Genomic DNA, 48767 nt, shown 5'->3' with positions numbered 1-48767 from the left:
CGATTATTGTCTGTACGCTTCGATAACATCCTAAATTTCCCCCGTTAACCAAGAATTCTATCCCTATTATACAAAAAAAACCTGTAGATTTGGCCACTAGTTAGGGACTTTGTCTACAAGCTGAAAGGAAGAATATCTTCCTTTCTTTCACGTAGTGGCGGAATCTCGATCGAAAGAACATTTAAACGGTAAAATAAATCTTTACGAAAGGTTCCTTCTTTTACACGTTCCTTTAAATTGGCATTGGTAGCAGCTAAGATTCGCACATCTGCTTGTTGAACTTTATTATCACCTATCATTCGATAGGTCTTGTTTTGTAAAAATTGTAGTAGTTTCGATTGTAAGTGAAAAGGCATATCTCCGATTTCGTCTAAAAACAATGTCCCTTGATCAGCGGCAGCAATTAATCCTAGTTTCCCTTTCGTACTTGCCCCTGTAAAAGCTCCCTTTTTATAACCAAATAATTCAGATTCAATCAAAGAATCAGGGATTGCACTACAGTCTAGATGAATAAATGGTTTATCGCTACGAATACTTAATTGATGGATATGATAGGCAAAGGCTGTTTTTCCTACCCCTGTTTCTCCAGTTAATAGAACTGTTGTATCAACATTTGCAATTTTTTCTGCCCAAGTCTTAAGCTGTTGTGAAGCCTTACTTTTTCCTAAGAAAAAATCATTTGCTTGCTGTTTTTGTTCGATTAGTAATTGACGAATTTGCTGTTTATATAATTCCAATATAGATTCAACTTTTTCTAGTTCATTAGATTTTTTTATGACTTGGGATAAGGGTCTGGCATGGGTAACAATATATCGTATATCGCCATTTTTATCCGGAATAAAATCACCGGATGCAAGCAAGCTTTCATTATTTTGTGTGATTTGTGCAGTACTAATAAATTGTTTTTTCTCTACAACAAGTCTTGTAATGGAAGGTGAAAAAACACCTTGTCTTTCCATTTCATAAACATTTTTACCAATCAAATCATCTCTTTTAAAAAAATTTTTCGCTGCTCGATTAACCCATAGTACATTCCCACTTTTCTCTGTAATCCAAATCGGATCTTTTAATGTATTTAAAATTTCAAAGAGTACTTGCCCGTCCAATTGTTTCAGACGGTTTTGGTTCATAGGCCAAGTTCCTCCTTTACTCCAATATAGAGATTTTTAATCTTAATTCTTCATTGATTCGATAACAACTCACGTCCCCTGTTTGCGTAACCCAATTATACCAAAACTCACTCATTTTTTTGAATTTTCTATTTAATATTGAATCTTTTTTATATCAATGATGCATATTCGACTCAATTTTAATAAATTATTTTTATGTAAACACGGAAAATTCACTCTATTAAAATTGGCACAAAACTTGCATTATTTTTTGTAGATTTATGAATTTTATATTTGGAGGATTGAAAAATGGAACATTTACTTAATCCTATCGTTAAAAAGATCTCAATATCGGCCATTCGCGATATTGGAAATAAGGTGGATCAAGATCCTTCCATTATTAACTTTACAATCGGTAAACCGGATTTTGTTACACCCGATTCGATTTTGGAAGCAGGAAAGCGAGCAATTGATGAACGTAAAATCAGTTATACTCATAATGCTGGGGTATTAGAGCTGAGACAAGCTGTTTCAGATTTTGTAAAAAGGCATTATCAACTCATGTATGATCCAGAAGATGAAATTTTGATTACAACTGGTGCTAGCGAAGGACTTGATGTAGCCTTTCGTACGATTTTAGAACCTGGAGATGAAGTTATTTTACCAGCACCGATTTATCCTGGTTATGAACCGCTAATTCGTATGTGCAATGCAGTGCCTGTATTTGTTGATACCCGAAAAAACGATTGTAAAATCACTCCTCAATTAATCAAAGAAAATTTGACAGAAAAAACAAAATGCGTCCTCCTACCTTATCCATCAAATCCAACAGGAACAATACTAAATATGGAGGAATTAGAAGAAATTGCAAACTTTTTAAGAGGGAAGGATATCTTTATTGTTTCAGATGAAATATACAGTGAACTAACATACGATGTTAAACATGTTTCGATTGCTTCGTTACCTGGAATGAAAGATCAGTGCATTGTTGTCAATGGTTTATCAAAATCACATGCCATGACAGGGTGGCGGGTTGGATATACATTAGCTCCTCGCTCGGTCACAAAAGAAATGTTTAAAGTTCATGCATATATTTGTGTATGTGCAAGTTCAATTAGTCAATATGCCGCTATTGAAGCATTAAAACAAGATTTACCAGAAGTTGAAATCATGCGTCAGGAGTATAAAAAAAGAAGAGACTTTATTTACGATTGCATTATGGATATGGGCTTAGATGCTATAAAACCAGATGGGGCCTTTTATATTTTTGTTTCTATTGAAAAGACAGGTTTAAAATCAAATGAATTTATTAACCAACTTGTTGAAAAAGAAAAAGTGGCTGTTATCCCAGGTTACGGTTTTTCTGAATATGGAGAAGGATATATTCGTCTTTCATACGCATGCTCAATGGAGGATTTAAAAGAAGGAATGAGACGAATAAAACGTTTCGTAGATTCTTTAAAGGAGGTAAAAGTGAATTGAAACCACTTTATTTTATCGCATTCATTCCTGTTCTAGCATTCCTTGTCGGTGTTCCTTTAGCCAATCGAATTGAACCGATGATAATGGGACTTCCCTTCTCAATCTTTTGGATCGTGTTGTGGGTGATTTTAAGCTCCCTAACCATTTTCATTATGTATACATTCGATGATCATAAAGAGGAGGAATCAAATTGAACATTTCTATTTTTATCATGCTCATTGTTGCCACCTTTTGTGTGTATATGGCATTAAGAGCGGGTAGAGGGAAAAATGAACAAATCGAACAATGGGCCTTAGCCGGTCGGAAAATGGGGGCTATTATTACTTTTTTCTTGCTAGCAGGAGAATTTTTTTCCGCATTCACGTTAACGGGACTAGTTGGACTAGCCTACAATAACGGTATAGCTACACTTTATATTATGTCATATATCTCAATAGCTTGTATTATTGGTTATTTTACATTACCAAAAATTAGAAGTTATAGTAGAAAACATAAATTGATATCACAAGGTGATTTTTTTGCAAAAAAATATAGCAGTCCATTTTTAGGAAAGCTAGTTACAATTGTAGGGGCTATAGCATTAATACCAACCATCGTTATGGCACTGAAAGGGATGGGACTGATCGTTTCCGTAGCATCTTATGAAGTGATCTCACCTAACACTGCCATTTGGGTCGGAACGACTATAGTATTAATTTACACATTAATCTCTGGACTTCAAGGTTCATCACGTGTAGCTTTAATTAAAGATATACTTATGTTTGTCGTATTAGTATTTTTAGGCATTTTCTTTGCATTCCATTATTTTGACGGAATCGGATCTGTAATGAAACAAATAGCGGAGATAAAGCCTGAAGTATTAATTTTCCCTGATACTGGATTAAGTCTCGTTTGGTATGTTTCGACTGTTATATTTATGTCACTAGGTTTATATCTTTGGCCATATACATTTCTATCAACCTATGCAGCGAAAAGTGATAAAGCACTACGTAAAAACACGGTCCTAATGCCTTTATATTCATTAATGCAATTGTTCGCACTGTTTATCGGATTAACTGCCATTCTCGTAATTCCGGGTTTGGTTGGTGCTGAAGGGGATATGGCATTAATTAATTTAGTATTTGAAAATTTGATCCATGGTTTGTCGGGATCATTGGAGCAACTGGTTTTTTAGCATCGATTGTACCATGTTCGGTATCTATTATTTCAATTGGTTCAATGATTACTTCAAATATTTATATGCCATTGAAACCAGATACATCCGAACGCAAGCAAATGAACATTGCCCGGCTATTTGCAATGATTGCAGGGGGAATTTGCTTATACTTAACATTGAATTCAAATGGTGCCATCGTGTTTTTACAATTACTAAGTTATAACTTTATTATGCAACTATTCCCTGCTTTCATTTTTAGCTTACAAAAGAACAACTTTATTACAAAACAAGGCGCCATTAGTGGTATCGCTGTTGGTGTTGCGCTAGCATTATATTCTGCTGCAACAGGTACGACCTTAGAAACCTTATTCCCAAGTCTGCCTTCATTTATTTTAGATATTAATAACGGTTTATATATGTTAATAATTAATTTAATGGTTACGACTGTTGTAAGTCTTTTTACCAATAAATCATTACAAAAAACAAAGGAATTAGAAAAAGAGATTGTTTCTTAAATAGAAAATATAATAGTCAACAAGCAAGTTATATATTCTGAATTATCTTAATAATGTAAGGAGGTTTATTTCAATGAAGACCCTTGATTATCAATGGCAAACAAAACAACAATTAACAGAGTTATTGTGCGATTTAGTAAAAATCCCTAGTATTACACATACAGTGGAAGAAATAAAATTTGCTGAATACATTGAAAGCAAGATTCGAAAGTTGCCATATTTTCAAGTAAATCCTGAATATGTTAAAGTGCATAAAACAAAAGATCAGCGGAAGTTTGTAACAGCTTTAGTTAAAAGTGAAAAAAATGTTCAGGATACTATCATTCTAGTTAGTCATTTTGATGTGGTCGGTGTTGACGATTACGGTAGTTTAAAAGAATTGGCTTTTCATCCAGTAAATCTAACTAAATTCATTTATGAAAATAAAACAAAAGTCCCAGAAGCTGTTCAAAAGGATATAAGAGAAGGAGACTGGCTGTTTGGCAGAGGAACAATGGATATGAAATGTGGTTTAGCCTTACACATGTCCATTATTGAAGAAGCCTGTAATGGAAACTATGACGGAAATATTTTGTTATTAACAGTTTGTGATGAAGAAGTTAATTCGGTTGGGATGCGAGAAGCCGTATCGGTATTGTTAGAAATGAGTAAACAATATAATTTAAAGTATAATGCATGCATAAACTCAGAACCTGTCTTTTCTAGATATCCAGGTGATGAAAATAATTATCTATATTTAGGTTCATTAGGAAAAATCTTAGCAGGTTTTCTATGCTATGGCAAGGAAACGCATGTTGGTGAACCTTTTTCCGGATTAAATGCGAATTATATGGCTTCTGAGTTAACACGTGAATTAGAATTTAACACAGATTATTGTGAAAAAGTCGGTGATGAGGTTACACCACCACCAACCGTTTTAATACAAAAAGATTTAAAAAATGAATATAATGTGCAAATCTCACATCGATCGGTAAATCTTTTTAATCTCTTTTTAATGGAAAAATCAATAGATGAAATCGTTGAACAACTAAGTCAAACAGCAAACAAAGTAGCAAAGAAGATTGAAAATCATTATAGTAAGAGCTCTATTCAGTTTTCAACCCTTGAAGGTTCCCATAATAATAAAGATATAAGTGTAACGACTTTACGTTTTGAAGAATTATTACGTTATGCACTCGAAACTTATGGGGAGAAAAAAGTAATGCAAATAAAAGAAGATGTGCTTAAAAATAAAGGGCAAAAAGATGATCGAGAACTTGCCATCGAATGGGTTGATCGATTAGCTACTTTATGTAAAGAACTTGCACCAATGATAATCATCTTTTTTGCTCCACCATATTATCCACCAGTAAATTCTCGAAAACACCCAGAAATCAATAGAGTGGTTGATTATATTCTAACTTTTGCTAAACAAAATTATGATATTGAGTTGAAAAAACAAAATTACTTTGCAGGTATTTCCGATTTAAGTTACACAGGTCTCTCACATCCAACATCTAGTATAAAATCTTTAACATCGAATATGCCTAATTGGAATCATGGATATACAATCCCATTTGACGCATTGGAAGAATTAAATCTACCAGTCTTAAACCTTGGTCCTATTGGAAGAGATGCGCATAAATGGACAGAACGACTAGATTTAAATTATGCATTTCATATATTAAGAAATTTACTTTCTGTTACCATCAAACAGTTTTTTCAAAAGTAAGCTAAGTTTTTTACAAACATGAGCCCCCTCTGAAGTTTCCCAGAGGGGGCTCATGTTTGCTTTGTATCTACCATCCATCGGAAGAAAGTCAAATGAACTAAGTTAGTCATCATCAAAGTTCATTGGGTATCGAAAGGATTACGCTTCCACTTCTACTTTTGTTTTTACCTTTTTAGCATTTGAATAACTCCAAATAAATATGCCTAATACGATCGTATAGCCCATGATATCTGTTATTATTTCAGGAATAATGAGCATAAGTGCACCGGCGCCAAGAACAATTCTTACAATCCAATGGAGTTCAGTTCTAATATAACCTTCAACAGCTGCAGCCAGTCCCACAACACCTAATATTGCGGAAAACGCAATGAATAAAACCTCTGTCAATTTCGGAAATGGAAACTCCACGGCATTAACTGGTAATCCAGTAGTATCTATTAAAAGTAATTCCGGGGCATAAACAAAAAGATATGGAACGATAAAACCCGCAAGAGCTAATCGAAGTGAAATAAACCCTGTCTTCATCGGGTCCCCTCCAGCAATTCCTGCTCCTGCAAATGAAGCAAGTGCAACCGGTGGTGTAATATTGGCAAAAATCCCAAAATAGAATACGAACATATGGGCAATCAATACCGGCACACCAAACTCAGCTAGTGCTGGTGCAGCCATTGTCGCTGTAATAATATATGCAGGAATACTTGGTAAACCCATCCCTAAAATGATGGATGCGATCATCGTTAAAAATAGTGTCAAAAATAATGAACCTGCACCAAGATTAGTGATTGCAGATGTTAAAGTTGTACCAAAGCTTGTTAAATTAACGACACCTATAACAATCCCAACGACACCACAAGCAATAATTGTAGATAAGGATTGCTTTGTCCCGGCTTCTAATGCTTCTAAAATGGCTTTTAAGCCCATTCTCGTATGTTTTCGAATCCATGATACAATCACTGTACATACAATGGTATAAAATGCAGACATGTTTACTGTAAGCCCGGAACCTAACATCCAAATTAAAGCAATGAGAGGAATTAATAAGTGCCCTCCATCTTTAAACACTTCTTTGACACGTGGCAAGTCCGGCCGTGGGATACCTTTTAATCCCCGTTTCCCTGCTCTATAATGAACTTGCATAAGGACACCTAAAAAGTATAGTAATGCTGGTAGAATAGCAGCAAGCGCAATCGTTCCGTATGAAATCCCTGTCGTTTCTGCCATTATAAAGGCACTTGCCCCCATTACTGGAGGTAAGATTTGCCCACCAACCGATGCACTTGCTTCAACCGCACCGGCAAAATTGTTCTTATAACCAATTCTTTTCATTAATGGTATTGTAAAGGCACCTGTTCCTACAACATTAGCAACAGCGGAACCATTTATACTTCCCATGAAGCCACTGGAAATCACGGCAACTTTCGCAGGTCCACCTTGCCTGTGTCCAGCAAGCGCAAGAGCTAAATCATTAAAAAATTTCCCCATTCCTGATTTGGCTAAAAAGGCACCGAATAATATAAATAAGAAAATAAATTGAACGGAAGCACCGATTGCCGTGGAGAATAGACCTTCTGTTTTAGTATAAAGTTGACCGAAAATATCTCCCAAATCAAATGGACGTGTCATCATAATGCGTGGTAACCAATCCATATGACTGAAAAAAGGGTAAGATAAGAAAATAAGAGCTAATATTGGTAGAACCCAACCTGTTATTCGTCTAGTAGCTTCTAAAACTAAAACAACCGTCAAAATCCCCATCACAATATCCATGTCATTTGGTACGCCACCACGTACAGTGACAATATCTTGATAAACAATGAATAAATACACACAGCTTAAAATAGCAAGACCAAACAAAATCCAATCATAAAACGGGATTTTTCTACGATTTTGTTTTTTAAAACTTGGATAAAGCAAAAATACGATTGCGAGACCAAATAATAAATGTACTGCCCGATGTTGCAGTGTTGGTAATGGATGAAATGTCGTATATAAATGATAAATTGAAAATAAGATGGCAAAAATTGAAATGAACCATGATATATATTTATTTTTTGGCTGTCGTGTTTTTGCATCACTATCATACTTTTCAAGAATTTTTTGTGCCGCCTCACGGGCTTCCTTTTGTTCTTCTACTAATGTTCCTTCATTTTTTCCGCTCAATTTAATCCCTCCCACATAATAGTGAAAACCGATAATCGATGAACTGAAACCGTAGCAGTTTCATAACTTTCTATAAATTTATATAGCGGAATTTCCTTTTCCATTAATACAATGGTAGTTTTTACATTTTCAGATATCGTAAGCAATAACTCATCGTAAGTGTGATCAATATCCATGACGACGTAGCCATCTTTTACAGTAGTGCCTTTCTCATCGTATGGTGTGCCGGCGCCGAATGTTTTAAAATAGGTTTTCTTTAAAACGAGCTCGTCACCCTCTCTTTCATAAAGTTCAATCCACTCTTCCTTCTCAACGGAATGGATCCATTTTAATTGAAAGGAATCAAATAATAATTCTTTCCCATCTTCCCACTGGATGACAATCACTGGAACTCTAATGCTTAAGATAAAACAAAGGAGTACGATGAAGATCGCACTCCTAAATCGTTGTTTACTTAGATTGCTCATCATAGAAACGTTTGGCCCCCGGATGTAAAGGCGCAATTAGATTTTCTTGCGCATTTTCTAATGATATATCACTTGCTGCTTGATGAGCATTTTCTAGTTTCTCAAGATTTTCAAAAAATGTTTTTGTTAATTCATATACATCATCATCACTCATATCACTGCGAACCACGAGTGCATTTGGTACAGCAGCTGTCGGAATAGCCTCTTCATTTCCGTACATGTCCTTTGGAATTTCAACAGAGATAAAATAAGGATGTTCTTCAGCGATTGTAGCCACTTTTTCTGGATCAACTGAAACAAGGACAATATCGTGAGTTTGTGACAATTCTAATACGGATGCATTCGGTAAACCGCTTGTTAAAAATGCTGCATCAATGGTTCCCGCAGTTAAGCCATCCGCTGCTTCAGCATACCCTAAATAATCGACTTTCATATCATCATATGTAATCCCGTGACCATTCAACAAAGCTCGTGCGTTTAATTCAACACCTGATCCTTGGTCACCAACAGCTACACGTTTACCACGAAGATCTTCAATCGTTTGAATACCTGATGATTTTGTAGCAACGATTTGTACAACGTTTGGATAAAGCGTTGCTATTTGTGACACATTTTCAATTGGCTCTGTAAAGGCTGCTTCGCCATTTAATGCTTGTGTTAATGCATCACTCATGACAAATGCCATTTCAACCTTGTTATCTGATAAAAGATTTAAATTTTCTACACTGGCACCGGTTGTTTGCGTTCTTGAGTTCACATCATATTGTTCTGTATAAATATCTGCAAGAGTGCTTGCAATAATGTTGTATGGTCCTGATGCTCCACCAGTCGCAATGGTGACAATATTTGTGTCTAACCCTTTGCTTGAACTGGTCTTATCTCCACCAGAACATGCGGCAAGAGCAAGAGACATCAATACTACCAATGTGAAGATAAAAAAACGTTTTTTCTTCAAAATAATCCCCCCTGTAAATTAAGCGCTAACATTTTTATGAAATTATTTCTAAAAAATTGTGCTATACTCTTTTACTTTGTATGTTTTCGTTTTATCAAGTCTTTATAATATAATGACAATCGCACCATATTTTGCTCTTTTTTATAATAACTTGTTTATTCTGAATATTCAATAGAAAAGTTACTTTCTAGAAATAATGAATTTGATTTATTTTGAGTGTTATAAAATGAATGAAATCTTTGATTAAAAAAACCTAATACTTAAAAATAATCATTTAGGTTTTTCAGAAAGTTAGTACCTAATGTTTATTCGTTCCATTGGCGGCCGTGCATCCAATAGCACGACATCAATCTCTTCAACATGGATATTTGTTTATAGGCAGTATTTAAGCTTTTGTGCCTTACGCTACCGCTTCCGGCACAAAAGCTTTGTTTCTTTGATTGTAATCATGCAGAAAAAAGGTGAAGCATGTACGTAGCGCCGCCATTTTCACTGCAAAATATTCTATTTTATTCTTTTTGGATTATCCCTAAAGTACTGATAAATAGCATAACTAGAAATATTATTCAAACTTTGTAATAACATTAAATCCTTTTGTTTTATATTGATTCATACTTTCAAAAACCTCACTTACATTGCTCAAACTGACCTTCCGTTCCACTAAACGGCTTGGATTGAGTCGACCAGAAGCGATTAAGTCTAATAATCCACGGTAATCAGGATGTGGATTGCCCAAGCTTCCGACAAATTCAATTTCAGATGACGTAATGAAGTCAACTGGTAAATCGACCATCCCTTGTTCATCCGATGTTGTTAAACCAATCTGAACATGGCGACCACCCTTACGTAGAGAGAAAACGGAGTTTTGGATCGTCTCTTTAATTCCAAGTGCATCTAGACTCACATGGGCACCACCTTTTGTAATTTCACGGATGGCCGAAGGAGCATCTACTTTTTTTGCATTGACAGTAGCAACCGCTCCCTCTCTTTCGGCAAGCTCTAATTTTCCATCATCGATATCTACAGCGATCACTTGTGCACCGATCGCATTTGCTACTTGAATGGCAGAAAGGCCAACGCCACCTGCACCATATACCGCAACCCAATCACCAGGCTGTACGTTCCCTCTTAAAACACCATGATACCCAGTCATATAACGGCAACCCGCTGCAGCAGCTGTAACACTATCTACATTTTCTGGTAATTGAATTAAATTAAATTCAGCATTTGGAATCAAAATATACTCAGCATAGGCTCCTTCCAATCCATTAACCATGCCATAAACTCGAATATTTACACAAAGATTAGAATTCCCCTTTTTACAATACTCACAATGACCGCAAGCCCAATGAAACGGAGCAGTTACACGATCCCCTACTTTAAATGATTGAACATTTGCACCAAGTTTCTCGATAACACCTCCGAATTCATGACCTGGGGTAATGGGTAACTCAGGCGACAATCCAATCCATGAAAAATCTCCGTGCCAAGAATGCCAGTCTGAACGACAAATGCCACAGGCTTCAACTTTAACAAGGGCATCATTTGGACCTGGTTCAGGCTTTGGTACATCTCGAATAACAACAGGTTCCCTATACTTTGTAATTTTCACTGCTTTCATAACGTTAATCCCACTCCTTTTTTGGGTTTTTTATGTAACACAAAATACTTCATGTAAAAAAGAAAACGCATGCAAAAAATGATACGTTTTTTTAATGTCTTACTAAAAATATACTACATTATTTTCTGAATATATATAATTTTTGTAAAATATTTCTTTTTTGTGTACAAAAAAAGTGCCCGGCCATAAAGCCAAGCACTTAAAAAGGTTACATTAATTTAGCTATGTTTGATAAGGAAATATTTTTTCTTTCCTCTACGTATGACTGTATATTTCCCTTCAATTTTATCTTCGCTACTTAAAATGTATTGAAGATCCGTTTTTCTGTCACCATTAATGTAGATTGCACCATTTTGAATATCTTCTCTCGCTTGTCGTTTTGATGGTGAAATTTTTGCATTTACAAGTAGATCAACTAAACCGATTGTCTCATCGTTATTAATATAAGACGGCACATCTTTAAACCCTTGTTCAATTTCTGTTGCCGATAGTTCTCGAATTTCGCCGTTAAATAAAGCATCCGAGATCCGAATAGCTTGTTGTAAAGCTTCTTCACCATGAACAAGTTTTGTAACATCTTCTGCTAATGCCTTTTGTGCAAGACGTTTTTCTGGAACTTCTTCAGTCGCTTTTTCTAATTCTAAAATTTCTTCATGCGATAAGAAAGTAAAGTATTTTAAATACTTCACTACATCGCGATCATCGGTATTAATCCAGAATTGGTAAAACTCATATGGAGTTGTTTTTTCTGGATCTAACCAAACAGCATTACCTTCAGATTTACCAAATTTCGTTCCGTCTGCTTTCGTCACAAGTGGGACAGTTAAACCAAAGGCTTTAGCATCATCGCCTTTTGTTTTTCTAATAAGTTCGAGACCAGCTGTGATATTTCCCCATTGGTCACTTCCACCAACTTGAAGGCGAACATTTTCTGTCTCATATAATTTTAAGAAATCTAGTGATTGTAAAATCTGGTAGCTGAACTCGGTAAAGGAAATTCCTGTTTCTAAACGAGACTGAACGGAATCTTTAGCAAGCATGTAGTTTAAACCAAAATGTTTACCAACATCCCGTAAGAAAGAAATCACATCCATTTTGCTTATCCAGTCGTAGTTATTCGCCATAATGGCTGGATTTTCATTCGTATCAAAATCAAGAAATTGGGATAATTGATTTTGAATACTTTTCACCCACCCTGCTACTACTTCAACTGAATTTAGAGTTCTTTCTGTTTTTCGACCACTCGGGTCCCCAATTAAACCTGTTGCACCACCGACAAGAGCGACCGGTTGATGACCAGCAAGTTGAAAACGACGTAGCATTAAAATTGGAAGTAAGTGGCCAATGTGTAAACTATCTGCCGTTGGATCAAAACCTACATATAATTTTACTTTTTCTTCATTTAATAACTTTCTCAACCCTTCTTCATCTGTCATTTGGTTAATTAACCCTCGAAACTGTAAATCTTCTAACAATTCCATTTGTATTCTCCTTTTCCATTTTTATTAAAAACGATAAATTAATTCCTAATGCAAAAAGTCCCTTCGAACACTGTTCGAAGGGACGAATAATCGCGGTACCACCCTACTTGAGGATTATTAAATCCTCCACTCAATTAGTTAACGGTTTTCCGTTCACTGCTACTTTTCCACTACAGATGGTGTTCACAGTGAAAGCTCAAGGATGTAATTCGTTTTTCTATTTGTACTAGCTTGCACCAACCGCCAGCTCTCTGAAAACAGGGATAGAAAAACTACTATATCCTCTCATAGCTATAGTTTATGTAATTAATACCATATTTTTACCATACTCATGAATGGATGTCAAATACCATACTAATATTATATTGAAATTATTTCTATTCTACAACAAAAGTCGACATAAACTATGATGAAATGAACATTTTTGCAAATATCATAAAAATTTAGTCGAAAAATTAAATATTCTTATTCTATACTATGCTATAATGTATGTGTTTTAAAGGAGGGCTGTGAATGCGACTGAAAGAATATTGGGATCGTTTAATAAAAAAACTCGCTCCACTAAAAGAGAAATTATATCCCATTTACGAGAAAACAAAACCTGTAAGAGAAGCTTTATTTAACGAAAAAACGGCAAAAGCTTTTCGAATAACATATGATGTTGTTTGGAATCTTATATTAATTTTTATTATTGTTCTTGTCTTAGGTGTGTCTCTTGTACTTGGAGTTGGAGCAGGATATTTTGCATCCCTAGTAAAAGATGAATATCCACGGTCTTATGAAGAAATGAAAAAGGATATTTATAATTACGAGGAACAGTCTGAATTGTATTTTGCCGGTAATATTCATCTCGGTGATCTCCGTTCAGACATTGTCCGTGAAGGGATTAAAATAGAGGATGTTTCACAGCATGTAATTAATGGTATTATTGCTGTTGAAGATGAAAATTTCTTTACACATAATGGCGTTGTACCAAAAGCGGTGTTTCGCGCCCTTTTCCAAGAACTTACAAATGCATCGACTCAAACAGGTGGTAGTACACTAACCCAACAATTAGTGAAAAACCAAATTTTAACGAACGAAGTATCCTTTGAAAGGAAAGCAAAAGAAATCTTACTTGCCTTACGTTTAGAAAAATTCTTTTCAAAAGAAGAAATATTAGAAGCCTATTTAAATTCAACAACGTTTGGCCGAAATTCGAATGGACGAAATATAGCAGGTATACAAGCTGCCAGTAAAGGGATCTTTGGAGTTGACGCAAAAGACTTAAATATTGCCCAAGCAGCTTATATTGCTGGTTTACCTCAAAGTCCATCCGCTTATACACCTTTTACGAATAAAGGAACGCTAAAAAGCAAAGAAGGTTTGGCTCCCGGATTAAATCGGCAAAAATATGTATTACAACGTATGCTAGAAGAAGGTTATATTTCTAAACAAGAATATGAGGATGCAAAGAGCTATGATATCGTAGCAGATTTTATTCCACCGCAAGAAGAAAAAATCGATAAGTATAAATATTTAACACAAGAAGCTGAAAATCGCGCCATTCAAATTTTAATGCAATTCCATTATGAAAAAGATGGTTACACAAAAGAAGCTGTTGAAACAAGTAAAGTGCTTAGAGAACGTTATTCAGCTCTTGCTTATCGAGACTTACGTCAAAACGGCTATAAAATTTATACAACCATTGATAAAGAAGTATACGATAAATTCCAAGAAGTGACGAAAGAATTCGGTAAAAACTTCCCCACCCAAACAATTGAAAGGGATGGAGAAAAAGTTGAAGTTCCACTTGGAGTTGCATCTATGTTAATGGAAAACAAAACAGGGCGAATTATCGCCTTTTCCGGTGGAATTGATTTTGAAAAACAAAACCAAAACCATGCTACACAGTCGGTTCGCTCAAACGGTTCTACAATGAAACCGCTACTTGTTTATGGTCCAGCCTTTGATATGGGATTAGCTGCACCTGGGACACCATTGGCTGATGTTGATTTAGGAATTAGAAACCAGAATGGTAAAGTTTGGCCAAATAACATTACAAATCGATATTATGGACTGGTATCCGCAAGAACGGCCCTTACACATTCCTATAACGTTTCAGCCGTTTATCTATATAAACGAATTTTGCATACGAATCCTGTAGAAAATTATTTAGAAAAATTAGGCATAACTTCTCTAGCAGATGTCGATTATACAAATGAATCAATGGCCTTAGGGGCTTTACACCACGGTATTACCGTAGAAGAAAATACAAACGCTTTTGCAGCTTTTGGGAATCATGGACAATTCACTGATTCATATATGATTGAAAAAATTGAAGATAAAGATGGTAATGTCATCTACGAACATAAAGTGAAACCTGTAGAAGTATTTTCACCACAAGCTGCCTATTTAACTGTTGATGTCATGCGAGATGTGGTCAAAAATGGAACGGCAAGATCAATCCCGGGACAACTAAATGTATCTATGGATTTAGCGGGTAAAACCGGTACATCGACAAACAATTACGATAAATGGTTTGTTGGCTTAAATCCAAATGTAACATTAGGTGTTTGGGTAGGATTTGAAAAACAACAGCCAGTTCCATCTTCCGTTCGCCATTTAAATTATTGGGCAGATTTAATGAATGCCACCGTTTCTTTAAAACCGGATCTAGTTGGAGTAAATGACCGTTTTGAACAACCTAAAGGGATTGTTCGTAAATCATATTGTCAAATATCAGGCATGTTACCATCCAAGGCATGCTCTAGCGCTGGATTAGTCAAAACGGATTTATTTATTGACAAATATGCACCTACCAAAACAGATGATACTTTATCAAGTGGCGGTAAATATGTTGAAATTAATGGCAAACGTTTTTTAGCTTTGGATTCAACACCAAGTGAATTTACAAAATCAGGTGTCTTAATAAACCCTGATTATATCGATCGAATGAGTGAAGGACTTCCAAAACGGATCAGCCCATCTGAATTATTTTTAAATAACAGTTTAGCGAATGTGCTTGTAGCAGATGCTAAACTTGCTGAAAATGGAAAAATTCCATCTGCCCCAAATATATCAATATCTGGAAAGACTATTTCCTGGAAAAAACATGGGGAAGATGATGTAGTAGGTTACAGAGTTTATGAAGTAGTCAACGGAAAAAAAGGGTCAAAATTAGCAAGCATTCCTGCTAGAGAAACTTTATCATATACTATTCCTAAATTTGGTACATTTGCTGTCACTGCAGTTGATATTGCCGGTCAGGAATCTTCACTATCCAATCCTGTAAAAAATAACAGGATACCAGACAAAGTAGACGATATTATCGATGATATAAGTAGTAGCGTCGAAGGATTCATTGAAAACCTTACATCTCAATCTAAAGATAAAAATAAAGATGAAAATGAGAGTGAAAACGAAAAACCGAATGAAAATATAAAAGAAGAAAGAGAAGAACAGGGGAACCTTTCTTAAGGGAACCCCCTGTTTTTTTAATGAAATCCATTTACACTATTTCAGTGATCCTAATTTTTAGCTAGGGAAATTTGCCACCGCTTCTTCTTAGCCCCCTTTCATTATGATCATAAAGATTATTACACGGTCTTATCCCCCTCTTCCTTTCGTACGTACAAACTGTCATCTGTTTATTTCACAAATTTGTATAAATTATAAGAAATCATATCGTTCACTTTATTTATAATCTAAATAGATACATTTATCTGACCGATCGTATGCTAAACATGTAAGGTGGTGTAGTGTTGAAACATAACAAAACTTACTATCGTATAGATTACAATACAAAAAAAGGAACGATGATTATTGAAGGACCTGTTCAATCGGAAGTCCTTAAAAATTTGGATTTTCACGAAGGATTAGTTGCCTTTAGACTACCGAAAGAACAAAAAAAAGCCCTCGTTGAAATTGCCTCGTTTGAAGAAGGTCGAATCATTATTGCAAGAGATGCAGAAACCGTTATCGGTTATGCAACTTTTCTTTATCCAGATCCATTAGAAAGTTGGTCAGAAGGGAATATGGATAATTTACTCGAATTAGGTGCTGTAGAAGTTGCTGCTCCCTATCGTGGACTTTCGATCGGAAAGAATCTTCTAAAAGTAGCCATGATGGATGATGCAATGGAAGATTATATTATCATTTCAACAGAATACTACTGGCATTGGGATTTAAAAGGGACAGGGTTAAACATTTGGGAATATAGAAAAATGATGGAAAAAATGATGAAAGCCGGTGGTCTCGAATGGTGTGCAACAGATGATCCGGAAATTTGTTCACATCCGGCCAACTGTTTAATGGTACGAATCGGGAAACGAGTGGATCAACAATCCGTTGAACAATTTGATCGATTAAGGTTTAGACATCATTTTTTGTTCTAAAAAAAGGGGGAACCTATATGCTTGTTGAAGAAATCATGCATCGGAAAGTATATACATTAAGTTGTAAACATACCATTAAGGATGCTTGCCAATTAATTGAGTTAAAACGAATTCGACATATTCCTATTGTCGATCAACATCATCATTTATTAGGTATTGTTTCTGATCGAGATATTCGTTCTGCCATCCCCTCCATCTTTTCAAAAGACTCTACTGAAGAATATAGCAAACCGTTAGATTTAATTATGACGAAAAATGTCATCACAATTCATCCACTTGATTTTGTAGAAGAAGTATCCACGCTTTTTTTTCAAAATCAAATCGGTTGTTTACCAGTGGTCGAAAATGAGAAATTAGTTGGCATAATCACAGATACTGATGTTTTAAAAACCTTTGTTGAATTGACAGGTGTCAATAAACCAGGTTCACAAATTGAAGTAAGGGTCCCCGATACCCCTGGTGTATTGGTCGATTTATTACAAACCATTCGTCAATTTCAAGTAAATATAGAAAGTGTACTCGTTTATCCCGATAAAGCGAATTCAAAACATAAAATTATCGTGATTCGTGTTGGTACTATTCATCCCGGGCCGATCGCACAAACTTTAACAGAAAACCATTATGACATCGTTTGGCCCAGCATTCAGAGGTTTTCATTATGAGTACACAAGCAGTATACGTTTATTCAGACAAACTGTTAACATATAAATTTCACCAACACCATCCCTTTAATCAAAAACGCCTTCAATTAACGTTAGATTTACTTCAAAAAATGAAGGCGATTTCACATGAACATATCATTCCACCAAGAATGGCTACTGATGAAGATTTAACATTATTTCATGATATAAGTTTGATCGATACCGTAAAAAAAGCGAGTAAACAACTTCTAACCAGGGAACAAGCTTTGCAATTTGGATTGGGAACTGAGGATACCCCCATTTTTCCGAATATGCACGAAGCAAGTTCTTTAATCGTCGGTGGAACTCTTACAGCTGTTGATTCTGTGATGGAAAAAAGAAGCAAATATGCACTTCATTTAGGGGGTGGGCTACATCACGGCTTTCAAAGAAGAGTATCGGGGTTTTGTATATATAATGATTGTGCAATAGCATTAAAATATATTCGTCAAAAATATCAAGCACGCGTTTTATATATTGACACGGATGCTCATCACGGTGATGGTGTACAATGGGCTTTTTATGATGATCCAAATGTTTGCACATTGTCCATCCATGAAACGGGTCGTTATTTATTTCCTGGAACTGGGAATACGTATGAACGGGGATCTGGCTTAGGTTACGGTTATTCCTTTAACATTCCTCTCGACGCTTTCACTGAAGATGAATCATGGCTTGAAATATACCGAAATGCTGTTATAAAAGTGGCGGAATATTTCAAACCGGATGTCATTCTGACACAAAATGGCGCAGATGCTCATTACTATGACCCACTGACACATTTATCAACAACGATGAACATTTATTATGAAATTCCTAAATTAGCGAAACAAATTGCTGATGCATATTGTGATGGGCGATGGATTGCAGTCGGCGGTGGCGGGTATGATATTTGGCGAGTAGTACCTCGAGCATGGTCCTTAATATGGCTATATATGACTGAACAAGAAGCAAAAGCAAGTGGAGCACTTCCATTAGCATGGATTAAAAATTGGCAAAAAGAAGCCCCTGTTGAATTACCGAGCAAGTGGAAAGATCCAGACCATCTATATCCGGCAATACCGCGAAAAAAAGAAATTGAAGAAAAAAATTTACGTTCTTTAGCAAATGCCTTGCAAATGATTCAAAATGTTTAATAGAAAAAAAGGGGATGCTTCCCCTTTTTTATTTTGCTTCATTAGGTAAGTTTTCCCCTTCATGATTACTAGTGTAAAATGGGTCAAGAATAACAATTTCCACACGGCGATTCTTAGCCCAATTTTCTGGTCCATCATTTGGAACGATTGGTCTAGTATCACTATAACCCGTTGCAATAAAACGTGTAGGATCGATTTCATGTTCCTCAACAAAATACCGAATAACACTTGCTGCTCTGGCTGAAGATAATTCCCAATTAGAAGGATAACGAGAATTATGAATCGGACGATTATCTGTATGACCTTCTACCCTTACGACATTTGGAATTTCTTTCATTAAGTTTGCGACATGGTCTAAAAATGGCAAGGCTTCTTCTATAATATTAGCTTCTCCAGTTTCAAATAAGACTTGTTCAGGTAAAACTAAGACAATTCCACGTTCATTCCTAGTTACGATGACGATATCCTCAAGTCCATTTTTTTTGATAAAGTGATTGACTTCTGATATCAGTCTCTTTAATTGTTCATCCATTTTTGATTGTTCATCATCAAATGTATCCTCATTTAAATCATCATCAATAATGGTGTTCGGTGTTTGTTCAAAAGGTATGGAGGACGGATTAAAATCAAAAATGGCACGTTCGCGGAAAGATTGGGCAAGTGCCTCAAATTTTTCTTTATCAATTTGAGACATTCCGAATAATAGTACAAAAAATACTAAGATCAGCGTTACTAAATCAGAATACGTAACCATCCATGCTGGTGCACCTTTTTTCGGGGGCTTTTGACGTTTTTTTAACCTCATTTGTTAAGCCCCCTTCTTCTCAATTTGTGTATCGTCTTCATTTTTGTTTTGTTCAGATATAAATGCAGTTAACTTTTCACTTAACAATTTTGGATTTTGACCAGATTGAATACCAATAATACCTTCGATAATCATTTGTTTAGTAAACACTTCTTTTTCTGTTTTTTCTTCTAATTTAGCTGCCATAGGATTAAAGAATAAATTAGCTAAAAGAGAACCATACAAGGTTGTAAGTAATGCTATTGCCATCTTTGGGCCTAAGGATGAAGGTTCATTCAAGTCATTTAACATCAATACGAGTCCGATTAACGTACCAATCATCCCCCAAGCTGGTGCAAACTCTCCTGCTCTTTCCAATAAACTTCTTCCTTTACGATGACGTTCTTCCATGGCTGCAATATCTGCATTCATAATCTCAATTACAACATCCGGTTCAATTCCATCAATGGCCAGTAATATACCTTTTTTAATAAACTTATCATCTAACTGTTCTACTTCAGCTTCTAATGATAGTAAACCTTCTCTTCTTGCTTTTTCACTCAACCGTATAAAAAGTTCAATGAGTTCTCTTAAATTATAATCATCATGAGAAAATGCTTGCTTAATCACAACAAACATTTTCTTCATTTCTTTTAATGGAAAGCTAATAAATAATGCAGCGATGACGCCACCCAAAACAATAATAATGGATGATATATCAATAAATTGTACAAATCCATTTAATCCGGTTTCTGAAATAACCCCGAATATAAATACGGCTAAACCACCGATGATTCCAATTGGAGTTAAAAGATCTAGTCTTTTCATTATATATCTCCCGCTTTTATAAAGGTTTTGATATTCTATCCTTTATATCGGCACGGGCGTTATTTTGTTGAGTTCCTAAATTCAAAACGGTGCGGAAGATTTACAACATGTTCAGAAACTTCTTCTTTTTTCATATACTTCGTTAAAAGCCGCATGGCTACCGCACCAATATCATATAAAGGTTGTACAATTGAAGTTAATTGTGGACGTACCATGACTGATAAGCGTGTGTTATTGGCCGCAAGAACTTCAAAATCATCTGGAATGGAAAAACCGTTATCTTGTAAACCATGAACAATTCCAACAGCCATTTCATCTGTAGCTACACAAATGGCTGTTGGTTTATCATCAAGTTTGATAATTTTTTCAGCGGCTTCAATACCAGAATCGTACGTATAATCTCCTTCCAGTACATAGTTTTCATTCAATTTAATACCAGCTTCTTCTAGAGCCTTTTTATACCCATTAAATTTTTTCACACCATTTATTGGCTCTTCTAATGTTCCAAACAAATATGCAATTTTTTCATGTCCATGCTCGATAAAATATTTCGTTGCATCATAGGCTGCCTTTTCATAATCAATGTTTACCGCAGGAATTTTACCTGTTTCTTCAATTGATCCCGCCAATACAATAGGCACAGAGGATTTTTCAAATTCTGCCACATGTTCTTTCGTTACATTTCCACTCATAAAAATAATCCCATCAACTTGTTTACCAAGCATCGTATTTAATAAATGGAATTCTTTGTCTTTATTTTGGTCAGAGTTACTCAAAATAATATTATAGTTATACATCGTCGCTATATCTTCGATACCACGTGCTAATTCAGAAAAGAAGGCGCTGGATATATCTGGAATAATAACACCTACAGTAGTTGTTCGCTTACTTGCAAGTCCTCGTGCAACAGCATTTGGACGATATCCTAAACGTTCGATAACTTCCAACACCTTTTTTCTTGTAGCTGGTTTTACATTTGGATTACCATTCACTACTCGTGAAACAGTTGCCATTGAGACATTCGCTTCTCTTGCGACATCATAAATTGTAATATTTTGTCCTTGCATCACCGACACTCCTTTAATTCAGCAATTTTTATCCAAATAGAATGTAAATGAACATATTTTTTGCTTTCAAAAAATACTGTTATTGTTTATATTTTACACTTTTTACTTTATGAATTCTTTTATTTAGCAAATTATTAAAGATTTTTTAAAAACTCTTCTAAAATCAATTATATTGTAAAAATTCCCTTCTGTCTTTGCTACAAAAGGGAATAATTTTCATTATAGCATATCTTGGAAAAAATACTATTTTAGTGCCATCATATCATAAGATGTACAAATAAAATTTAATAGATAAAAGTACTACTATAAAATATTCCTAATCTACTAACGTATTGAAACAGAACTTTATAATACCTTAAAAATATGGTAAATTTCAACTATAAAATCATTCTAAATAAAAGGATAAATAAGATTATTGACCTATGATTTTCAGTAATTTAAAGAAGGTGTTTCGTTTGAATGAAAAAAAGCAAATATTTGCGCTAGATATAGGGACTAGAACGGTTGTCGGTATAATCCTTGAAGAAGTTAAAAATAAAAAAGTAATAAAAAAAATTGTATCTGAAGAACATACCGAACGGGCCATGCTTGATGGACAAATACATGATGTTTCTGCTGTAAGTCAGATTATTCAAAAGGTAAAAGAAAAAATGGAAAGCGAATTTGGGACATTAACAAGAGTAAGTGTAGCAGCTGCTGGACGTTCTTTAAAGACAGAACAGGCGAAAGCACATTTACCGATACGTGGACGAATTTTACAAAAGGAAGATATAACTCATCTAGAATTAATGGCGGTACAAATTGCAGAGCAACAAATGAAAGAAAAATATAAAGATGTGAATACCGAGTATTTTTGTGTAGGATATTCGGTTCTATATTACTACTTAAATGGTGAAAAAATCGGTAATTTAATAGATCAAAAGGGTGAAGAAGCAGCAGTTGAAATTATTGCGACCTTTTTACCTAAAATTGTTGTAGATTCATTGACAATGGCCATTAACCGTAGCAACTTGGAAATAGACGCCTTGACACTGGAACCGATTGCCGCCATTCATGTTCTTATTCCTCCTTCTATGCGGCGGTTAAATGTTGCTCTTGTTGATATAGGTGCAGGAACTTCGGATATTGCCATTACTGATAAAGGAACGATTGTCAACTATGGCATGGTACCAATTGCCGGCGATGAAATTACCGAAGCCATTAGTGATCAATTTTTATTAGATTTCCCTTTAGCCGAAAAAGCAAAAGTTCAATTATCTTGTAGTAATAAAATTGTCATCCAAGACATTTTAGGATTTGAAACGACGTTAACCCGTGATGAAGTGGTCGAAGCAATTTCCCCATCGATCAATTCCCTTGCAAAGCATATTGCTAATGAAATTGTTCAGTTAAATGGTTTAAAGGCGCCAAAGGCAGTAATGTTAATCGGTGGTGGCAGCTTAACCCCAAATCTTGCAGACCGAATTGCTGCTGAATTAAACTTACCAAAAAATCGTGTCGCTATCAGAGGGATAGATGCTGTACAAAATATCGACTTTGATACCGATGGAAATTACGGTCCTGAACTTATTACACCGGTTGGAATTGCCATCAATGCAAACGAAAAACCGATTCAGTATAAAACAGTCCATGTCAATGATATTCCTGTTCGTCTTTTTGAATTAAAACCGTTAACAGTTGGAGAATGTCTACTTCAAGCAGGTATTCAAATGAGGCAATTATATGGAAAACCAGGTTTGGCTAAAATTATTATGATTAACGGAAAAAGTATGACATTAAGTGGACAATTAGGTTCTCCACCTATCTTAAAGAAAAATGGGCTCGATTGTTCGATTGATGATATGATTTCTGATGGAGATAAAATCATAGCATTACGTGGGAAAGACGGAAAAGAGGCAGAACTTACGATTCAAGATCTACTCGAAAATCAAAACAACACGGTTATCATTGATAGTAAATCTTATAACTATAAACCTAAAATTCTTGTTCATAATAAACTAGTCAATACAGATTACAAAGTTAGAGATAGAGACGAAATCACAATCCAAGAACCTTCGACTATAAAAGAATTGTTATCATTACTAGGTCTGTCGAAAAAAATGAAAAAAATAAAACCTTTTCGCATTCAGATTAATAATCAAGAAATACATATACCATCCTTTGCTGGTAAAGTAATAAAAAATAATCGTGAAGTACCTTTAAATAGTCCGATAAAAAATGGGGACATCCTTCAATTGGTTGAAACGTACGAACCGACGTTAGAAGAATTAGCTAACACACAAAATTGGCAAATGGAATATTCCATTCCAATCACTTTTAATGGACAAGATGTGATTTTACGAGAAGAGAGAACAAAAGTATACAAAAACGATCAAGTGTTAAGACCGGATGAGAAAATTTCAAATGGTGATCAATTAAGAGTGGAACATCACAAGTTACAACCTTTTATTTTTCAAGATATTTTTCGGTTTGTAGAATTTCAAATCCCGAAAGAAACAGGAGATTATAACATTTTTATTAATGGTCATAAAGCAAGCTTTGATCATCCGATCCAGCCGGGAGATCGTCTAGAAATTAAATGGCTCATAGAAAGCAAACATTTAGGGGCTGAATAAAGCCCCCTTTTCTATCGATCATTTATTCATCCGTCAGTAACTTCAATGGTTTTTCAGCTGGACCTTCGACAACATCACCATTGATAGCGAATCGCGAACCGTGACACGGACAATCCCAAGTGCGTTCACCACTATTCCACTCTACCTCGCATCCCATATGAGTACACGTTGTATCTACAATATATAATTGTCCTCTTTCATCTTTATATGCTCCAGCCCTTTTTCCTCGATATTTGACAACAGCACCTTCATCATTTTGTAAATCCTCTATTTTCTTTGGAGGATTCTCGATTTTTCCTTGCACTAATTGTTTCGCTACATTCGCATTCTCTTGTAGAAAATGTTTAACCGATGGATCCGATTTAAACCTTGATGGAGTGTATAAATCGATAAAAGGATTTTCCTTTCCAAGAATTATATCCCGGAACATTTGAGCTGCGACGGTACCATGAGTCATTCCCCATTTTCTAAATCCTGTCGCAACAAGTATATTTCGGTTCGTATTTGTCACATAACCGATGTATGGGACTTTATCTAATGTTGTATAATCTTGGGCACTCCAACGATAGACAATCTCTTTAACACCAAAAGTATTTTCCGCATACGTTTTTAAGTTTTCGAAATGTTTCATCGTTGAAACACCTTGTCCCGTTTTATGGTGATCTCCACTGAATAAGATTAACTTTTTTCCTTCATAAGGAGTATAACGAATCGATCTCGTTGGGTTTTCTGCATTGATATACATTCCACCGGTAAACTCTTTTTCCGTTAAGGCCGCTACCACATAGGAACGTTCTGGATGCATACGAGCAAAATAAAAACCCTCATCGTGAAATGGAAAGTGGGAACAACTTAAAACATATGTACATTGAATTGTATGTCCATTCTGCATTAATACTTTCGGTTTATCACCTAATTCTACTTTTAATGCGGTGGAGTTTTCGTATATTTGACATCCTTTCTCTTTTAACTCTTCAACAAGGACATGTAAATATTTTAAGGGATGAAATTGAGCTTGATCATTCATAACAAGGGCAGCATTAATAGAAAACGGCAACGGACTAGTATCAACCATTCTTCCAGGAATATTCAACTTTTCATATGCTTTTAATTCTTTTTCTAGATTCGTAATTTCTTCCTCTGACTGGGTAAAAACATAAGCATCCTCAATGGCTAAATCACAATTTATTTGATGTTTATTGATGATTTTTTGAACAAACTTAATGGCTTCTGTATTTGCTTGATAATATAGCTTTGCCTTTTCTTCACCAAAATGTTGAATAAGTTCATCATAAAACAATCCATGTTGTGCTGTTAATTTTGCTGTCGTATTTCCCGTTGTTCCGCTCATTAATCGGTCAGCTTCAACTAATGCAACCGTTAAACCTTCTTGTATGAGTAAATAAGCGGAAGTTACACCGGTAATACCGCCACCAATGATGGCAACATCTACTTGTAAATCCTTATCTAATGATGGAAAAGTTGGAAATGTAACCTGCTCTTTCCAAAAGGATATCGGCATTTTGGGAAGTTCTTGCTTCATCGAATATCTCTCCTTCAAAAAGACTTTTTTCCAACATTTTTCCCTTTTGAAGGAGAGACTATTCAAGAATTTATACATAAACTAGATTAACGTTTCTGTTTATTCATCCACTTTAATTTGGACTATTTCACCATTTTCAACAGCTGCAACCCTCATTTGTTGTACGAATCCACCCGTTTCGTCTATTTTTTCATAAATATATACTTGCTTATCTTCTGGTAAAGCCTCCACACCATCTTGAATGTGTGCATAGATTTTCTCCACATCTTCAACAGTGCCAGCAGCTTTCATTGCTTCAACAAATATAAATAGAGACATATAATGGTACCCGGATTCGGACCCTGGGTCTTCCTTGTATTTTTCACGATATTTTTCTATAAACTGTGGTGTACCTGGAAAATCAGAATATATTAATGGGGTAACACCGACAGCCCCCTCAAATAATTCATAGGACCCACCAGTTATTGTTTTCATCTCATCCAGCTTTGCTTGATCCATGATAATAAATCCACCTTCAAACCCTAATTCCCTAGCTTGTTGTGCTAGTTTCGCTGTGGGTTCAGAAGGTCCACCAATAAACAGTACATCTGGATTATGTTCTAGAGCATTCGTTAAAATTGTGAAAAAATCCGTATCCTTTGAAAAGTCAACCGAAGCTTTATGAACAACCTCTCCTCCTGCAGATTCCCAATGGGGTAGTAATGCATTTGCCCAATCTTGTCCATATTGTGTGACAGGAGGTATCGAAGCAAGCCTCGTTCCAAAACGCTCCTTGGCATAGTCTGTAAATGGTTCAAGATATCCGTGGTAGCTTGGCGGAATACGGACAGTTAATGTATTCCCTTGTTCTGTGATAGCAGGTTCACTAGAGTATCCACCAATGATAAATCCCTCTTGTTCATTAAATACTTGCATCGCCATAATGCCTCCACTGTGAGGAGAATAAATAATTGGCGTTTGATGTTCCTGGACTAAACGTTGGGCATTCGCAGCTGTTTCATTTGGTAAATATTTATCATCAAGTGACTCCAATTGTAACGTATAAATTTCTCCATTTACTTCAAATCCGCCGTTTTCATTAATTTCTTCAACCGCCATTTGTAATCCTCGTAATGTCTTTTCTCCATAAGTTGCAGCGGCACCGCTCAACGGACCCGTATATCCTATTGTAACGACATTACTAGCAGAATTTCCTCCACTTCCCTGTGCACATGCTCCTAATAAAAGCATGACCATAAGAAGAACACAAGACAAAAAGCGTTTTCTCACAGATAAATACCTCCTTATCAATTGATTCTTTTTCTAGGCTCCAATATATGCCTTTCTAACTTCTTCATTTGCAAATAACTCTTCGGCACTACCTTCCACAACAATTTTTCCATTCTCATAAACATATCCGCGATTCGCAATGCTTAAAGCAGCATTGGCATTTTGTTCTGCAAGTAAAACTGTTGTACCTTCTTTATTGATTTGCTGAATACTCTTAAACATTTGTTCAACAATTAATGGAGCAAGACCAATGGATGGTTCATCTAGAAGCATTAATTTCGGTCTCGCCATCAGTGCTCTACCAATAGCCAGCATCTGTTGTTGACCACCGCTAAGCGATCCAGCAAGATCATTTCTTTTATTGTAAAGAACAGGAAATAAGTCATATACTTTTTGCATCGTTTCTTTCTTTTGTTGTTTTCTTTTTCGATGGACAAAGCCACCTAAATTTAAATTCTCTTGAACTGTCATGTCAGGGAAAAGTTTTCGGTCTTCAGCACAATGTGCAATCCCCAACTCTACAATCTTATTGGCTGGTATTCTACTTATTTCTAAACCTTCAAACATAATTTGTCCAGAAGATCGTGAATGCAGACCTGAAATTGTTCGAAACGTCGTTGTTTTGCCTGCACCATTTGCGCCTAATAAAACAACAATTTCTCCTTCTTTTATTCTTAAATTCACATCACGAATGGCTGCATAATTTCCAAACTTTGCAGTTACATTTTTTAATTCAAGCACTGACACTTCCTCCTAAATATGCTTTTATTACTTGTTCATTATTTTGTATTTCTTGAGGCGTGCCTTCGGCAATTTTTTCACCATAATTTAATACCATTATTTTTTCTGCTAACTGCATCACCATCTGCATTTTATGTTCAATTAGACAAACGGTAATACCATCTCTTGCCATCTCAATGATTAACTCAGAAAGTTTATCTGTTTCGTCTGGATTGATACCGGCTGTCGGTTCATCGAGAAACACTAATTCGGGATCCGTTGCGAGAGCTAACGCAAAAGCAGTACGCTTTTTTTCCTCTTGTGAAATGTTTGCTACTACTTGGTCAGCCACATCCAATAATCCTGTAAACTTTAATACTTCCAATGCTTTTTCTTTACTTTCTTCCTCTTCCCTTTTGTATCGTGGTGTGTGGAACAGTGCATCAAACATATTTGTTTTCGTTCGCAATCGATGACCAACGACTACATTTTCAAATACACTTGCTTTTTCAAATAATGTTGTAGTTTGAAAGGTACGTGAAATACCGAGTTTTGCAATTTTATTAGCCGGCAACCCGGTAATATCTTGATGTTTAAAGAAAATTTTTCCAGAGGAAGGTTTTAACATGCCACTTATAAGGTTAAAAAAGGTGGATTTCCCAGCGCCATTTGGGCCGATAATCGCGTTAATCTTTCCTTTTTCTATGGTATAATCAACCTCTTTAACGGCAATTAAACCACCAAATCTTTTCGTCAGTTTTTTCACTTCAAGAAACAATTAACATCCCTCCTTTATGCCTCTTTTTTCGTTTCTATAGGAATCGAAACTTTTCTCATTTTCCTTTTAACGGTTAAATGTTTAAAGAAACCCGTAATACCGTTTGGTGAAAATATTATAATGAGTGTTAACAGTGGTCCAAATACGAACATACGGTAATCTTCTAAAAACTGTAGGGATTGAGATGTCCATACAATTAATAATGTTCCAATAATTGGACCAGCAAAGGTCCCAATTCCACCCACAATCAGATAGGTTAACATATCAAACATAATAATCGTTGAACTGATTTCTGGACCGAGGAAACGAATAAAAATAGCATATAAAGCACCTGCTAAACCAGCAAAAAAAGTAGATAATACAAAGGAGAGTAATTTATTAGCTGTTGTAGAAATTCCTAAAGATAAAGCTAAATCTTCGCTATTTCGAATAGCAATAAAGGTTCTTCCTACAAGAGAATTTACAATTCGATAGATAATGAAGATACTGAGAAGTAACATGATAAATAGAAAGTAATAACGATTAACAGGATTTGATAATTCAATTGGACCAATATTTGGAATTGGTGGAATCCCTATTAGACCACGAACACCACCTGTTAAACTTTCCCATTTATCTATAAGTAAATAAATGATGTAACCAACACATAGTGTGTAAATGGCAAAAAAATGTTCTTTCGTTCGGAGAGCAAAAATGCCTATGAGTAAACCAATAGCCATTGTAATAATAGGGGATAAAATAAAAGCAAGCCAAAATCCCATCCCTGCCTTCGTTGTCAATATCCCCATGGCATAAGCACCAATGGCAAAAAAACCGGCATGAGCTAATGATAAATACCCTGTAAATCCTGCTACTAAATTCAGTCCGTATACAGCTATGATCCAAATAAATGATAGGGACATAATGTAAATGTAATATTGATTAGGAACGATGAACGGGAAGAGTACTGCTAATAAAATCAAGATGATAATGATCATTCGTTTATTTAGAATGCTCATCTTGTCTCCCCCCTTGTAAAGATTCCTTGTGGTTTGAAGGTTAGTATGATGATGAGTAATACAAAAGCAATAATGTCTTTATAGTCGTTCGATATATATGTAGCTCCTATTGCTTCTGTAAAACCTAGAATATAGCCTCCTAAAATTGCGCCAGGAATACTCCCCATTCCGCCAAGAATAATAATAACAAAGGCTTTTAAGATAACAAGATGTCCCATTCCTGGAAACACTAGATTAATTGGTGACGTTAATGAAGCGCCAATTGCAGCTAAACCGCCTGCTATAAAAAAAGTAACCATTGCAACTTTATTCGTATTGATCCCAACGAGAGCAGCACCGTCACGATTTTGAGCCATTGCCAGAATACTTGCACCCATATATGTCTTCTTTAAAAACAGCCATAATATAATCATGACAGCGACTGCAGTGATTACAATAATGATGCGCTGTAATGTAATGGTTAAACTACCAATCTCGATAATTTGATTAAAGGGGGTCGACATTTGCAAATAATGTGGTCCCCAAATAAGTTGAGCTAACGCCTCTAAGAAAAGTAGAATACCAATGGCAGCTACCTTATCTTGTATGGGCGGGGCATCACGTAACGGATAAAAGACGAGTCGCTCCATTAAGACACTTAAAAGACCGACAACGAAAATAGCTACTATAATCCCAATCACATAGTGTACACCAAAGGATGTCATCATCGTTAAAGTAATATAAGCACCTAACATATAAAGAGCCCCATGGGCGAAATTTGGAATATGCAATATGCCATAAACTAATGTTAAACCCAAGGCCACTAAACTATATATACTTCCAACCGTTAAACCATTAAATAACTGTTGAATGAAGGTTTCCAGAACGATCCCCCCTTAAGTAACCAGACTTACTTTATTCTTTAAAAACGGTACCACATCATACACATTTTTCTGTGTGATAAAATCAATTTCCTTTTCATATCCATGTTCAACCATCATGCGTCCCACCTTCGACTTTTTAAGCAATTCACTCGAATGTTCCATGCTATTTTTATAGATTAAGTAAGCAGTGAAAGCAGCATCCGTTAGATCCCAATGATTTTTTAATTGACATAAACATTCGATGAAATAACCGGCTCCATAAAAGTCTTCAACATTGAAACGACCAAAGGATCCTGCACAAACGAGCAAAATGGTTTCATCTTTATAAGTTTCGAGAATTTTTCCAGCCACTGCCTTTGCATTTAAAAGAGAGGAAGCATAAACCTTTTTAGCCCTACTTGCTTTTTTAATCGCAACGGTACCATTAGTTGTAGATAATATGACTGTCTTTCCCTTTACTTTACTCTTTAACATATGGGGGTAGGGATAAAGAAATCCTTCAATGATTTTTCCTCTATATTCACCAACTTTTAAGATCTCCTGACTATTTCGATTTTCAGCTTCACTGATTGCTTCCTCAAAATCTAATACGGGAATCACTTCTTTTGCACCATGAGCGAGCAACGTCGTAATTGTAGAAGTTGCTAATAAAATATCAAAAACAACAACAATTTTATTTTGATCTAATCTTTCTTGTTCAAGTTCTTCTTTTTTCAAAAGAACATGGATTTTTCCCATTCATAGCACCTCAAATGACAAATAAACGATAAGATATTATTCATAAATTAGAATTTTTTTGTCGTCAACTCTGCTGCGTACCATAGTAAATTTTTTACATATTGATTCATATTTCTAAATCTTTCATCCTTCGTTTGACCTTTTTTATATCTGTAAAAAATTTGTTGTACAATACCAGCTAATTTAAAAAAAGCAAAGGTTAAATAAAAGTTCATATGCTCCACATCACGTCCACTTTTTTTAGCGTAACTTTCTATAAATTCTCTTCTCGTCATAAATCCGGGCATCGTTGTTATTGCCCCCTTTTCATCCGGCCATTTTAACAACGAAGAGTCATTTTTTTCAATAATATAACTGACGGCAACCCCTAAATCTGCAAGCGGATCACCAACTGTTGTCATCTCCCAGTCAAACACACCTATAATTTCGTTTAATTTATAATCAAACATAATATTATTTAATTTAAAATCATAATGAATAATGGTTGGTTCCGTCGGTTTTGGTATATTTGATGTAAGCCACTTCTTCACTCTTTCCACCTGAGGTATGTCTTCTGTCTTTGCTAATTCGTAACGTTTAATCCAACCATATACTTGTCTTTCTAAAAAGCCTTCTGGTTTTGTCATGGTTACTAGCTTTGTATTTTTATAATCAATGCTGTGTAGTTGAACAAGAGTATCAACCATTTTTTGAGATAGCTGTCTACCCAATTGTTTTGTTGGAGTTATATTTTCTGGCATCTGTTCATCCAATACGATCCCTTTTTTTCGCTCCATTAAGAAAAATGGTCGACCAATCACCGATTCATCAGCTAATAAATATGGAGTTGGTGCTTGCGGGAAATATTGATGAATTTCTTTTAAAATGGTATATTCCCTTACCATATCATGTGCTTTTGGAGCAACAGGTCCGATTGGTGGCCTACGTAAAACAGCCTCCCATTTACCAATTTGAATTAAATAAGTCAAGTTAGAACGACCAGCCCGAAATTGTTTTATTTGAATAGGAACATCATCTGGAATATCCTTTAAATGCTTCTTAATAAAGGGAATGATTTTCTGTTCTTCCAATTCTTCACCTTCACGGATTGGTATCGTTTCTGTAATCATCATTCAACTCCCTCTTTATAATTCTGAAAATTCTGTAATATTTTTGCGCTATTATTTATGATTTGCTCTCAAGCCCGTTCAATGATCGTAGCGATTCCCTGTCCCCCGCCAATACAAGCCGTAATTAAAGCATATTGACCATCAGTGCGGTGTAATTCATATACAGCTTTTGTTATTAATATAGCACCTGTAGCTCCTAATGGATGGCCATGCGCAATTGCACCACCATTAACATTTACCTTTTCTAAATCCATATCTAACTCACGATTAACGGCGATCACTTGTGCAGCAAAAGCTTCATTCAGCTCAATTAAATCAAAATCATGTAAGCCTAATCCTGATTTGGCTAATACTTTACGCACTGCAGGAACAGGACCTATTCCCATAATATTTGGATCTACTCCAGCAACTGCCGTTTCCCGAATAACAGCTAATGGTTTTAATCCAAGTTCATTTGCTTTACTACTTGACATCACAACTAGAGCCGAAGCTGCATCATTTAATCCCGAACTATTTCCTGCCGTTACTGTTCCTCCTTCTATAAATGCAGGTGGAAGCTTCGCCAATGCTTCTAATGATGTATTGGGACGAGGATGTTCATCCTTTTTAAATATAATAGGCTCTCCTTTCCGTACTGGAACCGTAATCGGAACAATTTGCTCGTCAAAACGACCTTCTTCCATTGCAATTGCCATTTTTTGTTGACTTTTTAATGCAAATTCGTCCTGTTCTTCCCGCGTTATATTGTATTTTTTCACTAAATTTTCTGCCGTTATGCCCATAGGTGGATCGCCAATTTCCTTTGGCGATAATTGTGACTTACGAAATCGAGGTAGAGTTGAACTATATGGTTTTTCTGGTCGATCCATTAAATAAGGCGCACGACTCATACTTTCAGTACCACCTGCTATATATATGTCTCCTTCTCCAGCACGAATCGCTTGTGCAGCTAATGCAACAGCATTAATACCAGATCCACATTGCCGATCGACGGTTAAACCTGGTATATTGATCGATAAGCCCGTTTGCAACGCCGTTAACCGTGCAATATTACCACCACCACTTAATACATTACCGAAAATCACATCATCTACTTGTTCTGGGGCGATGTTTGCCCGTTTTACAGCTTCTTTTATAACCTCTGCACCAAAAACATGTGCTGGAACAGTTGCTAAAGACTGACCCTGCCTTGCAATGGCTGTCCGAACTGCCGATACGATAACCGCATCTCTACTCATTGTACATTCACCTTCCTTTTTTAAAACTACAAAACTATCTTTTTACCATGTAATTGCTCCACCGTCTACAACAATGGTTTCACCGGTAACAAAATCTGATGCTGGAGCTGCCAAGAATAGAGCAACACCTTTAATATCTTTATCCGTTCCATAACGTCCCAAAGGTGTACCTTCCAAAATTTTATCCCCATACCTTTCAAGAATAACGTTCGACATCTTTGTGGGGAAAAATCCGGGAGCAATTGCGTTTACATGAATATTATGTTGTCCCCACTTTGCCGCAAGATCTCTCGTAAAGTTGATAACTCCTGCTTTACTCGTGTTATAACCAATCGTATTCATTACATCTGGGTTCGAACCACGAAGTCCTGCTACTGAAGCAATATTAATAATTTTACCTGCCTTTTGTTCAATCATAATTTTCCCGACAGTCTGTGACATGAGAAATGTTCCAACTAAATTTACATTCAAAACCTTTTGAAAAGCTTCTAAAGGCATTTCTTCAACAGGTGCTCCCCATGTTGCACCACTGTTATTTACTAAAATATCAATTCTCCCAAACTTTTCCACCGTGGAATCAACAACATGTTTTACTTCCTCTGGATTGGTAATATCACACTTTAATGCGAAAGATTCAACGCCAAGTTGTTTTAATTTTTCACTCACTTCAATACAATTTTCAACTTTTCGTGAACAAACAACAACGTTTGCCCCCGCTTCCGCAAAAGCAGTAGCAATTTGTTCACCAAGCCCTCGGCCTCCACCTGTTACAATTGCCGTTTTTCCTTTTAAACTAAATAAGTCAGTGACATGCATCTCATCATCCCCCTAAATTTTCAAGAAGAATTTTAACGACGAACCTTTTCTAGTTCGGCATATTTTTTTAATTCTAATCGAGCAACCGTCCGTTTATGTACTTCATCAGGACCATCCGCAATTCTTAATGTACGAATATTTGCAAACATGGCTGCAAGTGGATAGTCTTGACTGACTCCAGCTGCTCCTAATGTTTGAATTGCCCGATCAAGAACCTTTAAGGCTACGTTAGGTGCAACAACTTTAATCATAGCAATTTCTGCTCTAGCCTCTTTATTTCCCACAGTATCCATCATATGAGCAGCTTTTAAAGTTAATAAACGAGCCTGTTCTATTTCTATCCTTGAATTTGCAATCCATTCTTGAATAACTCCTTGATCGGCTAATTTTTTCCCAAAGGTTTCCCTTTCCTGAACACGTGTACAAAGGATTTCTAATGCTCGTTCAGCTGCACCAATCGAACGCATACAATGATGAATTCTACCTGGTCCTAATCTCCCTTGCGCGATTTCAAATCCTCTTCCTTCACCAAGCAGGATATTGGATGCCGGAACACGAACATTCCGAAATTCTATTTCTGCATGCCCATGCGGAGCATGATCATAACCAAAGACCGTTAAAACTCGTTTAATCGTAACTCCAGGTGTATCTAGAGGTACAAGAATCATCGATTGTTGTTTATATTTTGGTCCTGTAGGATCTGTTTTCCCCATAACAATGGCTATTTTACATCGAGGGTCTGCTGCACCAGAAGACCACCATTTTGTGCCGTTTATTACATATTCATCACCATCACGAACAATACTTGCACGTATATTAGTAGCATCTGAAGAAGCGACATCTGGTTCTGTCATGCTAAAACATGAACGAATTTCTCCATTTAGTAAAGGTTTTAACCATTTTTCTTTCTGTTCTTCGGTTCCATATTGGACAAGGACTTCCATGTTTCCAGTATCAGGAGCACTACAGTTGAAAACTTCCGGAGCAATACTGGATCTTCCCATTATTTCGCATAAAAACGCATATTCTAAGTTTGTTAGCCCTGCACCGTACTTACGATCTGTTAAAAATAAATTCCACAGTCCTTGTGACTTCGCCTTCTTTTTTAAATCTTCAATAATAAGTGGCACCTCAGAAAAACGGTCATATTCATTTAATTGTTCTTCATACAATTTTTCATTTGGATAAATATATCGCTCCATAAATTCAATTAAACGTTTTTGATAGTCTTTGGTCCTCTCGGACAATTCAAAAATCATAAATTCACCCCTTTAATTTTTTGATTTTTCTGAACAAAATTCCTATAATGAACCCCATACTCGTTTGTATGAATGGGGTTCATCTACTTTGCTTAAAAAAACACAAGACAATTATTCATAGCGGACAAATCGAACAGTCCCTCTTACCGTTTCTTTATTATTTTGATTAACCGCAGTGACATTAAATATTAATTCCATATCCTTTTCATCAACAAGATCTGCTTTCAGTGTGAGTACATCATTCAAGAATACCATGCCGGCAAACCTGATTTTAAATTCCTTTATAAAACCTTCACCGTAATATGGTGTAAATAATTTACTTAAATTGCCCATTGTCCACATACCATGAGCGATAATTCCTGGTAAACCGGCATTTTTTGCTTCCGCATCAATCGTATGAATTGGATTAAAATCCCCTGACACACCGGCATATTTAATTAAATCTAATCGGGTTACGGGGTTTAAAGTCACTTCTAATCGATCGCCAAGCTTTAAATCCGTAATGGTGCTCACACTTTCATCTCCTTTCGGACAGCCTCTGTAATAATGACATTTTGTATTTCTGTAAAAATCAATTCTCCTTTTGCATCTTCTCCAAATCGTTTGATAATGACAAAGCCCATTTTTCCTCCATTTTTCCCTACTTTTTCATAGTATTCTTCAATTCTTGCATAACAGTAAATCTCTTCATCTACAAAAAGAGGACGGCTATAAATATATGTTTCTTCTCCGTGAATTAACCCTTTCTTTGGTAAATCAACCCCTGCAATTTCGCCATATTCAAAAGTCCGTGGAAACGTTGGTGGTGCAATATTTCGACCGTAACGTGAATTTTTCCCAAATTCTTCATCGATATAAAATGGATGAAGATCACCGATGGATTCAGCAAACCGCTTTACTAATAAACGATCAACTCGGTTTTTAACCTTTTTTGACTGTTTTCCAATCCATGCTTTAGACAACCTCATCACTCCTTTATACTGTTGGTCCACCTGCAACATAAATGACTTGACCGTTAACGAATGAAGACTTTTCATCCGCAAAGAAGGCAACCGCATTCGCAATATCAGAAGGCTTACCACTTCGGCGCACTGGAATTTCATTTGCCCGTGCTTCAATAAATTTTTCAAATGGAACACCTATTCGTGCTGCGGTAGCTTTTGTCATTTCAGTTTCAATAAAACCTGGTGCGACAGCATTCGTCGTAATTCCAAATTTTCCTAGTTCAATGGCTAATGTTTTCGTAAATCCTTGCAATCCAGCCTTCGCAGTTGCATAGTTTGCTTGTCCATAGTTTCCTAATGCTGATGTTGAAGATATATTTATAATTCGCCCGTATTTTTGTTCAACCATATATTTTTGGGCCGCACGAGCTGCATTAAAAGACCCTTTCAAATGAACATCCATTACCGCTTGCCAGTCGTCATCAGACATTTTAAATAATAAATTGTCACGAATAATACCTGCATTATTTACTAAGATATCAAGAGAACCAAACTTCTCTACAACATCCGCTACAGCAGCTTCTACTTCGTCTCGATTCACGACATTAGCCTTTTTTACAAAAACGTCAAATCCTTGACCCTCGAACTCTTTCTTTGTTTCCACTAAAGCTTCTTCATTAATATCAATAATCGCCACTTTTGCCCCTTCCTCTAAAAATCGTTGGGCAATCGCTTTACCAATCCCACGACTTCCCCCTGTAACAAAAGCAACTCTTCCTTCAAATCGTTTTGACATATAATCATCCTCCTGTTAATACGAATGTTAGCTAAATAAGAATATTCAGCCTATTTTAATTATTTAGTATTCTGTTATAAAAAATCAAATAAAATCTCCTAACTTTACATGACCTTTTAATAGATTACGAGAAATGATTAACCGTTGAATTTCATCTGTACCATCATAAATTCTCCACAACCTCATTTCTCGGTACCATTTTTCTATCGGTAATTCTTTCGTATAACCCATCCCACCATGAATTTGCATTACGCGATCAACGACGCGATTGGCCATATTGGCTCCGAACAATTTTGCCATCGAAGCAAGATGACGGTTATCTTCTCCTTGATCTAACGTAAAAGCTGCATTCAAAACCAACCATTTTGCTGCTTCAATTTCAACAGCGGAATCAGCAATCATCCATTGTATCGCTTGCCTATCAGCAATTGGCTTTCCGAATGTACTCCTTTCTTTCGAATAATCAATCGCCATTTGCAATAACCGTTCAGCTGCACCTACCGCACGAGCTCCAACAATCCAGCGAGCATATCCAATCCATTCTAATCCTAATTTATAACCACCGTGTAACTCTCCTAAAATATTTTCCTCTGGTACCCGGACATTTTCAAAAATGAGACTAGCTGGGCCCCAATCCCCCATCGTATGAATATATTCCGATCGCCAGCCCATTTCACGATCAACAATAAAGCAAGTTACACCATCTCGACCGTTTTTTGCATGGGCTTCCTTATCAGTGATCGCAATAACCATAACAAAATCGGCTTCATTTCCACCAGTAATAAAGGTTTTTTCACCATTGATTACCCATTCATTTCCATCTTTAACAGCAGTCGTTTTAATATTTCTCGTATCTGAACCCGCATTCGGTTCAGTCATTGCAAAGCAAGATTTCTTTTCCCCATTAATTGTGGGTATTAAATATTTTTTCTTTTGTTCCTCATTGGCATAATATAAAATATTGTCTGCAGATCCACCAAAACGGAACGGAACGAAAGTTTTTGAAATCTCCATTGTTACAATTGCTTGCATAACTTGGCCCAAGTCAGCACCACCATATTCTTTTGGTGTATTAATGCCCCAAAAACCAGCATTTTTTGCTTTTTCTTGGAGTTCTTCTAATTTTCCTTCAGGTAGATCAGGTTTTCCTTCTATTGATCTCCGTAGCACTTCACTTTCAAGTGGTTTAAGTTCTTTTTCTACAAATCTACGAATCGTTTCTTGAACCATTTTTTGTTCTTCTGATAATCGTAAATACATCGTTAACACTCTCCTATTAAGAATTAATATATTGATCTTTTAAAACTCTTTTTAAGATTTTTCCGACAGCTGATTTCGGTAATTCATTGACAAAATCTACGGATCTTGGCACTTTATATGCAGCCATTCGTTCTCGACAAAATTGAATTAATTCTTCTTCTGTTAACTGTTCATTCTCTTTTAACACAACGACCGCTTTTACTGTCTCGCCACGATAAGAGTCAGGTACTCCAATGACGGCAGCTTCTAATACGGCCGGATGGGTATAAATAACATTTTCCACCTCTATTGGATAAACATTATAACCACTTGCAATTATGAGCTCTTTTTTCCGACCAACGATATAAAAGTAACCATCTTCATCCATTTTGGCTAAGTCCCCGGTATAGAGCCAACCATTGCGTATCGTTTTACTCGTTTCCACAGGGTTATTCCAATATCCCTTCATGATTTGTGGTCCTCTAACAATTAATTCTCCAACTTCTCCAACAGGTAATTCTATTTCGCCAGTTTCCACATCAACAATTTTGGCATCCGTATTTGCAATCGGTATTCCGATACTCCCCTTCTTTTGCAGACCTCCAATAGGATTTCGATGAGTCACTGGAGAAGCTTCCGATAGACCGTATCCTTCAGCAACGTTCGTTCCACTAACTTCGTTAAATTGATTGATCACTTCAACCGGTAATGGTGCGGAACCACTTACACATGTTTCTAGTACACTTAAATCAAAGGCTTTTTCTTTATAGTAGTCTAATAGAGCAATATACATTGTTGGAACACCAGGGAATATGGTAGGTTTAGTTTTTTCTATAATGTTCACAACAATTTCGGGTTCGAACTTTGGGACAAGAATTAAATTACCACCTATGTGAAAGGTGAATAACATACAACTTGTCATTCCATATACATGAAATAACGGTGAAATGGTTAATGTCCTTTCCTCTCCTAATTTAGTATTCATTTTCGAAGTTGCCGCACTTTGTAACGTATTCGCGACTAAATTATAATGTGTCAGCATCGCTCCTTTCGAAAGACCTGTTGTACCACCCGTATATTGAAGCACTGCCACATCCTCTTTTGGTTGAATCGTTATATTTGGAACTGGTAATTTACGATTTTGTAGAAGGTGATTAAATCGATCCTCTTCACCGTCAAGACTTACGGTATAAACTAGTTCTAATTGGGTTTTATCTTTTATTTGATCAATATACGGTTGTATTTTGTCAAGAACAATAAGGATTTTTGAGCCAGAATCATTTAAAACATGTAATAATTCATTTGCTTTGTACATTGGATTGACTTGGACAACAATCGCCCCGCATAGTAACGCTGCATAATAACTAATCACATATTGCGGGCAGTTTGGAAGCATAATCCCGATACGGTCGCCCTTTTGTATGCCTGCATTTTTTAAATTAGCTGCAACGATCTGGATTATTTGATTTAATTGTTCATATGTAAAGGTCTTGTTAAAAAAAGTGATCGCTGTATGATTTGGATACTTATCAACAGATTGTTTAAAAAATTCATAAAGCGATATTTCTGGAAGATCAACTGTAATGGGAATACCTTTAGGTACATGTTTATGCCAAAGTTTCGTCAAACGGATCACCTCAATTGAATGAAATTTTGTAGTCTGATAAAGAGGAAGTTTTTGTGAACGGTTACATCCCAAAAACCTTTTTTTCTTAAACCTTTGTTTTTTCACATTAAAAATATGTGACGAATCTCCGAAAAAACAAATGGTTTACCTTATCTCATGCCTGCTGTTATTGTAAAAAATGTCACTATATATGAATGCAAGAACAATGCCAACTTACTTAGTATAAAAAAACTAATTTAAACTCTTTTTCCTATATACTTACGGGCATACATATTCATGCGAACCATGCCATACATAATAAATACATGACATAATCAAATTTGAAGAAATACCATTCGGAAAATCATAATATTAATTCAAGTTTGAATTAAAAAGATAGAAAATATTGATAAACTACTAATTTAGAATTAAATTAATTCAATTCAACTCTGAATCAATACATAAAAAAAGAGGTTATTGCATAACCTCAGCATCTATCAATGTATATTAACTGCTCATTTTCGGTTTAATATTATATTTTTTTAGCTTCCTTACAACGGTTGGTTGACTCGTTCTTAATGCTTTTGCAATTTCGTACGTATTACGATACTTTTTGGCTGCTCTCTCAAGGATCTTTCTTTCTGTTTCTTCAACGGCTTCTTTTAATGAAATTTGTTGATTTGTGTTCACATGAACACTATTCTTATATTCTGGCGGCATGTGCTCGATTTTGATTTCATTTTCAGGTGTTGTGACAACTAAACGCTCAATTAAATTTGCCAATTCCCTGATATTACCGGGCCAATTATAAGAAATTAAAAAATCAATCACTTCATAATTGAATTCTTTATTTAATAAATATTTTTGATTAAATTTGGATAAAAAGTGGTGGATTAATGGTAGAATCTCATCACGGCGCTCTCGTAGTGGAGGAATATATAAAGGTATGACATTCAAACGATAGTATAGATCCTCGCGAAATTCGCCACGGGTAACCATTTCATGTAAATTTCGATTCGTTGCAGCAATGATTTGCACATTTACTTTTTTGATCTTTGTGCTTCCGATCTTTTGAATTTCTCCTTCTTGTAAAACACGAAGTAATTTCACTTGTAAATTTAACGGGAGTTCACCAATTTCATCTAAAAATAATATCCCATTATTTGCTAACTCAAACATGCCCTGCTTTCCACTCTTATTTGCCCCTGTAAATGCTCCTGCTTCATAACCGAATAGTTCTGATTCTAACAATTCTGGAGGAATCGCTCCACAATTCACTTTTATTAGTTTTCCTTTTTCCTTTCTGCTACTTTGATTGTAAATAAAATTAGCTAACACGTCTTTACCGACACCTGTTTCACCTAAAATTAAGATTGTTGCATCAAAATTTGCAACACGTTTGGCCTGTTGAAAAATACTTTTCATTTGTTTGTTTTTTATAATGATTCCTTTATCATAGGAGCCAACGTCAATTTTTTCGTTCATAACAGAATGATTAAAATGACTATTTTCAGCATGAATACGATTTAGTTCAGTTAAATCTCTTATTACAGTAACTACTTTTTCTACTTCTCCGTTCTCATTTGTAATTGGTGAACCAGTTAGTAATGTAATATTACCAATGTAGTTTTTTTGCACAAGTGAAACGGTTTTACCAGTTCTTACAACTTCTTGTGTAACTGAATTTTTCAATATCCCTCTTTGCATTAGTTGACTCACATTTTTACCAATATAATATTCCTTCGGTATTCCAGTAATCCGTTCAATTGCCTTATTTGTTCGAAGTGTAATCCCTTTTGCATCAGTAATATAAATACCTTCATACGTTTCATCAAAATATGTTTGTAATTCCTTAACTTCCTTTTTTAGCGTTTGTATTTCATCAGACTCCATACCAATCACAATAAATTTTTGATGAGCAATCGAATTTTTTATGAATACATAATTAACGAATTTCTTATATGTTAATAATTGATCGTCTTTTTCAATTTCAAATGTAGGGAAAAACTCACGAACATCCAAACCAATTGTTGCTTTTTTAAATAATTTTTTAAATTTTTTATTAAACTGTATGAGTAAATATGTATGGTCAATTAGTGCAACGGGAAATGGAAGATGGCTTATTTCCATATTCGTACACCTACTTCCTTTATTTTGATTAGATTTAACGTTAAATATATAATAATATAAATTTTCAGTCATTTCATCTTCTATTCATATTATTCCATTTTACAAATGGAATAAAAAAACTGTTCATTAAAAGAAAACAATGAACAGTTTTTTAATATTGTTACGAAAGTAGCGCATGGTTGATGGTTTCTTTTGTAATGTTTTCGTGTGAAGTATGCCATTTTACTGAACCACAATGAATATGAAAGATTTGCGGAGATTCATGTTGAATGGAAAAATATGCCTCAATGTAATTGGATAATGGACGACTTTCTTGTACAGTTAAATAATAACCGTCAATCTCAGGATGGTCTTCCAAATACTGATTGAATTGATCAAAAGCCTTCTGACTTATAGGACAGGTGAGACTATGTTTAAATAACAAAAATTTCCCTTCATAATTTAAAATTTCTTTTAATTCGTCCATTCTCTCTATTTTTTTTAGCGCCATCCCCATTCCTCCATCATAATGGTTTACTTTTTGGAAGCTTGCAGCTCATCAATTTCTTTTGATAACATGGCAATTCTTTCTTTTGCCTCCTCTAGCACTTTTTCCGGCGAATCCATATGCTCTCTTTTCACCTGTTGGACTTTATCCACGATTTCCTTTGTCTGACTTTTTACAGCTTCTGACAATTTTATAGCTGCATCATTTGCTTGTTCTTTCCAATGTTCGCTTCTTTCAACTAATGTATTTCTTACTTCTCCTGTTTTGTCTAAAATAATGGATGCTTGACTTTCAAGATCCTTGCGCAGTTCCTTCCCCGATTTCGGTGCTAAAAGTAATGCAGTAATAGAACCAACTACACTTCCGATGACAACTCCTGTTACAAAATTACGAAATGCATGACTTTCATTTTTAACATTTTCCTCCATCAAGACTCCTCCTTATGATATATTTCATTGGCGTTAATTGCCCGTTGTTCCTGTTTTTTTTGTTTACGTGTACGGATTTCATCCCATTTTTCCTTGATTTCAAACACCACTTGTGCCCAACTAACGACTTGAGAGATTTTCTCTTGGTTTTGATCTACTCGATGGGTGACATTTTCACTTACACGGGCTAAAGATGCATTGAATTGTCTTACTGTTTTTCCAATATCCGTAGCTGCATCAATGACAGAATCTAATTTTTCAGATTTTTTTTGCAAATCCTTTGTTAATGTATTTGTTTTTTGTAAAAGCGATTCTGCCTCTGTTGTTATCCCTTTGACTTGTCCTTCAATGTTGTTAACCGTATTTGAAACCTGTTCCAACGCTTTCGATAGCGTTTTTAAAGTAGTAATAATATATACTACTAATATTACAAATGCAATGGCAATAACACCAACACTTATGTATAAAATCGCTTCCATCAAGTTAACTCCTTTCAATACTAAAAGCTTCAATTTTACTTATTTCTATTAAATCATGTTTTAAAAGAAGATTCGAGTTAAAAAAGATAATTATTTCATTTTTTTATATTATTTACCATAATCATTCTTTTTGTCCAATTGTCCTTCTTAAAACAAAAAGGCAAGTAGAAATCTTCCACTTGCCTTTAACGAATTATTTTACACCTTCATTTAAAAAACTTTCATAAGCATCCTGATATTTGTGAACATCTCCCGCACCCATAAATAAAATAACACTATTCTCAAACTTCGCTAATTCCGATACACTATGTTTATGAATAACTTTTGCTTCTGGGATCTTTTCTTGTAAATCTTCAATGGATAAATTGCCATGATTTTCTCTTGCTGAACCAAAAATTTCACATAAAAATACATGGTCCGCAAGATTAAGACTGTTGGCAAATTCATCTAAAAAGGTTTGTGTTCTTGTAAACGTATGTGGTTGGAAAACAGCGACAATTTCTTTGTTCGGATACTTTTGTCTAGCCGAATCAATCGTCGCTTGAATTTCCGTTGGATGGTGTGCATAATCATCAACTAAAATTTGTGTACCAACTCTTTTTTCTGTAAAACGACGTTTCACACCATGGAAAGTTTGTAAACCTTCTTTTAGTACATTTAAGTCAATATTTTCGTAATGACAAAGGGTAATAACAGCTAACGCATTTAAAACATTATGTTCTCCAAAGGTTGGAATGGAGAAAGATGAATAGAATGAATTCCTGACAAAGACATCAAATTTCATTCCTTTATCCGTACGTTCGATATTGCGTGCTTGGAAGTCATTCGCTTCATCAAGACCGTAATATATGACAGGTACTTTCGCTTGAATTTTTTGTAAGTGTTCATCATCACCATATGCAATAATCCCCTTTTTCACTTGCCAAGCCATTTCCTGGAAGGCAGAAAAAACATCTTCCACATTGGCATAATAGTCAGGGTGGTCAAAATCTATGTTTGTCATAATGCAATAATCAGGGTGATATGCTAAGAAATGTCTACGATATTCACATGCTTCAAACACAAAAAATTCAGCATCAGGCGTTCCCATTCCTGTTCCATCACCGATTAAATAAGAAGTTGGCTTCGCCAATTCCATGACATGGGAAAGTAACCCAGTTGTTGAAGTTTTTCCATGGGAACCCGTCACTGCAATACTCGTAAATTTTTGTATAAAATCGCCTAAAAACCGGTGATAGCGAATGACTGGAAGTCCTAATTCCAATGCTCTTTGAATTTCTTCATGTGTATCAGGAAAAGCATTTCCAGCAATAACTGTCATTCCAGGTTGTATATTATCTTTATTAAAAGGATATATTGGAATACCAGCTTTATCTAAAGCATCTTGTGTAAAATAATGGGTTTCAACATCAGATCCTCGAACTTCTAATCCCATATTATGGAGGATTTGTGCCAATGCACTCATACCTGATCCTTTAATACCTACAAAATAATAAACCGTCATGTTAGAACCTCCAACAAAATTACGATATGTGTATATAGAATAGTATATGTATTCATGTTTCCTTTAGGTGATTGCCTACATAAACTTTCCTAAAAATATCAATTTGATCTTATTATATTCTTGTGTTTTAATAATTGTTTTTATTATCTTCTTTTCTAAGTTAAATATTAAGCAACGCTTACAGTATTATAACACTTCCCATTAAAAAAAACTATTTGATTTTAAAATGTTGATGACAAAGTTTGATTATCAAAGCGAAATGACAAATATAATGTAATAAGAGTTAAGAGCTCCATGTATAAGAGCTCTTGTATATTTCATCTTTATAATAAATCATTTAACTTCTCTAAATCTTGTTCTGTAATTAAAACGTCCCTCGGCTTGCTACCTTTTGACTCAGTGATAATTCCCTTTTCTTCCATCATATCGATCATTCTTGCTGCCCGATTATATCCGATACGAAAATGACGCTGTAAACTTGATGTGGAAAGATTTCCTTGTTCTACAGCAAATTTACATGCCTCAAGTAGAAGTTCATCCTGCTCTTCAAAATCTGATTTCTTAATCAGTTCTTCTTGGACAAATAAATAATCTGGTTCTCCTTGAGAACGAACATGTTCAACAACATGTTCAATTTCTTCATCTGAAATAAATGCACCTTGAATCCGTACCGGTTTTGACGTTCCATTTTCAATAAATAACATATCACCTTTGCCTAATAAACGTTCAGCACCACTAACATCAAGAATGGTTCTCGAATCAATTTGCGATGAAACAGAAAAAGCAATCCTTGTCGGGATATTTGCTTTAATTAATCCTGTGATAACATCAACTGATGGTCTTTGGGTTGCAATTAATAAATGAATGCCACAGGCTCGAGCTTTTTGGGCAATACGAGCAATCGCTTCTTCTACATCGGCAGGCGCCATCATCATTAAATCTGCTAATTCATCGATGATAATAACGATATATGGCAATCGATGTTTGTTATCAGCTCTTTCATTAAATTTGCTAATATCCCTTACCCCAAGGTGAGCAAATAATTCATAACGTCGTTCCATCTCTTCTACTGCCCATTTTAAACTTTGCGTTGCTGCCTTTACATTCGTAATGACTGGGCTAATTAAATGTGGAATACCATTATAAGGAGCTAGTTCTACCATTTTTGGATCAATCAGAAGAAGCTTCACTTCATCTGGTCTTGCTTTATACAAAAGACTTACAATAAATGTGTTAATACTGACACTTTTACCAGATCCTGTTGCCCCCGCAATTAATCCATGGGGCATTTTTTTCAAATCAGTCATAATCGGTTTTCCAGTAATATCTAAGCCAAGTCCAACTGTTAGAGGCGATTCAGCCTTTAAAAAAGCAGGTTGATCAATAATTTCCCGTAAAAATACTGGGCGGGATTTACGATTTGGCACTTCAATTCCAATAGTGTGTTTACCAGGAATCGGCGCTTCAATCCGAATATCCTTTGCAGCTAAGCTTAATTTAATATCATCCGTTAAACTAGTAATCTTGCTAACCTTTACTCCCATTTCAGGAGCAAGTTCAAAACGTGTAACGGCTGGTCCCACTGAAACATGAACCACTTTTGCATCGACATTAAAGCTTTTCAATGTTTGATCCAAAATTTCACTTTGCATTTGTATCCATTCATCATCTGAATGTTCGTATCGGCGGAATTGCAGTAAATTTCGAGCTGGAAATTGATAATCATCATATAAAATATTTTCCTGATAGCGTTCCGTTGTCACGGCAACTTCATTTAATACTGTCGTTTTCTCATCATGCATTTCAATACTCTGCTGTAGTTCAGTCTGATTTACTTCCCTATCAATATGGTTAAGTTCTTTTGTCGGTTTCTCTTCATCAATGGTCCTTTTATATGTTACTCGTTTCTCTTCTTGTTTTTTCTTTAATTTTTCTCGATCAGATTTTAACATAATAACGTTAAATGGGATTTGTCTTTTGGCATTCGTTCGACGTTCATCTTTTTTAACATCGTTTAAATCATGAGTATGTTTCGACTGTTCAGCTTCCTGATTTTCTGTTCGATTTTCTTCAGCAGGATCTTTATTCAAACGTTCTTCACTTTCTTCGTTAACATCAACATTCGCTTTCTCTTCATTCAAAATTATCAGTTCTTTTCGTGCTTGTTCACGATTACCTTTTTCGTCTTTTTCTTCCTTTTCTAACTGCTCGCTTTGAAAGTTAGATGGTTCAACAACTTCGATCTGTTGAATTTGATGATCTACAAGATGGTCTTTTACATCGTATTGAACATTTTCCCTTTCAGACTGTTGGTCATTATCTTCTCTATTTGTTAAAGGAAGTGTTTTATTCGTTACCATTCCTTCATTCAAATCATGCTTTTTTTTTTCATGGAATAAAGATGCATTTTTATTCTCATTTTCACTGTTTTCCTCTTGGACCGATTCTTGATCTAGAACCGGACCCGCAAAAGTATCGTTGGTTTGAATTACCACCTTATGTATATTCTCGCTTGGATCTTTTCGTTTATGATCCTGTATTTGAACACTTTTCAACGAAATGTCATTTTCAATTTCTACTTTTGGGGAATAGTCTTGTTCATATTCTGAATGGACATCTTCTATTTTTGAAAGTTGTTTATCTGCATGAATGGATGGACTAGATTCAAAAGATCTTAATTCAAACTCAACTACATCCGTTTTCTTTGTTCGTTTTTGAAAACCATAAATTGGAGAAGGGACTTCCGATGGGCGGAAACCTCGAGTTCCAAATTTTGGTTTTTCTTGTTTTTCTTTCTGTTTCTGCTCCATTTTCTCCTGGCTTTTTTCGACATATTGACTTTCTGTCTCTTTTGGTGTTACTGTTTCTTTTTCAGGAGCTTGTTCTTGCTCATATTGCATAGATTTACCATTTATATACTTTAATTTTGGATAACGTTTATAAAGGTTCTTTTGAATTTCTGTAATGGACATGTTCATTTTTATTCGAGTTTTTTGGTTTTTATCGTAAGTGGGTGCTTCATTTCTGAATCTCTCATTTTGTGGATAGTGGTAAGCAACCCTTGTTTGCATTTCTATATATTCATTATTTCGTTCTTTCTTATTATTGTTATTGTTTTCTGGTTCAATAACTTCTTCTTCGTATTCTTCATCTTCATAATAGAAAAAAAATCTTTTCAACCAATCCATCTAATCACTCTTTCTACAAATACATTACCCTCTCATTTTACTATAAAAAAATAGAGAAAAACATAGAATTATACACACATTACTTTAGTATGACTCGCTTAGGGATACTGGAAATATTAATAAACTGGATAAAAAAATAACAGGATTGGCTCATTTAAACATATCCATATTTTAGTAAAAAAAAATGTCAGCTTGATTACAGCAATATTATTTTTTTATATTAAAAAGACTACTTCCTTGGTGCAGCCTAGTTGCAGTTTTATTGGAAGTAGTCTTGTTTATATATATGTTTCATTAAAAATCTAAGTTCGTCAGTGGTTTATAACAAGGAAGATACTTTATCACGCTTTGCCTGAAGAACCGAATTCGCGCATTTTTGTAATCACAGTTTCTTTAATGGCTTCACGTCCTGGGCCGATAATTTTACGTGGGTCGTATACTTTACTATCATTAGCTAATACTTCACGAACTTTTTTCGTAAACGCAATTTGA

The 48767-nt window shown here is 35.4% G+C and carries 42 protein-coding genes and 1 other annotated feature; of the genes, 10 read left to right on the top strand and 32 right to left on the bottom strand.

From position 1 onward, the window contains the following. Nucleotides 1–113: 113 nt before the first annotated feature. Nucleotides 114–1130, bottom strand: coding sequence for a sigma-54 interaction domain-containing protein (locus tag OEV82_RS08005; protein ID WP_263061538.1), 1017 nt, complete (start codon nt 1128–1130; stop codon nt 114–116). A 288-nt stretch (nt 1131–1418) separates the two neighbouring features. Between OEV82_RS08005 and OEV82_RS08000 the strand changes: the two genes are divergently transcribed. The 5 genes from OEV82_RS08000 to OEV82_RS07980 all read left to right on the top strand — a co-directional run bounded on the left by OEV82_RS08000 (nt 1419) and on the right by OEV82_RS07980 (nt 5973). Next, nucleotides 1419–2591, top strand: a complete 1173-nt coding sequence (locus OEV82_RS08000; RefSeq protein WP_263061537.1) for an aminotransferase A — start codon at nt 1419–1421, stop codon at nt 2589–2591. After that, nucleotides 2588–2785: a DUF3311 domain-containing protein gene (locus OEV82_RS07995; RefSeq protein WP_263061536.1), complete on the top strand. Its 198-nt coding sequence runs from the start codon at nt 2588–2590 to the stop codon at nt 2783–2785. Before OEV82_RS08000 ends, OEV82_RS07995 begins: the two co-directional genes overlap by 4 nt. After that, nucleotides 2782–3765, top strand: a complete 984-nt coding sequence (locus OEV82_RS07990; protein ID WP_263061535.1) for a sodium:solute symporter family protein — start codon at nt 2782–2784, stop codon at nt 3763–3765. Before OEV82_RS07995 ends, OEV82_RS07990 begins: the two co-directional genes overlap by 4 nt. 101 nt (nt 3766–3866) lie before the next feature. After that, entirely contained in the window at nt 3867–4262 is a 396-nt protein-coding gene (locus tag OEV82_RS07985) for an SLC5/6 family protein (protein ID WP_263061533.1), read from the top strand. Nucleotides 4263–4335: 73 nt separating this feature from the next. Next, the gene (locus OEV82_RS07980; protein ID WP_263061532.1) at nt 4336–5973 is read left to right on the top strand and encodes a M20/M25/M40 family metallo-hydrolase; all 1638 of its coding nucleotides are present in this window, start codon (nt 4336–4338) and stop codon (nt 5971–5973) included. A 138-nt stretch (nt 5974–6111) separates the two neighbouring features. Here the strand turns inward: OEV82_RS07980 and OEV82_RS07975 are convergent, their stop codons facing one another. From OEV82_RS07975 to tyrS, 5 genes are all read right to left on the bottom strand, one after another. Further along, nucleotides 6112–8133, bottom strand: a complete 2022-nt coding sequence (locus tag OEV82_RS07975) for a TRAP transporter permease (RefSeq protein ID WP_173658697.1) — start codon at nt 8131–8133, stop codon at nt 6112–6114. Further along, nucleotides 8130–8603 (bottom strand): DUF1850 domain-containing protein, encoded by a 474-nt coding sequence (locus tag OEV82_RS07970; RefSeq protein ID WP_263061531.1) that lies wholly within the window; start codon nt 8601–8603, stop codon nt 8130–8132. Before OEV82_RS07970 ends, OEV82_RS07975 begins: the two co-directional genes overlap by 4 nt. Next, nucleotides 8584–9555: a TAXI family TRAP transporter solute-binding subunit gene (locus OEV82_RS07965; RefSeq protein WP_173658698.1), complete on the bottom strand. Its 972-nt coding sequence runs from the start codon at nt 9553–9555 to the stop codon at nt 8584–8586. The genes OEV82_RS07970 and OEV82_RS07965 overlap by 20 nt, the downstream gene beginning before the upstream one ends. A 562-nt stretch (nt 9556–10117) precedes the next feature. Beyond that, on the bottom strand, nt 10118–11176 hold the full coding sequence (locus OEV82_RS07960) for a zinc-dependent alcohol dehydrogenase family protein (protein ID WP_173658699.1): 1059 nt from the start codon (nt 11174–11176) through the stop codon (nt 10118–10120). Nucleotides 11177–11394: 218 nt separating this feature from the next. Further along, entirely contained in the window at nt 11395–12657 is a 1263-nt protein-coding gene (gene tyrS / locus OEV82_RS07955) for a tyrosine--tRNA ligase (RefSeq protein ID WP_263061530.1), read from the bottom strand. 75 nt (nt 12658–12732) lie between these two features. Next, nucleotides 12733–12955: a binding site (T-box leader), on the bottom strand. Nucleotides 12956–13170: 215 nt separating this feature from the next. On the opposite strand from tyrS, the gene OEV82_RS07950 reads away from it, so the two are divergent. From OEV82_RS07950 to OEV82_RS07935, 4 genes are all read left to right on the top strand, one after another. Continuing rightward, a complete protein-coding gene (locus OEV82_RS07950; protein ID WP_263061529.1) occupies nt 13171–16116 on the top strand; it encodes a transglycosylase domain-containing protein in 2946 nt (981 codons plus the stop codon). A gap of 284 nt (nt 16117–16400) precedes the next feature. Further along, on the top strand, nt 16401–17033 hold the full coding sequence (locus OEV82_RS07945) for a GNAT family N-acetyltransferase (protein ID WP_263061528.1): 633 nt from the start codon (nt 16401–16403) through the stop codon (nt 17031–17033). A gap of 17 nt (nt 17034–17050) precedes the next feature. Continuing rightward, complete coding sequence (locus tag OEV82_RS07940; RefSeq protein WP_173657807.1) at nt 17051–17695, top strand: CBS and ACT domain-containing protein; 645 nt, start codon at nt 17051–17053, stop codon at nt 17693–17695. After that, entirely contained in the window at nt 17692–18849 is a 1158-nt protein-coding gene (locus OEV82_RS07935; protein ID WP_263061527.1) for an acetoin utilization protein AcuC, read from the top strand. Before OEV82_RS07940 ends, OEV82_RS07935 begins: the two co-directional genes overlap by 4 nt. 28 nt (nt 18850–18877) lie before the next feature. On the opposite strand, the gene motS is transcribed toward OEV82_RS07935, so the two are convergent. Genes motS through ccpA form a run of 3 tightly spaced genes read right to left on the bottom strand, consistent with a single transcriptional unit; the run spans nt 18878 to nt 21528 of the window. After that, nucleotides 18878–19654 carry a flagellar motor protein MotS gene (gene motS, locus OEV82_RS07930; protein ID WP_173658552.1) on the bottom strand — a complete coding sequence of 259 codons (777 nt, stop codon included), beginning with the start codon at nt 19652–19654 and terminating at the stop codon, nt 18878–18880. Nucleotides 19655–19657: 3 nt separating this feature from the next. Further along, nucleotides 19658–20461: a flagellar motor protein MotP gene (gene motP / locus OEV82_RS07925; protein ID WP_173658551.1), complete on the bottom strand. Its 804-nt coding sequence runs from the start codon at nt 20459–20461 to the stop codon at nt 19658–19660. Between the two features lie 59 nt (nt 20462–20520). Further along, nucleotides 20521–21528 carry a catabolite control protein A gene (ccpA, locus tag OEV82_RS07920; RefSeq protein WP_173658550.1) on the bottom strand — a complete coding sequence of 336 codons (1008 nt, stop codon included), beginning with the start codon at nt 21526–21528 and terminating at the stop codon, nt 20521–20523. 455 nt (nt 21529–21983) lie between these two features. Here ccpA and pilM point away from each other — a divergent pair, with 455 nt between their 5' ends. After that, nucleotides 21984–24143: a pilus assembly protein PilM gene (gene pilM, locus OEV82_RS07915; protein ID WP_263061526.1), complete on the top strand. Its 2160-nt coding sequence runs from the start codon at nt 21984–21986 to the stop codon at nt 24141–24143. A gap of 22 nt (nt 24144–24165) precedes the next feature. Here the strand turns inward: pilM and OEV82_RS07910 are convergent, their stop codons facing one another. From OEV82_RS07910 to OEV82_RS07800, 23 genes are all read right to left on the bottom strand, one after another. Then, nucleotides 24166–25686, bottom strand: coding sequence for an FAD-dependent oxidoreductase (locus tag OEV82_RS07910; RefSeq protein ID WP_173658548.1), 1521 nt, complete (start codon nt 25684–25686; stop codon nt 24166–24168). Between the two features lie 99 nt (nt 25687–25785). Next, nucleotides 25786–26922, bottom strand: coding sequence for an ABC transporter substrate-binding protein (locus OEV82_RS07905; protein WP_407672754.1), 1137 nt, complete (start codon nt 26920–26922; stop codon nt 25786–25788). Between the two features lie 66 nt (nt 26923–26988). Next, nucleotides 26989–27696, bottom strand: a complete 708-nt coding sequence (locus OEV82_RS07900; RefSeq protein ID WP_173658547.1) for an ABC transporter ATP-binding protein — start codon at nt 27694–27696, stop codon at nt 26989–26991. Continuing rightward, a complete protein-coding gene (locus OEV82_RS07895) occupies nt 27689–28453 on the bottom strand; it encodes an ABC transporter ATP-binding protein (protein WP_173658546.1) in 765 nt (254 codons plus the stop codon). Before OEV82_RS07895 ends, OEV82_RS07900 begins: the two co-directional genes overlap by 8 nt. 14 nt (nt 28454–28467) lie before the next feature. After that, entirely contained in the window at nt 28468–29451 is a 984-nt protein-coding gene (locus OEV82_RS07890; RefSeq protein WP_263061525.1) for a branched-chain amino acid ABC transporter permease, read from the bottom strand. Next, a complete protein-coding gene (locus OEV82_RS07885) occupies nt 29448–30314 on the bottom strand; it encodes a branched-chain amino acid ABC transporter permease (RefSeq protein WP_173658553.1) in 867 nt (288 codons plus the stop codon). The genes OEV82_RS07890 and OEV82_RS07885 overlap by 4 nt, the downstream gene beginning before the upstream one ends. 12 nt (nt 30315–30326) lie before the next feature. Further along, entirely contained in the window at nt 30327–31052 is a 726-nt protein-coding gene (locus tag OEV82_RS07880) for a 2-phosphosulfolactate phosphatase (protein WP_173658544.1), read from the bottom strand. A gap of 47 nt (nt 31053–31099) precedes the next feature. Beyond that, on the bottom strand, nt 31100–32164 hold the full coding sequence (locus OEV82_RS07875; RefSeq protein ID WP_317634309.1) for a phosphotransferase family protein: 1065 nt from the start codon (nt 32162–32164) through the stop codon (nt 31100–31102). A 65-nt stretch (nt 32165–32229) separates the two neighbouring features. After that, complete coding sequence (locus OEV82_RS07870; protein WP_173660107.1) at nt 32230–33399, bottom strand: thiolase family protein; 1170 nt, start codon at nt 33397–33399, stop codon at nt 32230–32232. A gap of 42 nt (nt 33400–33441) precedes the next feature. Then, nucleotides 33442–34215: an SDR family oxidoreductase gene (locus OEV82_RS07865; RefSeq protein ID WP_173660109.1), complete on the bottom strand. Its 774-nt coding sequence runs from the start codon at nt 34213–34215 to the stop codon at nt 33442–33444. A 32-nt stretch (nt 34216–34247) separates the two neighbouring features. Continuing rightward, nucleotides 34248–35474 carry an acyl-CoA dehydrogenase gene (locus OEV82_RS07860; protein ID WP_173660111.1) on the bottom strand — a complete coding sequence of 409 codons (1227 nt, stop codon included), beginning with the start codon at nt 35472–35474 and terminating at the stop codon, nt 34248–34250. A 111-nt stretch (nt 35475–35585) separates the two neighbouring features. Then, nucleotides 35586–35987, bottom strand: coding sequence for a MaoC/PaaZ C-terminal domain-containing protein (locus OEV82_RS07855; protein ID WP_263061524.1), 402 nt, complete (start codon nt 35985–35987; stop codon nt 35586–35588). Further along, the gene (locus tag OEV82_RS07850; RefSeq protein ID WP_377701174.1) at nt 35984–36442 is read right to left on the bottom strand and encodes a MaoC family dehydratase N-terminal domain-containing protein; all 459 of its coding nucleotides are present in this window, start codon (nt 36440–36442) and stop codon (nt 35984–35986) included. Before OEV82_RS07850 ends, OEV82_RS07855 begins: the two co-directional genes overlap by 4 nt. 7 nt (nt 36443–36449) lie before the next feature. Continuing rightward, nucleotides 36450–37214, bottom strand: coding sequence for a beta-ketoacyl-ACP reductase (locus tag OEV82_RS07845; protein ID WP_173660117.1), 765 nt, complete (start codon nt 37212–37214; stop codon nt 36450–36452). An 84-nt stretch (nt 37215–37298) separates the two neighbouring features. Next, entirely contained in the window at nt 37299–38474 is a 1176-nt protein-coding gene (locus OEV82_RS07840; RefSeq protein ID WP_263061523.1) for an acyl-CoA dehydrogenase family protein, read from the bottom strand. Between the two features lie 16 nt (nt 38475–38490). After that, on the bottom strand, nt 38491–40080 hold the full coding sequence (locus OEV82_RS07835; RefSeq protein ID WP_263061522.1) for a long-chain-fatty-acid--CoA ligase: 1590 nt from the start codon (nt 40078–40080) through the stop codon (nt 38491–38493). A 486-nt stretch (nt 40081–40566) separates the two neighbouring features. Next, a complete protein-coding gene (locus OEV82_RS07830) occupies nt 40567–42189 on the bottom strand; it encodes a sigma-54 interaction domain-containing protein (RefSeq protein ID WP_173658942.1) in 1623 nt (540 codons plus the stop codon). A 160-nt stretch (nt 42190–42349) separates the two neighbouring features. Continuing rightward, nucleotides 42350–42679, bottom strand: coding sequence for a bacillithiol system redox-active protein YtxJ (ytxJ, locus tag OEV82_RS07825; RefSeq protein ID WP_263061521.1), 330 nt, complete (start codon nt 42677–42679; stop codon nt 42350–42352). A 23-nt stretch (nt 42680–42702) separates the two neighbouring features. Continuing rightward, nucleotides 42703–43104, bottom strand: a complete 402-nt coding sequence (locus tag OEV82_RS07820; RefSeq protein WP_173658938.1) for a YtxH domain-containing protein — start codon at nt 43102–43104, stop codon at nt 42703–42705. Continuing rightward, nucleotides 43104–43583, bottom strand: coding sequence for a DUF948 domain-containing protein (locus tag OEV82_RS07815; RefSeq protein WP_263061520.1), 480 nt, complete (start codon nt 43581–43583; stop codon nt 43104–43106). Before OEV82_RS07815 ends, OEV82_RS07820 begins: the two co-directional genes overlap by 1 nt. Before the next feature lie 193 nt (nt 43584–43776). Continuing rightward, nucleotides 43777–45087 carry a UDP-N-acetylmuramate--L-alanine ligase gene (gene murC / locus OEV82_RS07810; RefSeq protein WP_263061519.1) on the bottom strand — a complete coding sequence of 437 codons (1311 nt, stop codon included), beginning with the start codon at nt 45085–45087 and terminating at the stop codon, nt 43777–43779. Between the two features lie 323 nt (nt 45088–45410). Further along, nucleotides 45411–48275: a DNA translocase FtsK gene (locus tag OEV82_RS07805; protein WP_263061518.1), complete on the bottom strand. Its 2865-nt coding sequence runs from the start codon at nt 48273–48275 to the stop codon at nt 45411–45413. Nucleotides 48276–48616: 341 nt separating this feature from the next. After that, nucleotides 48617–48767 (bottom strand): class II fructose-bisphosphate aldolase (locus OEV82_RS07800; RefSeq protein ID WP_263061470.1); only part of this gene is annotated, 151 nt, incomplete at its 5' end.

It is taken from the genome of Pallidibacillus thermolactis (genome assembly GCF_025660415.1).
Classification (GTDB): Bacteria; Bacillota; Bacilli; order Bacillales; family Caldibacillaceae; genus Pallidibacillus; species Pallidibacillus thermolactis.
This window is presented reverse-complemented; position numbering and strand designations above follow the sequence as displayed.

Bases quoted from the DNA above. Each gene is read 5' to 3' on its own strand.
- OEV82_RS07830 (WP_173658942.1), bottom strand. From the start codon at position 42,189: ATGGAAATAAGCCATCTTCCATTTCCCGTTGCACTAATTGACCATACA.
- OEV82_RS07815 (WP_263061520.1), bottom strand. From the start codon at position 43,583: ATGGAAGCGATTTTATACATAAGTGTTGGTGTTATTGCCATTGCATTT.
- OEV82_RS07890 (WP_263061525.1), bottom strand. From the start codon at position 29,451: ATGAGCATTCTAAATAAACGAATGATCATTATCATCTTGATTTTATTA.
- OEV82_RS07875 (WP_317634309.1), bottom strand. From the start codon at position 32,164: ATGATGATTACAGAAACGATACCAATCCGTGAAGGTGAAGAATTGGAA.
- OEV82_RS07985 (WP_263061533.1), top strand. From the start codon at position 3,867: ATGAACATTGCCCGGCTATTTGCAATGATTGCAGGGGGAATTTGCTTA.
- OEV82_RS07820 (WP_173658938.1), bottom strand. From the start codon at position 43,104: ATGGAGGAAAATGTTAAAAATGAAAGTCATGCATTTCGTAATTTTGTA.
- OEV82_RS07905 (WP_407672754.1), bottom strand. From the start codon at position 26,922: ATGGTCATGCTTTTATTAGGAGCATGTGCACAGGGAAGTGGAGGAAAT.
- OEV82_RS07910 (WP_173658548.1), bottom strand. From the start codon at position 25,686: ATGAAGCAAGAACTTCCCAAAATGCCGATATCCTTTTGGAAAGAGCAG.
- OEV82_RS07960 (WP_173658699.1), bottom strand. From the start codon at position 11,176: ATGAAAGCAGTGAAAATTACAAAGTATAGGGAACCTGTTGTTATTCGA.
- OEV82_RS07980 (WP_263061532.1), top strand. From the start codon at position 4,336: ATGAAGACCCTTGATTATCAATGGCAAACAAAACAACAATTAACAGAG.
- OEV82_RS07840 (WP_263061523.1), bottom strand. From the start codon at position 38,474: ATGTATTTACGATTATCAGAAGAACAAAAAATGGTTCAAGAAACGATT.
- OEV82_RS07845 (WP_173660117.1), bottom strand. From the start codon at position 37,214: ATGTCAAAACGATTTGAAGGAAGAGTTGCTTTTGTTACAGGGGGAAGT.
- motS (WP_173658552.1), bottom strand. From the start codon at position 19,654: ATGAGGTTAAAAAAACGTCAAAAGCCCCCGAAAAAAGGTGCACCAGCA.
- murC (WP_263061519.1), bottom strand. From the start codon at position 45,087: ATGACGGTTTATTATTTTGTAGGTATTAAAGGATCAGGTATGAGTGCA.
- OEV82_RS07805 (WP_263061518.1), bottom strand. From the start codon at position 48,275: ATGGATTGGTTGAAAAGATTTTTTTTCTATTATGAAGATGAAGAATAC.
- OEV82_RS08000 (WP_263061537.1), top strand. From the start codon at position 1,419: ATGGAACATTTACTTAATCCTATCGTTAAAAAGATCTCAATATCGGCC.
- ccpA (WP_173658550.1), bottom strand. From the start codon at position 21,528: ATGCAAGGACAAAATATTACAATTTATGATGTCGCAAGAGAAGCGAAT.
- OEV82_RS07860 (WP_173660111.1), bottom strand. From the start codon at position 35,474: ATGATTTTTGAATTGTCCGAGAGGACCAAAGACTATCAAAAACGTTTA.
- OEV82_RS07935 (WP_263061527.1), top strand. From the start codon at position 17,692: ATGAGTACACAAGCAGTATACGTTTATTCAGACAAACTGTTAACATAT.
- ytxJ (WP_263061521.1), bottom strand. From the start codon at position 42,679: ATGGCGCTAAAAAAAATAGAGAGAATGGACGAATTAAAAGAAATTTTA.
- OEV82_RS07865 (WP_173660109.1), bottom strand. From the start codon at position 34,215: ATGCATGTCACTGACTTATTTAGTTTAAAAGGAAAAACGGCAATTGTA.
- OEV82_RS07970 (WP_263061531.1), bottom strand. From the start codon at position 8,603: ATGATGAGCAATCTAAGTAAACAACGATTTAGGAGTGCGATCTTCATC.
- OEV82_RS07880 (WP_173658544.1), bottom strand. From the start codon at position 31,052: ATGGGAAAAATCCATGTTCTTTTGAAAAAAGAAGAACTTGAACAAGAA.
- OEV82_RS07950 (WP_263061529.1), top strand. From the start codon at position 13,171: ATGCGACTGAAAGAATATTGGGATCGTTTAATAAAAAAACTCGCTCCA.
- OEV82_RS08005 (WP_263061538.1), bottom strand. From the start codon at position 1,130: ATGAACCAAAACCGTCTGAAACAATTGGACGGGCAAGTACTCTTTGAA.
- motP (WP_173658551.1), bottom strand. From the start codon at position 20,461: ATGAAAAGACTAGATCTTTTAACTCCAATTGGAATCATCGGTGGTTTA.
- tyrS (WP_263061530.1), bottom strand. From the start codon at position 12,657: ATGGAATTGTTAGAAGATTTACAGTTTCGAGGGTTAATTAACCAAATG.
- OEV82_RS07870 (WP_173660107.1), bottom strand. From the start codon at position 33,399: ATGAGTAGAGATGCGGTTATCGTATCGGCAGTTCGGACAGCCATTGCA.
- OEV82_RS07850 (WP_377701174.1), bottom strand. From the start codon at position 36,442: ATGAGGTTGTCTAAAGCATGGATTGGAAAACAGTCAAAAAAGGTTAAA.
- OEV82_RS07940 (WP_173657807.1), top strand. From the start codon at position 17,051: ATGCTTGTTGAAGAAATCATGCATCGGAAAGTATATACATTAAGTTGT.